Annotated in this window: 59 protein-coding genes and 2 tRNA genes (1 of these 61 running past the window's edge); 35 read left to right on the top strand and 26 right to left on the bottom strand. The window is 32.0% G+C overall.

What is annotated here, in order from left to right; genetic code table 11:
- On the bottom strand, positions 1 to 59 hold the 5' portion of the coding sequence (locus ABD816_RS18800; RefSeq protein WP_344930017.1) for a carbon-nitrogen hydrolase family protein. Its footprint begins 916 nt before the window's first position; only the first 59 of its 975 coding nucleotides appear in the window; the start codon lies at positions 57 to 59; the stop codon falls past the left edge of the window.
- A gap of 413 nt (positions 60 to 472) precedes the next feature.
- Between ABD816_RS18800 and ABD816_RS18795 the strand changes: the two genes are divergently transcribed.
- Positions 473 to 820: a hypothetical protein gene (locus ABD816_RS18795; RefSeq protein WP_344930016.1), complete on the top strand. Its 348-nt coding sequence runs from the start codon at positions 473 to 475 to the stop codon at positions 818 to 820.
- Between the two features lie 64 nt (positions 821 to 884).
- On the opposite strand, the gene ABD816_RS18790 is transcribed toward ABD816_RS18795, so the two are convergent.
- Genes ABD816_RS18790 through ABD816_RS18780 form a run of 3 tightly spaced genes read right to left on the bottom strand, consistent with a single transcriptional unit; the run spans position 885 to position 3827 of the window.
- Positions 885 to 1793, bottom strand: a complete 909-nt coding sequence (locus ABD816_RS18790) for a geranylgeranylglycerol-phosphate geranylgeranyltransferase (protein ID WP_344930014.1) — start codon at positions 1791 to 1793, stop codon at positions 885 to 887.
- An 11-nt stretch (positions 1794 to 1804) separates the two neighbouring features.
- Complete coding sequence (locus tag ABD816_RS18785; RefSeq protein WP_344930013.1) at positions 1805 to 2740, bottom strand: mevalonate kinase family protein; 936 nt, start codon at positions 2738 to 2740, stop codon at positions 1805 to 1807.
- A 43-nt stretch (positions 2741 to 2783) separates the two neighbouring features.
- Positions 2784 to 3827 (bottom strand): diphosphomevalonate decarboxylase, encoded by a 1044-nt coding sequence (locus ABD816_RS18780; protein ID WP_344930011.1) that lies wholly within the window; start codon positions 3825 to 3827, stop codon positions 2784 to 2786.
- A gap of 140 nt (positions 3828 to 3967) precedes the next feature.
- Between ABD816_RS18780 and ABD816_RS18775 the strand changes: the two genes are divergently transcribed.
- Together ABD816_RS18775 and ABD816_RS18770 are read left to right on the top strand one after the other, a co-directional pair.
- A complete protein-coding gene (locus ABD816_RS18775) occupies positions 3968 to 4441 on the top strand; it encodes a TspO/MBR family protein (RefSeq protein WP_344930009.1) in 474 nt (157 codons plus the stop codon).
- Between the two features lie 25 nt (positions 4442 to 4466).
- Positions 4467 to 5024, top strand: a complete 558-nt coding sequence (locus tag ABD816_RS18770) for a TetR/AcrR family transcriptional regulator (protein WP_344930008.1) — start codon at positions 4467 to 4469, stop codon at positions 5022 to 5024.
- A 67-nt stretch (positions 5025 to 5091) separates the two neighbouring features.
- Here ABD816_RS18770 and ABD816_RS18765 read toward each other — a convergent pair whose 3' ends face one another.
- From ABD816_RS18765 to ABD816_RS18735, 7 genes are all read right to left on the bottom strand, one after another.
- The gene (locus ABD816_RS18765; RefSeq protein ID WP_344930006.1) at positions 5092 to 5730 is read right to left on the bottom strand and encodes a hypothetical protein; all 639 of its coding nucleotides are present in this window, start codon (positions 5728 to 5730) and stop codon (positions 5092 to 5094) included.
- 81 nt (positions 5731 to 5811) lie between these two features.
- Positions 5812 to 6462 carry a hypothetical protein gene (locus ABD816_RS18760; RefSeq protein WP_344930004.1) on the bottom strand — a complete coding sequence of 217 codons (651 nt, stop codon included), beginning with the start codon at positions 6460 to 6462 and terminating at the stop codon, positions 5812 to 5814.
- 450 nt (positions 6463 to 6912) lie between these two features.
- Entirely contained in the window at positions 6913 to 7698 is a 786-nt protein-coding gene (locus ABD816_RS18755) for a hypothetical protein (RefSeq protein WP_344930003.1), read from the bottom strand.
- Positions 7699 to 7774: 76 nt separating this feature from the next.
- Entirely contained in the window at positions 7775 to 8338 is a 564-nt protein-coding gene (locus ABD816_RS18750) for a DUF1697 domain-containing protein (RefSeq protein WP_344930001.1), read from the bottom strand.
- Positions 8339 to 8349: 11 nt separating this feature from the next.
- On the bottom strand, positions 8350 to 9558 hold the full coding sequence (locus ABD816_RS18745; protein ID WP_425549127.1) for a BaiN/RdsA family NAD(P)/FAD-dependent oxidoreductase: 1209 nt from the start codon (positions 9556 to 9558) through the stop codon (positions 8350 to 8352).
- The gene (locus ABD816_RS18740; protein ID WP_344929998.1) at positions 9558 to 10235 is read right to left on the bottom strand and encodes a glycerophosphodiester phosphodiesterase; all 678 of its coding nucleotides are present in this window, start codon (positions 10233 to 10235) and stop codon (positions 9558 to 9560) included. The genes ABD816_RS18745 and ABD816_RS18740 overlap by 1 nt, the downstream gene beginning before the upstream one ends.
- A 35-nt stretch (positions 10236 to 10270) precedes the next feature.
- Positions 10271 to 10711, bottom strand: a complete 441-nt coding sequence (locus ABD816_RS18735; RefSeq protein WP_344929996.1) for an Lrp/AsnC family transcriptional regulator — start codon at positions 10709 to 10711, stop codon at positions 10271 to 10273.
- A gap of 153 nt (positions 10712 to 10864) precedes the next feature.
- Between ABD816_RS18735 and ABD816_RS18730 the strand changes: the two genes are divergently transcribed.
- Positions 10865 to 11497, top strand: coding sequence for a LysE family translocator (locus tag ABD816_RS18730; RefSeq protein ID WP_344929994.1), 633 nt, complete (start codon positions 10865 to 10867; stop codon positions 11495 to 11497).
- A 121-nt stretch (positions 11498 to 11618) separates the two neighbouring features.
- Here ABD816_RS18730 and ABD816_RS18725 read toward each other — a convergent pair whose 3' ends face one another.
- Positions 11619 to 12797, bottom strand: coding sequence for an acyl-CoA dehydrogenase family protein (locus ABD816_RS18725; RefSeq protein WP_344929992.1), 1179 nt, complete (start codon positions 12795 to 12797; stop codon positions 11619 to 11621).
- 409 nt (positions 12798 to 13206) lie between these two features.
- Here ABD816_RS18725 and ABD816_RS18720 point away from each other — a divergent pair, with 409 nt between their 5' ends.
- Together ABD816_RS18720 and ABD816_RS18715 are read left to right on the top strand one after the other, a co-directional pair.
- The gene (locus tag ABD816_RS18720; protein WP_344929991.1) at positions 13207 to 13521 is read left to right on the top strand and encodes a hypothetical protein; all 315 of its coding nucleotides are present in this window, start codon (positions 13207 to 13209) and stop codon (positions 13519 to 13521) included.
- A 623-nt stretch (positions 13522 to 14144) separates the two neighbouring features.
- Positions 14145 to 14462 carry a hypothetical protein gene (locus ABD816_RS18715; RefSeq protein WP_344929989.1) on the top strand — a complete coding sequence of 106 codons (318 nt, stop codon included), beginning with the start codon at positions 14145 to 14147 and terminating at the stop codon, positions 14460 to 14462.
- 201 nt (positions 14463 to 14663) lie between these two features.
- On the opposite strand, the gene ABD816_RS18710 is transcribed toward ABD816_RS18715, so the two are convergent.
- From ABD816_RS18710 to ABD816_RS18700, 3 genes are all read right to left on the bottom strand, one after another.
- Positions 14664 to 15377 carry a tRNA1(Val) (adenine(37)-N6)-methyltransferase gene (locus tag ABD816_RS18710; protein WP_344929988.1) on the bottom strand — a complete coding sequence of 238 codons (714 nt, stop codon included), beginning with the start codon at positions 15375 to 15377 and terminating at the stop codon, positions 14664 to 14666.
- A gap of 90 nt (positions 15378 to 15467) precedes the next feature.
- Entirely contained in the window at positions 15468 to 15995 is a 528-nt protein-coding gene (rimM, locus tag ABD816_RS18705; protein WP_344929987.1) for a ribosome maturation factor RimM, read from the bottom strand.
- Between the two features lie 14 nt (positions 15996 to 16009).
- On the bottom strand, positions 16010 to 16540 hold the full coding sequence (locus ABD816_RS18700) for a 30S ribosomal protein S16 (RefSeq protein WP_344929984.1): 531 nt from the start codon (positions 16538 to 16540) through the stop codon (positions 16010 to 16012).
- A 677-nt stretch (positions 16541 to 17217) separates the two neighbouring features.
- Here ABD816_RS18700 and ABD816_RS18695 point away from each other — a divergent pair.
- A complete protein-coding gene (locus tag ABD816_RS18695; RefSeq protein ID WP_344929983.1) occupies positions 17218 to 18105 on the top strand; it encodes a DUF6252 domain-containing protein in 888 nt (295 codons plus the stop codon).
- Between the two features lie 283 nt (positions 18106 to 18388).
- Positions 18389 to 22774: a DNA polymerase III subunit alpha gene (gene dnaE / locus ABD816_RS18690; RefSeq protein WP_344929981.1), complete on the top strand. Its 4386-nt coding sequence runs from the start codon at positions 18389 to 18391 to the stop codon at positions 22772 to 22774.
- Positions 22775 to 22890: 116 nt separating this feature from the next.
- Here dnaE and ABD816_RS18685 read toward each other — a convergent pair whose 3' ends face one another.
- Positions 22891 to 23250, bottom strand: a complete 360-nt coding sequence (locus ABD816_RS18685) for a hypothetical protein (RefSeq protein ID WP_344929980.1) — start codon at positions 23248 to 23250, stop codon at positions 22891 to 22893.
- A gap of 394 nt (positions 23251 to 23644) precedes the next feature.
- Between ABD816_RS18685 and trxA the strand changes: the two genes are divergently transcribed.
- The 3 genes from trxA to ABD816_RS18670 all read left to right on the top strand — a co-directional run bounded on the left by trxA (position 23645) and on the right by ABD816_RS18670 (position 25336).
- Positions 23645 to 23962: a thioredoxin gene (trxA, locus tag ABD816_RS18680; RefSeq protein WP_344929978.1), complete on the top strand. Its 318-nt coding sequence runs from the start codon at positions 23645 to 23647 to the stop codon at positions 23960 to 23962.
- A 285-nt stretch (positions 23963 to 24247) separates the two neighbouring features.
- Complete coding sequence (locus tag ABD816_RS18675) at positions 24248 to 25177, top strand: DUF58 domain-containing protein (protein ID WP_344929977.1); 930 nt, start codon at positions 24248 to 24250, stop codon at positions 25175 to 25177.
- 85 nt (positions 25178 to 25262) lie between these two features.
- A tRNA-Asp gene (locus ABD816_RS18670) sits at positions 25263 to 25336 on the top strand.
- A 168-nt stretch (positions 25337 to 25504) separates the two neighbouring features.
- Here the strand turns inward: ABD816_RS18670 and ABD816_RS18665 are convergent.
- Genes ABD816_RS18665 through ABD816_RS18655 form a run of 3 tightly spaced genes read right to left on the bottom strand, consistent with a single transcriptional unit; the run spans position 25505 to position 28303 of the window.
- Complete coding sequence (locus ABD816_RS18665) at positions 25505 to 26533, bottom strand: SMI1/KNR4 family protein (protein WP_344929975.1); 1029 nt, start codon at positions 26531 to 26533, stop codon at positions 25505 to 25507.
- Between the two features lie 18 nt (positions 26534 to 26551).
- Positions 26552 to 27160 carry an SMI1/KNR4 family protein gene (locus tag ABD816_RS18660; protein WP_344929974.1) on the bottom strand — a complete coding sequence of 203 codons (609 nt, stop codon included), beginning with the start codon at positions 27158 to 27160 and terminating at the stop codon, positions 26552 to 26554.
- A gap of 24 nt (positions 27161 to 27184) precedes the next feature.
- On the bottom strand, positions 27185 to 28303 hold the full coding sequence (locus ABD816_RS18655) for a hypothetical protein (RefSeq protein ID WP_344929972.1): 1119 nt from the start codon (positions 28301 to 28303) through the stop codon (positions 27185 to 27187).
- A 2390-nt stretch (positions 28304 to 30693) separates the two neighbouring features.
- Between ABD816_RS18655 and ABD816_RS18650 the strand changes: the two genes are divergently transcribed.
- From ABD816_RS18650 to ABD816_RS18600, 11 genes are all read left to right on the top strand, one after another.
- The gene (locus ABD816_RS18650) at positions 30694 to 31044 is read left to right on the top strand and encodes a hypothetical protein (protein ID WP_344929971.1); all 351 of its coding nucleotides are present in this window, start codon (positions 30694 to 30696) and stop codon (positions 31042 to 31044) included.
- Between the two features lie 7 nt (positions 31045 to 31051).
- The gene (locus ABD816_RS18645; RefSeq protein ID WP_344929969.1) at positions 31052 to 31186 is read left to right on the top strand and encodes a hypothetical protein; all 135 of its coding nucleotides are present in this window, start codon (positions 31052 to 31054) and stop codon (positions 31184 to 31186) included.
- A gap of 779 nt (positions 31187 to 31965) precedes the next feature.
- Positions 31966 to 32553, top strand: a complete 588-nt coding sequence (locus ABD816_RS18640) for an RDD family protein (protein ID WP_344929967.1) — start codon at positions 31966 to 31968, stop codon at positions 32551 to 32553.
- A gap of 184 nt (positions 32554 to 32737) precedes the next feature.
- The gene (locus ABD816_RS18635; protein ID WP_344929966.1) at positions 32738 to 33214 is read left to right on the top strand and encodes a hypothetical protein; all 477 of its coding nucleotides are present in this window, start codon (positions 32738 to 32740) and stop codon (positions 33212 to 33214) included.
- A gap of 212 nt (positions 33215 to 33426) precedes the next feature.
- Positions 33427 to 34140, top strand: coding sequence for a helix-turn-helix domain-containing protein (locus ABD816_RS18630; protein WP_344929965.1), 714 nt, complete (start codon positions 33427 to 33429; stop codon positions 34138 to 34140).
- Positions 34141 to 34180: 40 nt separating this feature from the next.
- Positions 34181 to 34648, top strand: a complete 468-nt coding sequence (locus ABD816_RS18625) for a GNAT family N-acetyltransferase (RefSeq protein ID WP_344929964.1) — start codon at positions 34181 to 34183, stop codon at positions 34646 to 34648.
- A gap of 100 nt (positions 34649 to 34748) precedes the next feature.
- On the top strand, positions 34749 to 35039 hold the full coding sequence (locus tag ABD816_RS18620; protein WP_344929962.1) for a YciI family protein: 291 nt from the start codon (positions 34749 to 34751) through the stop codon (positions 35037 to 35039).
- 209 nt (positions 35040 to 35248) lie between these two features.
- Entirely contained in the window at positions 35249 to 35626 is a 378-nt protein-coding gene (locus ABD816_RS18615; RefSeq protein ID WP_344929961.1) for a cupin domain-containing protein, read from the top strand.
- Between the two features lie 741 nt (positions 35627 to 36367).
- Positions 36368 to 37000: a cupin domain-containing protein gene (locus ABD816_RS18610; RefSeq protein WP_344929960.1), complete on the top strand. Its 633-nt coding sequence runs from the start codon at positions 36368 to 36370 to the stop codon at positions 36998 to 37000.
- A 3-nt stretch (positions 37001 to 37003) separates the two neighbouring features.
- Complete coding sequence (locus ABD816_RS18605) at positions 37004 to 37387, top strand: hypothetical protein (protein WP_344929959.1); 384 nt, start codon at positions 37004 to 37006, stop codon at positions 37385 to 37387.
- A complete protein-coding gene (locus ABD816_RS18600) occupies positions 37368 to 38420 on the top strand; it encodes a hypothetical protein (protein WP_344929958.1) in 1053 nt (350 codons plus the stop codon). The genes ABD816_RS18605 and ABD816_RS18600 overlap by 20 nt, the downstream gene beginning before the upstream one ends.
- Positions 38421 to 38593: 173 nt before the next feature.
- On the opposite strand, the gene ABD816_RS18595 is transcribed toward ABD816_RS18600, so the two are convergent.
- Positions 38594 to 39100, bottom strand: a complete 507-nt coding sequence (locus tag ABD816_RS18595) for a DUF456 domain-containing protein (protein ID WP_344929955.1) — start codon at positions 39098 to 39100, stop codon at positions 38594 to 38596.
- Between the two features lie 217 nt (positions 39101 to 39317).
- Here ABD816_RS18595 and ABD816_RS18590 point away from each other — a divergent pair, with 217 nt between their 5' ends.
- The 8 genes from ABD816_RS18590 to ABD816_RS18555 all read left to right on the top strand — a co-directional run bounded on the left by ABD816_RS18590 (position 39318) and on the right by ABD816_RS18555 (position 46696).
- On the top strand, positions 39318 to 41084 hold the full coding sequence (locus tag ABD816_RS18590; RefSeq protein ID WP_344929954.1) for a M56 family metallopeptidase: 1767 nt from the start codon (positions 39318 to 39320) through the stop codon (positions 41082 to 41084).
- 110 nt (positions 41085 to 41194) lie between these two features.
- A complete protein-coding gene (locus tag ABD816_RS18585) occupies positions 41195 to 41566 on the top strand; it encodes a BlaI/MecI/CopY family transcriptional regulator (RefSeq protein ID WP_344929953.1) in 372 nt (123 codons plus the stop codon).
- Between the two features lie 225 nt (positions 41567 to 41791).
- Positions 41792 to 42655 (top strand): hypothetical protein, encoded by an 864-nt coding sequence (locus ABD816_RS18580; RefSeq protein ID WP_344929951.1) that lies wholly within the window; start codon positions 41792 to 41794, stop codon positions 42653 to 42655.
- A gap of 169 nt (positions 42656 to 42824) precedes the next feature.
- Positions 42825 to 43307, top strand: coding sequence for a hypothetical protein (locus tag ABD816_RS18575; protein ID WP_344929949.1), 483 nt, complete (start codon positions 42825 to 42827; stop codon positions 43305 to 43307).
- Between the two features lie 47 nt (positions 43308 to 43354).
- Positions 43355 to 43912 (top strand): crossover junction endodeoxyribonuclease RuvC, encoded by a 558-nt coding sequence (gene ruvC, locus ABD816_RS18570; protein ID WP_344929946.1) that lies wholly within the window; start codon positions 43355 to 43357, stop codon positions 43910 to 43912.
- Between the two features lie 45 nt (positions 43913 to 43957).
- Positions 43958 to 45121, top strand: a complete 1164-nt coding sequence (gene hemW, locus ABD816_RS18565) for a radical SAM family heme chaperone HemW (RefSeq protein WP_425549128.1) — start codon at positions 43958 to 43960, stop codon at positions 45119 to 45121.
- A 25-nt stretch (positions 45122 to 45146) separates the two neighbouring features.
- Entirely contained in the window at positions 45147 to 45938 is a 792-nt protein-coding gene (locus ABD816_RS18560; protein WP_344929944.1) for a class I SAM-dependent methyltransferase, read from the top strand.
- Positions 45939 to 45943: 5 nt separating this feature from the next.
- Entirely contained in the window at positions 45944 to 46696 is a 753-nt protein-coding gene (locus tag ABD816_RS18555) for a cyclase family protein (RefSeq protein ID WP_344929943.1), read from the top strand.
- Positions 46697 to 46868: 172 nt separating this feature from the next.
- On the opposite strand, the gene ABD816_RS18550 is transcribed toward ABD816_RS18555, so the two are convergent.
- Positions 46869 to 48104 (bottom strand): M12 family metallopeptidase, encoded by a 1236-nt coding sequence (locus ABD816_RS18550; RefSeq protein WP_344929941.1) that lies wholly within the window; start codon positions 48102 to 48104, stop codon positions 46869 to 46871.
- A 154-nt stretch (positions 48105 to 48258) separates the two neighbouring features.
- Between ABD816_RS18550 and ABD816_RS18545 the strand changes: the two genes are divergently transcribed.
- The 4 genes from ABD816_RS18545 (at position 48259) to ABD816_RS18530 (ending at position 51562) form a co-directional block, all read left to right on the top strand.
- Positions 48259 to 48873, top strand: coding sequence for a DUF4230 domain-containing protein (locus ABD816_RS18545; RefSeq protein ID WP_344929940.1), 615 nt, complete (start codon positions 48259 to 48261; stop codon positions 48871 to 48873).
- Positions 48874 to 48921: 48 nt separating this feature from the next.
- On the top strand, positions 48922 to 49326 hold the full coding sequence (locus ABD816_RS18540; protein WP_344929938.1) for a GNAT family N-acetyltransferase: 405 nt from the start codon (positions 48922 to 48924) through the stop codon (positions 49324 to 49326).
- 9 nt (positions 49327 to 49335) lie between these two features.
- Complete coding sequence (locus tag ABD816_RS18535; protein WP_344929935.1) at positions 49336 to 49692, top strand: MmcQ/YjbR family DNA-binding protein; 357 nt, start codon at positions 49336 to 49338, stop codon at positions 49690 to 49692.
- A gap of 100 nt (positions 49693 to 49792) precedes the next feature.
- Complete coding sequence (locus ABD816_RS18530; protein WP_344929934.1) at positions 49793 to 51562, top strand: MutS-related protein; 1770 nt, start codon at positions 49793 to 49795, stop codon at positions 51560 to 51562.
- Positions 51563 to 51620: 58 nt separating this feature from the next.
- Here the strand turns inward: ABD816_RS18530 and ABD816_RS18525 are convergent, their stop codons facing one another.
- The 5 genes from ABD816_RS18525 to ABD816_RS18505 form a co-directional block, all read right to left on the bottom strand.
- Complete coding sequence (locus tag ABD816_RS18525) at positions 51621 to 52721, bottom strand: DUF4407 domain-containing protein (RefSeq protein WP_344929931.1); 1101 nt, start codon at positions 52719 to 52721, stop codon at positions 51621 to 51623.
- 128 nt (positions 52722 to 52849) lie between these two features.
- Positions 52850 to 54577, bottom strand: a complete 1728-nt coding sequence (locus ABD816_RS18520; RefSeq protein WP_344929928.1) for a M56 family metallopeptidase — start codon at positions 54575 to 54577, stop codon at positions 52850 to 52852.
- Between the two features lie 113 nt (positions 54578 to 54690).
- Entirely contained in the window at positions 54691 to 55062 is a 372-nt protein-coding gene (locus ABD816_RS18515) for a BlaI/MecI/CopY family transcriptional regulator (RefSeq protein ID WP_344929926.1), read from the bottom strand.
- A 124-nt stretch (positions 55063 to 55186) separates the two neighbouring features.
- Positions 55187 to 55639 (bottom strand): hypothetical protein, encoded by a 453-nt coding sequence (locus ABD816_RS18510; protein WP_344929925.1) that lies wholly within the window; start codon positions 55637 to 55639, stop codon positions 55187 to 55189.
- A 209-nt stretch (positions 55640 to 55848) separates the two neighbouring features.
- Positions 55849 to 57243 carry a dipeptidase gene (locus ABD816_RS18505; protein ID WP_344929923.1) on the bottom strand — a complete coding sequence of 465 codons (1395 nt, stop codon included), beginning with the start codon at positions 57241 to 57243 and terminating at the stop codon, positions 55849 to 55851.
- Positions 57244 to 57458: 215 nt separating this feature from the next.
- Here ABD816_RS18505 and ABD816_RS18500 point away from each other — a divergent pair.
- Positions 57459 to 57540, top strand: a tRNA-Leu gene (locus ABD816_RS18500).
- Positions 57541 to 57671: the final 131 nt, after the last annotated feature.

The raw sequence follows: 57671 nt of genomic DNA, 5'->3' as shown, positions 1-57671 counted from the left end.
TTATCTAACCACACAGGTGATATCTGAGCCAATGCGACAGTAAGTAATTGATCTTTCATAAATACTATTTTCTATTAGTATGCGCTATATCGGTGTATGATTATAAGAACATAATTTTTATCTATGCTAATGTTTTCGCACTCCATAAAGTTATAAAATGAACTACAGAAAAACTCTCAAATAACAATAATCTAACATTCGAAGATTAGGGAAAATTCCGTTTTATTTATCAAAACACGTTTTAATTGATACAATTTCTCAAGAACAAGAGTAATCCTTAGATATATTCTAAATGTAAACTTATAAAAAGTATCAATATCTCAAAGTTCAATAAATGTTAAAACATATTCAATTTAACTCAAAGGTAAACTTTGTGACACAATCTCATAAAATAAAAAATGGCGACGCCGATAGCGCTGTTACTACATTTGTTTTATAAATTTTAGATAATAAACATCTTAAACCTTGAAAAATGAAAAAGTTAACTGTAGTATTCACAATTGTTATTCTGGCAACCTCCTCATTATTTGCCAATGGTAAAAACCCAAAGAACAGTACCTATGAAAAATTAAGAAATGAAATTGCCGTTCTATTAGACAATCCTCTGATTACAATAGAAACTCCTAGTACAGAGGCGTTCATCGAATTTACATTAAATAATAAAAATGAAATTGTAATTCTTACTGTTGATTCTGAAAAAGAAGGAATTGAAGCATATGTAAAATCCAGACTAAATTATAAAAAAGTAAATCTTACCGGAAATAGCACTTATAAAAAGAATTTTAGAATATCCTTAAAAATTCTAAGAGCCAGAAACTAGCTCTTTACCATCTGTTAATCTACTAAAAGCAGTTGTGCTCACAGCTGCTTTTTTTTATGGTTAACTACCATAAAATACGATCTAAAATCATATTAACATCAATAAGTACAATACTACATACTCCTAATAGGATGATCAATTTTAGAATTGTATGCAATACAATATAATGTTCTCTTTTACTAGACGTCCATAGTGCAATTAAAAACATCACTAGTAAAAATAAGCTAAAATAGAAGTATAGGTACATATGACCTATTTCATATTTAAATAACAAAAAATAAATAGGAATACCAGAAGCAATTACCAAAAGGCTAATCATCTTTTTTGAAGTTGACTCTCCATACATAATAGGAATTGTTTTATAGTTCTGTGCAAAATCTCCTCTCAGGTTACCCAGATCCTTTATCATCTCTCGCATTACTAACATCAAAAACAAAAAGGTTGCATGCACAAAGACAACTTCGTCAAAATTTTTATAATATATAAATACTGCAAAGAATGGGGTTATTGATAATGTAGAAGCCACAAAGTTTCCCACAAATGGAATTTTTTTTAGTTTATGGGAGTAGAACCATATTCCAAAAACATACAAAGAAAAGAACATAACCGCTCTAAACGAGACATAACTCGCCAATATGACGGATAAAAAATTTAGTACAAAGTACCCTGTTAATTTGGTTTGTTGACTTACCAAACGATCTAACATGGTTTTTTGTGGTCTGTTAATTAGGTCTTTCTCACGATCGTAGAAATTATTAATAATATATCCTGCTGCAATAACACCAGCAGAAGCAAGAACAATTACAAACAGATAAGTATCCAGTACTATATCCTTTAATCTGATATGAGGTGCTAAAATGAATATGGCGGCAAGGTATTGTGCCGATACAATAACCAATATATTATAACCCCGCACAATAGAAAACAAACTCAATAGCTTGAGAAGAATGAGTTTATTTTTTCTACTAAGCATCAGAATGCTTCTTAAAAGTTATAAACTACTTCTAGTTTATAATCCTTGAGTGCAGATTGCGCTTTATCTAAATCTTGTGTAAACCCAAGTATGTAACCTCCTCCTCCGGATCCACAAAGCTTAAGGTAGTAATCATTAGTTTCGATACCTTTTTTCCATAAAGCATGAAATTGTTTAGGAATCATAGGCTTAAAATTATCCAGTACTACGTGTGATAATTGTTTAATATTAGAAAACAGTGATTTGATATCTCCTTTAAGAAAATCATCTACACAAGCATCCGTATGCTTTACAAATTGATTCTTTAACATACTACGGAAACCTTCTTTCTTCATACTTTCCATAAAAATACTAACCATAGGAGCAGTTTCGCCAACAATACCACTGTCTAATAGAAACACAGCACCTTTTTTATTTTCTAATCCCTGAGAAGGAATTCCTGCAGGCTCTATGTTATCTTTAGAATTAATTAGTATTGGTAAACTCAGGTAACTATTTAAAGGATCTAAACCAGAACTATTTCCATGGAAAAAAGATTCCATAAGTCCAAAGATTGATTTAAGTTTTAATAACTTATCACGGGTAAGGTTTTCCAGAACCGTAATTTTATCTTCAGCATATTTATCATAAATAGCTGCCACTAATGCTCCACTACTACCTACTCCATAACCTTGTGGTATACTGCTATCAAAATACATTCCATTAGCAATATCTTTGTTTAATTTCTTTAGATCAAATGTCACCACCGTATCATCAGCTACTTCTTCGAGATAAGAAGCAAAGTTACTGAGGTGCTTATTAGATTGAATCGCCTCTTCATCAGGAGTTTTAGAAACTTTTAGTGCTCCTTTAAAAAAATTATATGGTATAGAAAGACCTTTGGAATCTTTGATGATTCCGTATTCTCCAAACAAAAGTATTTTAGAATAAAATAATGGTCCTTTCATATATTTTTGTATTAAATTCTGCGCGATATAACTTTATATAAAGTTACAACAATTTAGCACCCATTCCAATTTTGTCGCAAATATACTGTCCTTTCTGACAAAAAGCAACTAACTCACTAGTAATGAAATCTTTTACTTGATTTTTCTCACGATCCGGATAGAGTAAATGTACGTTTGATCCTGCATCTAATGTAAAACAAAGCTTAGATCCTGTCTCTTTTCGATACTCCCAGACTTTATTAATAATAGATAAAGTAGCCGGTTTCATGAGTATAAAATATGGTAAGGATGTCATCATCATCGCATGTAATGTCAATGCTTCGCTTTCTACTATTTCTATAAAACCATCCAAATCACCTGATATTAAAATTTTCTTAAGCCGGATGATATTATCATTTGCCTGATCAAAACGTTTAGAAGCAAATGGATGCCCGTGCATCAGGTCATGACCTACAGAGCTACTTACCTGCTTCTCTCCTTTATCCACTAATAATATAGTGTCTTGATAGTTCTCAAAGTTTTCATGGATTTGGTATGGAAACTTAATAGCATACCCGTCACTGCTTCCTGCTATATCAAGATGAGATCCCCAGGTAGTTACAGGTCCTTCAATACTTCTACAAGCACTGCCAGAACCCAACCTAGCAAGAAAAGATGCTTTTTGCAAACAAAATTCGTCTGTCATATCAGTATGTATTTTCTTTTCTAATTGCATCAGACAAAATGCTAATGCACTCATTCCACTTGCAGAAGAAGCAATCCCACTACTATGTGGAAATGTATTACTTGTTTCTATAGTAAGCGTATATTGTTTCAAAAAAGGCACATACGCTTCTATTCTTTCAAAAAAGCTTTGGATTTTTGGTCTGAAATCAGGTTTTGGTTTCCCTTCAAATAAAAGCTCAAAATCAAAATCTGTAGTAGTATCTTCTCTTCTTTTATAGTGCAACATTGTTTTTGTAACACACACATCAAGTGTAAAACTTATTGAAGGATTCTCTGGTAATTGTACAGGACGTTTTCCCCAATATTTCACCAGTGCTATATTACTTGGTGATGTACAGGAAACTACTCCTTTATTTGGCATTGTCAATATTGGTTTAGTCGTAAACTGAAGATAATTAACCATACTTAAAAATAATTTTAACAAAGATAAGTTCTTAAGAACTTTTTAGCCTATCTCCGTAAAAATAAATTACTATTTTAGTGTTTCACTAACTAAAATCAATGAAAAAAAAGTTATTTCGAATAGGCATTACGGTTTCTACCTGTTTATTAATTGGTTTTATGAGTAGTATCGCTACTCAATCCTCTATTTCCAGTTGGTACACAATTTTAAAAAAGCCTACCTTTACACCTCCTAATTGGCTATTTGCACCCGTATGGACAGTACTCTATATTATGATGGGAGTGGCTGCCGGAATAATATGGAATAAAGGTTTTTATCATAAATGGGTAAAAATTGCGTTATATCATTTTGGATTCCAACTTTTACTCAATGCTGCGTGGTCAATTTTTTTCTTTGGGATGCGTAATCCATTGATTGCATTATTGGATATTATTGCCCTTTTTATCCTCTTATTGTTTACCATTAAATGGTTTAAAGTTGTTAATTCTACTGCTGCTTACCTACTTATCCCTTATTTGATTTGGGTTGCTTATGCAACTGCATTAAATTTTAGTATATGGCAACTTAATTAAATCAAGAATACGGAATAAACATTTTATGAACAAAAAATCAATCGTCTTACAAACCACTCTAGAACTCATTACAAAACAAGGAATACAAGCAACTTCTCTTTCACAAATCATAAAAGATTCTGGTGTTGCTAATGGAACTGTTTATCACCATTTTAAAAATAAAGAAGAAATCATAACAGAACTTTATTTGATGCTTACTCAGGATTTTGGAACTGTTGTTATGCGTAATATTCCCGAAGATGACTTAAAGAAACAATTCACCATCATGTGGCATAATCTTTTTGATTATTTTGTAAACAACCCACTTGCTTTTGTTTTTTCTGAGCAAATAGCCCGTTCTCCAGAAATTCCACAATCTCTAAAAGATAAAGCAAGACAATATTACAATGAAATAGAAGCATATTTTAGAAAAGGAATAAAGGATAAAGTGTTTAAATCCTACAATACGACTGTGATGGAAGAATTGTTTTTTGGCAATGTAGTATCCTTAGTAAAAATTCATGAAAATGAAAATGTAAAACTTCTTGATAAACATATTAATCAAGCTATTGATATTTCCTGGAAAGGATTTTTAAGAGACTAAGGAATAGCTATGAATTGTTTAGCGTATATCACTAGGTCGATTTTATAATTTGATTTTTTTGCTTATGTTAATTAGGTATAAAATATTGAGGTTTTTTAATTTCTTTGATCTCATGTAATTTTATAAATCCTTCTTTACCTGCAACTCCGTATACAATCAAATGATCTTCATTGATTTCTTTGATAGGCACCATCCATTTTCTATAGTCTTCAGTAGAATAGTACACAATAAGATATGTGTTATCTATTTTTTCTAAACGATAACGAGGAGATTTTTCTTTACCACCGATTATTTTTACTACCTCATCAGGAAACATAATCCCTTCGAGTTTAATTATATTATCTGGTCTTATAAATGAAGCCCCATAAAAATGTTGATATTGTTTTTTTACAATACTATCAATTGGATAGTTAACAATCGTTGTCACTAATTTTACATATTCAAAATCATTAATAATAGACTTATTACCAATAGCATCTATACCAGACAACATATGCGTAGTTAAAATCAAGTTATCCTGATCATATGAAAAATTATAGTCTACATAGTTATCACCCTCGTCATGAATAAATAATTTATTTTTTAAATCAATTTCTAATTTCTGTTTCCCTAACAAGACATCAAAACTATAGGTGCATAATTTTTTATCCTTAATCTCAATGACTGGACATTCAATAGAAGTAAATGTAATGTCGTCAACAATCATTGTCTATTTGCCTCCTAAATCTTGACTAAACGTCGATACTACTGAAAATAGGGTAAACAAAACTAATATGTTTTTCATAATTTATTGTATTTTTTCTATAGTGAAATTTTCTGCTAAAACATAAGGTTGCCCCATATTAAAATTATCTGGTGACACATAATCATTGGTAAACACCAGTGCCTGTATTTTTTTATTTTTAAATGGGTATTCAGTTTTGACAATGGTAAATTCTATTTGATGATTCTTACAAATTGTTTCAATACTTGTCTTCAACTGAAAGGGAATTGTAAGATTTCTAAAGCCCTTATCCTTATAGGCATACTCTGTAGCGAAAAAATCTTTACTTGCTTGTATCCAATTTTTTGAAATCTTAATATATGATTGATATAATTGACCTAAAAACAAATCCTGATTTTTTGGAAATCCTTGTAATTTACACTCAACCAGCTTACTATTATAATGCCATAACAAAGGATGGTCTGTATATAATTTCATTTGTATATAAGGCCCCAAAAATTTGTTTATCATATTATAAGCAAACTCACAACCATTAGCCCGTACACGCCATTTTTGTTTTATAGATTCTCCCAAACTATAGTCTACATCCAAAAGCAAATCAAAATATAAATTTTGGATATTTGATGTTTCTGATGCAATATGTATACAGGACAAATTTGCATTGAGGTAATACTGTTCAGAGTTTGTAAATTCTATAAATTCTGATAGATTCATTTTTTTTATAATTTAAGACCGATAAATTTAAAATTTATCGGTCCTTTGATTTTTATTAATTACAATCACCAAAACCAAACTAAGCATGTGTAAATTGTGTTGGTATTAACCCAAAAGGGTTACCGGTTCTTACTTGACCACCACCAGCCATCTAATTAAATTCTCTTTTCAACACTTCCTTAAATCCCAGTTCAATAACCAATTTAGAAGTACCATATCTGTACCTGTAATAATCTGCAATTTCATTCGTCGCACTATGCATAGCTGCAGCTGTTATTACTGATGCATTTGAATATCCTAATTCATTTTCAAACCGATCGATATTATATTTCTCAAAAGTAAATAATTCGTTTCCAGAATAAATATGGTAACACCTTAATTTTGTTGATTATTAGGGTCGATAAGCACAACGCTAAATAAACAACTTAATTGGATAGTAACTCTAAAAATCTAATTAAAAGAGACATTAACACAATAGTCCTTATGCATATCTTTGATCGCTAATTGTATTGCCTCTTTTACCATACTTGCTTTACCAATTACCACACCTTTTGACGACAATTCCTTTGAAGGGACATTCCAGGAGAATTCTTTATCGTTTGTTTTAATTGTTCTTATGTCGCCTTTTGTAGTAATATTAAATGATTCTAGTTTATGACTATACTCTACTCCAGCTGGGAAGTATGTTTCGGTTACAAATTTTGTGGATCCTTTACCATAGACATAGCAAACACAATCTCCTATCTCCTTCTCTTCAGAAACTCTAACCATATTATTCTGTACAATTCGCCAGATTCCATCTCGTCCACTTGCGCCTACAATATTTATAATCATGGTTCCTTTTTCTGCGATTTTATTATCGATAGAGGATTCAAAACTTACCAGTGCACTAATAGTACCCGCTTTCTCTTTTTGAATAGTATGAGCGATTTTATCTAAAGACAGATTAAATCGGTAATTATCAGCTACAATATCATCTAGTTGAATAGAAATATCATTCTTGTTATAACTATTTTTTATAATAGAGCCAGAAAGTCTAACATAGGTGGTATTACCAGTGTAGTCTTTACTAAATAGGCTTAACACATCCTCTTTTTCACCCGTTTTACCTAATGAGTTAATTGCACTAATATAGTCAGTAAGAAGTTTCTTAATAGGCTCTGCATGCTCTTTGGCTGCAATTGGATTAGAAATAAAAATTAAAAAAATACTAAGGATATATGTAATTTTTTTCATGGTATAGATGTTTTTAGTTAATATGCTACTTAATATAGCAAATTCTGATCACATGCACCAGTATTTTACACATAGATTAACATGACAAAAAACTTAACTCCAGAAGCTTAACTGTTGTCTTTAGGTTACGTGTAGTAGCGTTACACTTTAATTTTTGCTCAAATAAATTATTAGTCAGCTTGGTTTTCCCATAACCCTGAGCAGCATACAGGTAAACAACTTTGTGATTCTTATTTAAAATATATTCTTCGCCATCAGCAGGTCTAATATCAAGTTTCTCTATAGTCGACACCTCTGGAATGTCAGACAACAAAGTGAAATACATTTTTTTCTCGTCCAGTTGCCCTTCTTTAATTCTTTGCAAAAAGGGATTTTGATCATATACCGCTTGTAAATGCGTTGAAATCATTACCAAAACAGGGACATTATATCCAAAACGAGTACCAATTCCTTTGTGTATCTTTTCTTCTAAAAGTTGTATAGTTTCTTCTTTTGCTTTAAAAACAACATTACCACTTTGTATATAAGTAACCACAGCGATATATCCCAGATGCTCGAACATATCTTTGAGTTCGGTCATTATAACCTTTTTCTTACCACTTACATTGATTCCACGTAATAGCGCTATATATGTTTGCATTCTATGATTAGTTATGCTGTTATTGCCTGTGCTGCTATAAAAGCGCTTGTCCAGGCATTCTGAAAATTAAATCCTCCTGTAATCGCATCAATATTTAATACCTCTCCGGCAAAATAAAGATGTTTGTGTTTTTTACTTTCGAATGTTTTAAAACTCACTTCTTTAAGATCTATACCTCCTGCAGTAACAAACTCTTCTTTAAAAGTGCTTTTCCCATCTACTTTAAAAACACTTTCAGTAAGTTGTTCTGCTAATGAGCCCAATTGCACTTTATTCATATTTGCCCAGCGCGTTTCATCCTTTATTTCTGCCGCAGACACCAGACTTTGCCATAATCTTTTGGGCAATCCTAACTGTGCATATTTTGTTATGTATTGTTTTGGGTAAGCATCCCTCACTACTTTTAATTTATGTATTGCCTTTTCTTTTGTATCATATTGAAGCCAATTAACACTAATTTCAAAATTATAATTTCTTGCATTCAATTCGATAGCACCCCAGGCAGAAAGTTTGAGAATAGCCGGACCACTCATACCCCAATGGGTAATTAATAAAGGCCCTTCACTTAATAATTTAGATTGTTTTACTTTAACAACAACATCTTTGGCTATTCCGGGTAATTTTTTAATTCTGTTATCTTTTATATTAAAAGTAAACAGGGATGGAACTGCATTAACTATCTGATGTTCCATTTCTTGTAGTTTTGTCCATACCTTTGGATTACTTCCTGTTGCAATCATTAATTTTGCCGTTTCAAACTCTCCTTGATTGGTTGTTACCTGCCACGCTCCGTGATGATCATTAAAATTTTTTACTACATGATTCGTGAGCACATCAATCTTTAATCGCTTAGCTTCTTTTAAGAAACAATCAATAATGGTCTGTGATGAATTCGAAACTGGAAAAACTCTTCCATCATCTTCAATTTTTAGCTCTACACCCCTACTTTGGAACCAATCCATCGTATCACCAGTCATAAAAGTATGAAATGGTCCTAAAAGTTCTTTTTCTCCTCGAGGATACTGTTTACTTAACTCTAGGGGAATAAATTCTGCATGGGTCACATTACATCGACCACCACCAGAAATTCTTACTTTAGACAACACTTCCTTTCCTCTTTCCAGAATGGCAATTTTTAAAGTAGCGTCACGCTCAGCTACATTTAATGCCGTAAAAAAACCTGCTGCTCCACCGCCAATAACTATGAGATCATATTGCATCAGACAAAATTAGGAAAATCTGTAATGATTCCATCTACCTTCCACGTTTTTGATCGTACGATTAATGGCACTAAATTTACTGTCCAGATATACACCTGATACCCAAGTTCTTTTGCCTCACGTACTTCTTCTATAGTAATACTGGTTATAGGCAGATGTACTGAAAACGCCTGAAGCTTTTTTGCTATTGGTAATGCGTGTGTAATATCTTCTTCTGTAAGCACACCTAATCTAAATTGTGAAGTCATCTCTTTTATCTCAAATAATTGAGCGTGATCAAAACTCGAAATGATAAATTGATTATAGTCCCACTCTGTTTTAGCAATATAAGTTTCTAATACCTCAATTGTAGGCATTGCAGTACACTTTCCTTTTAATTCTACATTCAATTCACATTGACCGTTAATACATTCCAGAACCTGTATTAAGGTTGGTATGATAAAACCTTCTTTGGTTCTTAGCTCTTGTAACTCCTGTAAAGTATGATCCGCAACATTACCTACTCCAGTAGTAGTTCTCTCTAAGGTTTCATCATGGATAACAATTAATTCTCCCGATTTACAGCGATGTACATCTATCTCTACACCGTCTACACCATGTTTAATAGCTTCCACAATAGATTCAATAGTATTTTCTGCTACTAATCCCGCTGCTCCTCGATGTCCGAATATTTTCATAAATACAATTTAAAAAGGCATATCTATTATACGCACTAGTCTATTATTTTACTACTATTGGCTATAATATCTGAAAGAATAACCTGTGTTGATGGATTACCATACGGTGTTAATCTATCAATTACCTCTTGTAAATGGTCGCTATCTTTTACAACGACTTTTATAATCAAACAATTCTCTCCTGTAACTCTACTACATTGTTCTATCTCTGGAAAACTTTCTAAAGTATCCATAAAATGATGAAAATGTTTGCTATCAATACTCATTAAAATATAAGCAGATACAGAAAAACCCATTTTCTTAGCATCTATTATAGTTACATATTTTTTAATAACTCCTGTATCTTCTAATCGCTGCACCCGCTCACCAACTGCAGAAGCTGACAAACCAATTTCCCGACCTATATGAGCGTAGGATGCTCTCGAGTTTTCTTTCAAAAACTTTATAATTTTAAGATCTAACTTATCTTTTATCACGATCCCTTGTTTTTAAGCTAAAAAAAGATTGATTCCATTGAAATTACACTTAATATCGCTCATATCAATGCTTTTGATTACGGGTATAAAGTTAAATTTACATTCCATAAAACACATAGGTAATCGTATTATTTTTAATGTAAAAAGAAAAAAATGTTTGGAATCGTTAATTTTGAAGCTTTCTTACTTGCTGGTATTGTACTAAATCTAACTCCAGGGGCAGATACCATTTATATACTAGGGAGAAGTATTTCTCAAGGGAAAAAATCGGGAATCCTTTCTGCATTAGGAATATCTACCGGAGCATTAATTCATTGTTTGTTTGCTACATTGGGTTTATCCATTTTACTAGCAAAATCAGCAATCGCATTTAATATTGTAAAATATACGGGAGTCATCTACCTCATCTATCTGGGAATTCAATTAATACGATCTAAAACAGACAAAAAATTTGAAATCAAAAGAACTTGCACATCACAGATCAGTAACAGAAAAATCTATCTATCAGGAATACTAACCAACGTATTAAACCCAAAAGTAGCTTTATTTTTTCTTGCCTTTTTACCTCAATTTATTAATCCTGAATTTACAGACAACTATACTCCTTTCCTTATTTTGGGGTTAACATTTGTAACTACAGGAACCGTTTGGTGTTTATTATTGGCTTTTTTTGCTTCAAAATTATCAGATAGTATCAGACGTAATTACAAAATTAAATCCTGGCTCGATACCTGTACTGGTGGCATTTTTATTCTACTGGGAATTAAACTAGCTTTTACCAAATAATAAGTAAAACCTGAAAGCGGAATTAAGAACAAGGAAGATCAAAAAAGAGCAGAAATAAAATTTTATCTAATAAAAACAACTCTTTCTTTATAACCTTTATATAAGATACTACTGAATACTATTATTTAAATGCCGCTATTCCTGTAATATCCATACCAGTAATTAACAAATGAATATCGTGAGTGCCCTCATAGGTTATTACACTTTCTAGATTCATCATATGCCTCATAATACTATACTCGCCTGTAATCCCCATACCTCCAAGAATCTGTCTGGCTTCTCTGGCTATTTTTATAGCCATATCCACGTTATTACGTTTTGCCATAGATATCTGCGCTGTAGTTGCTTTTCCCTCTTCCTTTAGCACACCTAATCTCCAAGCCAGCAACTGTGCCTTTGTAATTTCGGTTATCATTTCTGCTAACTTCTTTTGCTGTAATTGAGTTCCTGCAATAGGTTTATCAAACTGAATTCGCTCTTTAGCATATCTTAAAGCCGTATCATAACAATCCATTGCAGCTCCAATAGCTCCCCAGGCAATACCATAACGTGCAGAATCCAAACATCCCAATGGAGCTCCCAGACCGCTCTTACCTGGCAATATGTTAGCCTTAGGCACCTTTACATTATCAAAAATAAGCTCTCCGGTTGCCGATGCACGAAGAGACCATTTATGATGTGTTTCTGGGGTAGAAAACCCTTCCATTCCCCGTTCTACAATAAGCCCATGTATTCTTCCTTCTTCATTTTTTGCCCATACTACAGCAATATCAGCAAATGGCGCATTAGATATCCAAAGCTTAGCTCCATTGAGCAGATAGTGATCTCCTTTATCTTTAAAATTAGTAGTCATCCCAGCCGGATTAGAGCCATGATCCGGCTCTGTAAGCCCGAAACAACCCATAAATTCTCCAGAAGCTAATTTAGATAAGTATTTTTTTCGTTGATCTTCATTACCATATTTCCAGATAGGATACATGACTAAGGAGGATTGTACAGAAGCAGTTGACCGTACTCCAGAGTCTCCTCTTTCTATCTCTTGCATAATCAGTCCATAACTTATTTGATCTAATCCTGCCCCGCCGTACTCCTCTGGAATATAGGGACCAAAAGCTCCTATTTCTGCTAATCCTTTTATAATCTGATCAGGAAATTGTGCACGTTGTGCATACTCTTCGATAATTGGAGAAACCTCGCGCTTTACCCAACTACGAGCAGCATCACGTACTAACTTATGCTCATCTGATAAAAGGTCGTCAAGGTTATAGTAATCTGGTGCTTCAAAAAGATCTGGCTTCATTATATGTTATTTTTTTAAACTATCTTCAAAATTAAAGATATTAAAGTATAAATAATTCAATTTAAGGAAAAAATAACTCGTATTTTCTCAGAATTTCTCAATTTTAATATATCTGAACACACTACATACACAAAAAAAGGATCATCCATTTATTATTTTCTTAAAAAAATAAAGCGATTGATTATTTCACAAGGGCAATACCTATAAAAAATGTAGATAAAATCCCCATAAAAACTATTCTTTCTACACATTACACACTAACCAATAAAATAATGAAAAATTATATTTAATTGATTTTCAGTAATTTAAAATCGAAAAAGATCGTTGATTTTCATATGGCATAATTCTTACACTATTCTTACCAGTCGAGAAAATAATAATTAATTTAAATAATAAAATTAAAAACAAGATGAAAAATTTATTTGTATTAGCAGTAGTAGCTTTAGGATTTTTAGGAACACAGACAATGAATGCTCAAGAAGAAGCTGTTATTGAATCAACTGAAACTGTTGAAGTAGCAACACAAGAAAAATATATTGAAGTAGCTGCAGAAAATTTACCACAACCTGTATTAGATGCCGTTGCAAAAGATTTTGCTGGAGCAACTATAACATCTGCCGGAGCAAAAGAAGATGCTTCTGAATTTAGATTAGTCTTAACTAAAGAAGATGGAGAAACTGCAGAAGTATACGCAGATGCAGCAGGAAACTGGATTACCAAATAATATAATATTTTAAAAGCTTAAGGATTATTTTTAACACGCATACCCCAAAATAAGTAACCACCAAAAAAACGTTAAACTTAATTCGTAGAGTGATTAAATTTAGGAGAAAAGGAGAACTGTACAGTTTTCCTTTTTTTATGTTCTTATAATTACCCTCACAAAATCTTTCATTAGTTATTCTCTCCAATTTGATATAAAATTTTAGAACAAACACACTTAATTTGAACTCCTCCGATTTTAATAAACTACATTTTCAGAAAATATTATTCGAATTAGTTTACTTTACGTTATCCCCGCATCTTTACTTTCGATAACAATCATAGAATAACTATGCAATAATAATGACTACTAATGCTTCTACTCATTACTTATAAATATTCAATTACAAAATAGCTTTTACTTCTAGCCAAAAACTAATTAAATTGTGTGTAAATTCCGCAACTCCACACATCATTCCACACAATTTTGAACCTCTTAACACTCTTTATGTTTTTATTTAAAACATTGTTTATCAGTTATTTATATAGATTTCAAGCCAAATCAGCTACTTGGCATAATTATTCCTCTATATCTAACATCTGAAATAAAAATTAATAAACAATAATAATTTAAAACTTAAAAAGATGAAAAATTTATTTGTATTACCAGTAGTAGCTTTAGGACTTTTAGTAGGAACTCAAACAATGAACGCACAGGAGATTGCTTCTATCGATTCTAATGATGCAACTGAAGTTGTAGCTCAAGAAAAATATATTGAGGTAGCTGTAGAAAACCTTCCTCAGCCAATTCTTGATGCTGTAGCAAAAGATTTTGCAGGAGCAACAATCACTGCGGCTGGAGCTAAGGAAGACGCGTCTGAGTTCAAACTTATACTAGCAAAAGAAGATGGTGAAGCTATGGAAGTTTATGCAGATGCAGAAGGAAACTGGATTAGTAAGTAATCATAATTTAAAAAAGGCTATACAATTTAATCTGTATCCCCAATATAGATTAAACTTCATAGAGTGATTGAATTTAGGAAAGAAAGGAGGCTTGCAAGAGTTCTCCTTTTTTTTATGACAAAAATTTAAAAACCAATGAAAAGAAATTACAACTAGTAAGGATATATACTTTTATAAAAAAAATCATCAAAGACCTGGTTTTTACATATTAAGATAGAATGCTTTGGTTAGGTCAATATAAGAATCAGTATATTGATGCCTGTCATGTTCTATGATTAATTCATCTGGTTCACATGAAACGTTATTAAAACCAAACAACAACATACTTCTTTTAATTTTTGAGGTAGGTGTTCCTTTAACTCTGGTAATTTTTTGAGGAAACAATCCTACTGACTTACCGATATCAACCACCGTATTTTCCTCTTTAAATGGTATTATTAAAGCAAATTTTCCGTTTTCAGAAAGTAAACGAGAGACTCCAATAAAAAGATGCTCAAATGGGAGTGCGTCTTCAAATCTTGCCATATCGCGATCAACATCCTGTGTTTTATAATTTTCTTTAAAAAATGGAGGATTACTAATCAACAAATCATACGTTTCCTCTATTTCCTGAAAAAACTCCTGAAAAGAAGCATGGTAGCAAAATAAACGATCTCCCCAATCAGAAGCCTCAAAATTTTCTACAGCTTGTTCATAAGCACTACTTTCAATTTCTATGGCATCTATAACTTCAGCATTAGATCGCTGCGCCATCATTAATGCAATAACTCCTGTACCTGCACCTATATCTAAAATCGTATCAACCTCTTCAGATACTGGCACCCATGAGCCTAGTAACACACCATCTGTCCCTACTTTCATAGCACAGCGATCCTGGTGTATAGTAAATTGCTTAAATCTAAACGATGTACTCATGAAACTAATGAATTATAACAATGGATACGGGAATTATAAATAGATGTACATGCAAGAAGTAATCAGTATAGAATCGAACAGTAATATTGTCTATTCTAAATATAAATCAATTAATCCCTCTGGTGCTGATACAAAAATAGTCTTTGCATCTCGATCAATCTTATCAATAAACTCGTCATTCATAGGAATCAGAATTTCTGTGCCATCACGATCAATCTCAAAAAGCGCCTGCGAGGTAGTATCATTGATATTTGTAATAACACCAACTTCGCCAAAAGTCTGGTCTATTATTTTAAAACCAATAACTTCATGAAAATAAAATTGATTTCCTTCGAGTTTTGGCAATAGATCTAATGGTAGATAAATTTTTGCCTTCATTAAATCATCTGCATCTTCTTCTGAATCAATATCTTCAAATTTTACCCTCAACAAATCGCTTTTATGAAGCGCGCTACGTTCTAAAAAAAATGGAACCAAATTTTTGTTATAATCAACAAAAACTGATTCCATTCCTACATAATTTTCGGGTTCATCTGTGTCGAGTTTAATCAACAGTTCTCCCTTAAAACTGAACTTACTTACGATTTTGCCTAGATAGAAGCAATCTTCTTTCTTCATCGTTATTAGTTCAATTATTCTTCCTCGTTGCTAGCTTCTTCAGTTACTTCTTCAGCCGCCTGTGCTGCAACTTCTTCTGCTTTAGCAGCAGCTTCTGCTTCTGCAGCATCTGCTTCGCGCTTAGCATTTACTTCTTTTTCTGCAGCTAATATTTTTGCTTTAGCATCTGCATCTGCTTTTGCTAATGTAGCTTTCTGAGCGTCAACTAACCCTTCTTTTTCACCTAACCAAGCTTTAAATTTCTCTTCAGCTTGCTCTTCTGTAAAAGCGCCTTTCTTAACACCACCGGCAAGGTGATTCTTAAGCATTGCTCCTTTGTAAGATAAAATAGCACGAGCCGTATCCGTAGGCTGCGCTCCATTTTGTAACCATTTTACCGCATCATCAACACTTAAGTCAATAGTTGCAGGATTTGTATTTGGATTGTACGTTCCTAGTTTCTCTAAGAATTTACCATCTCTTTTTGCTCTAGCATCAGCTGCTACGATCCAGTAAAAAGGCTTTCCTTTTTTACCGTGTCTTTGTAATCTAATTTTAACAGACATATAAATTAATTTTTGGGTACACGACCCGATTATAATTAAGTGCGCAAATGTAGTCATTTCTAACAAACTAACATTAAAAAACTAAGCTATTTCTTACCACTAAAAAAACTATCACTATTTATCTAACAAAAAAACTGTAAAACTATAGTTTTCAACTCTTTATTTTAAAACACAATGAAACTAGCAAAAAGTCAAAAAGGATACTATATTTTTTTTAGAGTATTCAACCGATTTATCATCTTTTAACAATTAAAATCATCAAACCAACTAAAAATCAAACGAACCTCATCTCCACCTATATTTATGTAATTTATCCAAATTACATAAACTTTTATCGATAATAATGGACTTTATAAGTTTACAAAATACTTACAAAAATAAATAATCACATAAATTATAAAATATTAGTAATCAATTATTTAAATATTTATAAGTTAGAATTACCCCAATAGAAACCTTGGAAATAAAATTAATTCATAATAAAATATTGAAAGATTAAAACTTACTTTTAAATATAAAAATATCAATTTTTGTGTATTTCATCGATATTTTACATACTTAATCGATAAAAAAAGTGTTTTTTATTGTATAAAAATTGTTTTACTCGAATTTTCATGATATGTTTGCATCAAATATTTAAGCACATTTTTAGTTCTAATTTTTTAAACCCCAAGTATATGATCAGAAAAATTACCCCATTTATTGCATTTTTTTGTTTGATCTTTAACTCATGTACTACCGACATAGAAGTAAATTCTCCGGGTCTTCAAGCTACAATTGATGATGACAATGAACTATTCAGACCGGGTATCAAAAAAGCAGTGCTTCATGATGATGGCACCTTGGTAATTCAAGGCTCTACCGGTTCAGAGTCTATCAGTTTTACAATAACATCAAGTAAAACAGGAACCTATAAAATAAATCAACAAGCTGTAAATGCAGTAACTTTTCAAAACAGCAATACTAAATTCTCCTCAGAAAATGGTGTGAGCCAAGGACAAATTGTTGTTGACGAAATTTACAATAATGAAATTTCTGGTAGCTTCTACTTTCAAGATCTTAAAGGGAGTGATGGCAAATCTATAACGTTTAGAAATGGATGGTTCTATAGATTACCAATCGAAAACTTTGTACCAGAAAAAGAAGAGGTTATTGAAGAAGAAGTAATTGTTGAAGAGGAAGAAGAGGAAGAAGAAGAAATCAATGAATGTCTTCTTAACGCATCGCTTACCGCAAAAGTAAACGGAGTAGATATGATTACAGATGACCACGATGCTATACCTTTTGGAGTTAACAATCCATCAATACTCATAAAAGCAAAGAATGATACCGAAGAAATCACTATTGTTTTTCCTATAAACGTAACCCCAGGGCAGTACTCCCTAACCGGTTCTGGAGATTATAGTGCAACCTATAGCCTTGATAATGATAAGTCTTCAGCTATAAGTGGAACACTTACTATAACTGATCACAACTCAGAAACTCAATGTATCACTGGTACCTACGAGTTTACTACCCGAAGCGGTGTAGTTGTTACAGAAGGTGTTTTCGATTTTGGATACTAATTAACAAACTCAACTATAAATAAACAAAGCGTTTATCAGTGGTACTGATAAACGCTTTGTCGCTTTTAAGAACAAAAGAAAGGGATCAAACTACGATTGAGAGTGTATCTAAAACCAGCGGTAGCAACATACATTTCTCCATACAAAACATAATAAAGCTGAAGGATATCCTTCGGCTTTATTAGTTAATAACTGAACATAACTTTTCAGTTATTCAGTGTTCATTTTTCTTATTTTTGCAACTATCCAGAATCATTAATATTCTATTCAAACGACTCACTCTATGTACTTAATCTTTGATACAGAAACCACAGGATTACCAAAACGGTGGGACGCCCCAATAAGTGACACGGATAATTGGCCCAGATGTATACAAATTGCATGGCAGTTACACGATGAGATGGGAAACTGCCTGGAGCATCAAGATTATCTGGTACAACCAGAAGGTTTTAATATACCCTATGATGCTGAAAAAATTCATGGAATCTCTACTGAATTGGCAGCACAAGATGGTATTACACTAGAAGAAGTACTGGAAAAATTTAACATCGCACTATCCAAAACAAAGTTTGTAATAGGACAAAACGTAGGCTTTGATGTTAATATTATGGGATCAGAATTCTATCGATTAGGGATAGAAAATCAACTTCAGGAACTTCCCGTACTGGATACCTGTACAGAAACAACAGCCAAACTATGTCAAATCCCAGGAGGTCGTGGTGGAAAATTTAAACTCCCCACTTTAACAGAACTCCATCAGCATCTTTTTGGAGTAGCTTTTGGCGAAGCACATAATGCAACAGCTGATGTAGAAGCTACCACACGATGTTTCCTTGAATTAATCAGAAAACAAGTCTTCACAAAAGAAGAATTAGATGTTAACCCGGATTATTTTCAGAATTTTAAAGAGACACATCCTTTACCTATTCAGTTAATAGGATTAAAACATATTAATCTCAAGAAAGCTTCACAAAAAATAAGAGAAGCACTTGCGAATCAAGGTGATGCCAACATATCTCAACAAGATCTTAAAAAAAATCTTGCAGCATTAGATGCACTGGATTTTGTACACTTACACAATCACACCCAATTTTCAGTATTACAATCCACTACAAGTATCCCCGATTTAATAAAAGTTGCCGCTACTCAAAAGATGCCTGCTGTAGCAATGACAGACCACGCCAATATGATGGGCGCATTTCATTTTGTAGAAGGAGTTGCTAATCACAATAAAAAAGTAATCTCAGCCAATAAAGAAGCAATTGAAAACGGAGAAGAACCAACTGCAAAAGAAATGAAAGCTATTGTTGGTTGCGAATTTTTTGTCTGCGAAGATCACACCAATAAATCAAGAAAAGATAATGGATATCAAATTGTATTACTAGCTAAAAACAAAAACGGATACCACAATCTTGCAAAAATGTCTTCTATAGGCTTTGTAGATGGATTCTATTATGTGCCCAGAATTGATAAAAATGTAATCAAGCAGTATAAAGAAGATATTATTGTACTCACCGGAAATCTTTATGGCGAAGTTCCTAGTAAAGTATTAAATATAGGGGAAAAACAGGCTGAAGAAGCATTATTATGGTGGCATCAGGAATTTGGCGATGATCTCTATATCGAACTTATGCGCCATAATCAAGAGGATGAAAATAGAGTAAATCCGGTTCTAGTTGATTTTGCTAAGAAACATAAAATCAAAACCGTTGCTACCAATAATACATATTATTGTGAAAAAGCAGATGCTAATGCACACGATATTCTTTTGTGCGTAAAAGATGGAGAAAAGCAAGCAACCCCTATCGGAAGAGGAAGAGGATATCGCTATGGATTACCTAATCAGGAGTACTACTTTAAATCATCTGATGAGATGAAAAGTTTATTCAAAGATCTTCCGGAAGCTATAGAGAATGTACAGGAAATTGTAGATAAAATTGAACCATTCACATTAGCCAGAGATGTTTTATTACCTGCTTTTGATATCCCTGCAGAGTTTCAATCCGCAGAAGATGCTATTGATGGTGGTAAAAGAGGAGAAAATAAATACCTAAGACATATTACGTATCAAGGCGCAAAAAAAAGATATACAGAAATTACTCCAGAAATCGATGAGCGTCTGGATTTTGAACTTAAAGTAATCGAAAAAACAGGATATCCGGGATATTTTCTTATCGTAGAAGATTTTATTCGCGCTGCGAGAACAATGGATGTTTCTGTAGGTCCGGGTCGTGGATCTGCTGCAGGATCAGTTGTTGCTTACTGTTTATGGATTACTAATCTCGACCCCATAAAATATGACTTACTATTTGAGAGATTCCTGAATCCCGATCGTGTAAGTATGCCTGATATTGATATTGATTTTGACGATGAAGGCCGCAGCCGGGTCATGGATTATGTGATAGAAAAATATGGAGCTAATCAAGTAGCACAAATTATTACATATGGTACGATGGCTGCTAAATCGTCCATACGGGATACTGCCCGGGTACTGGATTTACCGCTTGGTGATTCAGATCGAATTGCCAAGTTAATTCCGAATATGTCCAAACTTGGAAAAATTTTCGGTATTGATGAGGCTACACTAAAGAAGAAATTCAGGAGTGACGAACTAGAAAAAGTACATGAACTTCTTAAAATAGCAGAGGGTAATGATCTGGAAGCTGAAACCCTAAACCAGGCACGTGTTCTGGAAGGTTCTGTAAGAAACACAGGGATACATGCTTGTGGGGTTATTATTACACCAGATGACATTACCAAATTTGTGCCCGTTGCATTAGCAAAGGATTCTGACATGTATTGTACACAATTCGACAACTCTGTCGTAGAAGATGCCGGATTATTAAAAATGGATTTTCTGGGACTAAAAACACTGACCTTAATAAAAGATACGGTTAAGATTGTAAAAGCAAAGCATAATGTTGATTTAGATCCTGAGAATTTTCCGTTAGATGATGAAGAAACCTATGCACTATTCCAGCGAGGAGAAACCGTAGGTGTGTTCCAGTATGAATCTCCTGGGATGCAAAAATATATGAAGGAATTAAAACCTACAGTTTTTGCCGATCTCATTGCAATGAATGCCTTATATCGTCCAGGACCTCTAGAATACATTCCTAGTTTTATTAACAGAAAACATGGTACAGAAGAAATTATCTATGATCTTGAAGCTTGCGAAGAATATCTAAAAGAAACATACGGAATCACTGTGTATCAAGAGCAAGTAATGCTATTGTCACAAAAATTAGCGAATTTTACTAAAGGCGAAGCGGATGTTTTACGTAAAGCCATGGGTAAAAAACAAAAAGCGGTACTGGATAAAATGAAGCCTAAATTCATTTCTCAAGCATCCGCAAATGGACATGCAGAAGAAAGTTTAGAAAAAATATGGAAAGATTGGGAAGCATTTGCAGCCTATGCGTTTAACAAATCACATTCTACATGCTACGCATGGATTGCTTATCAAACTGCGTATCTAAAAGCTCATTATCCCGCAGAATATATGGCTGCCGTTCTCTCCAATAATATGAATGACATCAAACAGGTTACCTTTTTTATGGAAGAGTGTAAACGTATGAAACTAGATGTACTTGGTCCGGATGTTAATGAGTCCTATCGTAAATTTTCTGTAAACAAAGAAGGTGCAGTACGTTTTGGGATGGGTGCCATAAAAGGTGTGGGTACAGGAGCAGTTGCTACCATAGTAGAAAATAGAAAAGAAGATGGACCTTATCGATCTATTTTTGATATGGCAAAACGTATTGATCTGCGTGCAGCTAACAAAAAAGCTTTTGAAAGCCTTGCGCTCGCAGGTGGCTTTGATTCTTTTACTGAAACGCATAGAGGACAATATTTTCATCAGGAAGGTGATGGAATAACCTTTTTAGAAAAAGCGGTAAAATATGGTTCTAAATTTCAGGAAAGTGAAAATTCTTCTCAAGTAAGTCTCTTTGGAGAAGCTAGTGAGGTGCAGATTGCAGAACCTATTGTACCTCCTTGTGAAGAATGGGGAACTATGGAAAAACTTGCCAGAGAAAAAGAAGTAGTAGGGATTTATCTTTCTGGACATCCTCTGGATGATTTTAAATATGAAATGAAATATTTCTGTAATGGCACACTTTCCAATTTTGTTGAACTGGAAAAGAATTTGAATCGTGAAATTTCATTTGGAGGCGTGATTACAAATGTAGAACATCGTACTTCTAAAAATGGTAAAGGCTGGGCTACTTTTAGTATTGAGGATTACACAACAGCGCATGAATTTAGAATTTTTGGAGAAGATTATTTAAAGCACAGACCATTTTTAGTACAAAGCACATTCGTATACGCTAAAGCTTTTATTAAAGAAGGATGGATGAATAGAGATACCGGTAAAAAAGGAGATCCCAGAATTCAATTTAACAGTTTTCAACTATTACACGATGTAATGGAAACGTATGCCAGAAAATTAACCATTCAATTAGATATCAATACGCTTTCTGACGCTAGAATTGAAACTTTAAAAGAGTTATTGACAGAGCACTCCGGAAATCATACTCTTAATTTTGTGATCTTTGAAATGGCAGAAAAATTAAAACTACATATGCCTAGCAGAAAACAAAAGGTCAATATTTCTCAGGAATTATTAGTTGCACTGGAACAGGATGAAGTGTATTATAAATTGAATTAATATAATCCATAAAGTACGTATGTAACATAAATATCGTCTTTACTGAAAGGGTTACAAATTTATATAGTGAAACAAATCTATTTATTTTTTTAGGCACAAGAAAACGTTATTAAGATCTAATCAAAAAAACTTCGCGCCCAATTTTCCGCCTCTTCCAGTTCTCTAAAAAATGTAAAAGCCTGATCCCATAACGGACGTTCTTCTACAGCCCTATTTACCTCTGCCGGATCATCAGAAACAATAGCATACCCTATCATGTTTTTAAGAATTCTACCTTCATACACCTTTAAATCGATCTTGTGTGGAAATTTGCGATGGGTAATAAATACAAAATTTCGCCCTTTGTAATGTGCTTCTAACGATGAAGTAATTTCTTCACCTATAGCAACAGTTATCTCTGAACCTTCATTCATTACAATAATAGCATGAGTTTCTTTAAAAATAAGGTCACAATATGGAAGTCTGGTTTCTTTCATTAAATTTTAAAAAAACAAATATAATGTTAATTAAATTATAATTTAAATCCTTAAAGAGCTAAAAACAACTTTTTGAAACTTTATCTACAAACGACACCTTTTGTTAAGAAAAGTGAGTGTTTTTAACGTCTTAGCCTATGCGTTAAATAAGAAGCTTTTATTTATTTTTATACATAAATGCTTTCTTTCAGCATATTTTTTTAAGTGTATCCTATAAATCTATTGCTTAAAATTAACAATTGTTCTAGGTTACCATACATTAATATTTTATTTTGGTATCAGAAAATTCAATATCCTTATAGTTAAAACAAATATTATGACTGTAAGCTTTGGCAGAATTATTGACTAATTTCGCAAATAACAAATTAAATAAGAATTTAAAACATATATAATTATGGCACTAGAAATAACAGATGCTACATTTGACGAAGTAGTACTAAAAAGTGATAAACCTGTACTTGTTGACTTTTGGGCTGCATGGTGTGGTCCTTGTCGTATGGTAGGTCCTATCATAGAACAAATCAGTGAAGAATATGATGGAAAAGCCGTTGTGGGCAAGGTAGATGTGGATGCTAATCAAGAATTTGCTGCAAAGTACGGTGTTAGAAATATTCCTACAGTATTAGTTTTTCAGAATGGAGAAGTAGTAGGACGACAAGTAGGTGTATCGCCTAAAAATGTATACGCAGAAGCAATAGACTCTCTTTTGTAATCTACTAAAATAGCATATTGATAAAAAGGTTTGGCTCTGAGTCAAACCTTTTTACGTTTATAACATCTCGGTTTACATACTTGCTAATTTTTTCAAATAAATTATTCAATCAATCATACACATACCTTATGTAAAATTACAAATGTGACTACTCAAAAAAAATGAATTCTAGAAAATCCGCCTTTACTTTTGTAATAGTTCACTTTTAGCGGGCTCTAACAGATAAAATGAAATAGTTATCTTTGAAGTAATGACATTAGCTTGTTCATTTTAGAAAAACACCTTATGGATATTCAAAAAGAAACTAACAAAACTACTGGATTCATTAATCTTGAACTCCTTGCAAAACAAGTAGTAGAAGGATTTATTTCTGGAATGCACAAAAGCCCGTTTCATGGATTTTCTGCAGAATTTGCCGAGCATAAGGTGTATAATAATGGTGAAAGTACTAAACATATTGACTGGAAGCTATATGCTAAAACAGATAAACTTTTTACCAAGAGATATGAAGAAGAAACTAATCTAAGATGTCATATTATTATAGACAATTCATCATCTATGCACTATCCTGAAATCAAAGAACATCACCTGGGATCTTTGAATAAAATTAGTTTTTCTACATTGGCAACTGCATGTTTGATGAGTATTCTTAAAAAACAAAGAGATGCCGTTGGATTAAGTATTTACAGTGATACGTATGATTATTATGCCCCAGAAAAAGGAAGTGAAAGACATCACCAAATGTTATTGAGCACCTTAAGTAATATAGTTACAGAGACACCAGACACAAAAAACACGGATACCTATTCGTTTTTGCATCTGATAGCAGAAAAAATTCATCGTAGATCCCTCATTTTTTTATTTACTGATATGTTACAGGCAACAACAGAGCCGGACAAACTTTTTGAGGCGCTTAGACATCTTAAACATAATAAACATGATGTAGTGCTCTTTCATACTTTTGACAGTACCAAAGAAGTTAATTTTGAATTTAATAATCGCCCTACGCGTTTTGTTGATGTAGAAACGGGTGAACATCTCAATGTTTATGCAGATAATATAAAAGAGAACTATCAGAAAGCGGTAGCTGATTATTTTTATGAATTAAAAATGAAATGTTCTCAATACAAGATAAAATACGTAGAAGCAGATATCACTAAAGATTTTGATACAATTCTTACAACCTATTTAGTTGAAAGGCAGAAATTTGTATAATTTTAATAAAAATTATATAAAATAACTTCATAAAATTATTGCATATATGAAAATGAGGCTTATATTTGCATCCGCAATGCGCAACGGTCTGGTAGTTCAGCTGGTTAGAATGTCGCCCTGTCACGGCGAAGGTCGCGGGTTCGAGTCCCGTCCAGACCGCTAAATTGCAAAAAGCTTCAATGTAAATTGAGGCTTTTTTTTGTAATTACATAAAAACGCAATTTCCTCCTTAGATTAACTAGAATAGTTGCATAAATCCGACAATTGGTCTTTATCTTAATCAGATCCAAATGTGAGTCCTTTAGCTTTCTAGAGCACCTTCTATTTTTAAGTTGTTATCACTTTTAAAAAATCTTCAAAAGAATCTGAAAACACATCAAACTCCCAACTACCTGTTCCATACATACTGGTATAAATAGTACCTTTGCTGTCGTTTATATCTATACAATACGGGTCTGTATCTGTATCTGCGATCACAACTAAATGCGCAGGCCAATTCGCTAGAACTTCTTTTTTGACGGGATTATATGCATAGCCATGCTGCTTTTTGAGCAAATTTTGAGCTCCATAAAGACTCAATCCCTGGGGAAAGGTATTATTTTTTATAAAGACTTTGAGTGGTGAGTAATTCTTCAGAAATAGAAGATACTCATCGGGTAATTTCCAGTGTTTCTCTATTTCAGCAATTTTCTCTTTATCGGCTATCACCATCCAATCCGATGGATTAGATGCATCTTGATGATTGCTTCTCTGTTTCTCTAGGGTTTGGTCGAGTACTGCTACTATTTTTTCAAAGGATGTTTTGGGGTTCCTGAGCGATGCGTGTACTGTCGGTTTTTCATACCCTTTCCCATTTAGATAACCATTGTTTTGCCAGGTAAGTATTTCATCTATACGAAAATCATTAGCCTTCCAGTACCCGGGATCTTCTGGTAATGCCTTATCAAAAGTTTGTTTACTATATACAGAGATACTTTTAATAGCTTTTGCTCTTGATGCCAATGCTATATTTTCATCTGTCAATACATGGATTAGAGTATCGTATGCTTTTTCTCCCTTTGTTTTCAAAAGTCCGTCAATTCCCCAATAGATCAATGAAGATTGTGTGATAGTCCATTCGAAAAAAGAAGCGTATTTATACTCATTTGCCTGAACAAGTTTTAGAACATCCGAAAGCAAAAAGTTGCGCCAATGCAATAGTTGTCCATTTTTACAATACTCTATCAATATGGTAATGACTTCTTCTCGGTTAGAAGATCCATATGTTTTGATTAACTTTTCTTTGAGTTTACTGAATGTGTTTCCATCACTTTCCTGAAAAAGTTCTTTTTTAAATTGTTCTATGGATTTTGGCATCTTAGTTTAGAGTTCGTTTTAGTATTTCCACTTTTGTATAACAGCTTCACTAAATAGGTCCTTTAAAATTTCCTCACACCACTCTTCTGCCTTTTTTTGTCCTATTTCTTGATCAAATAAATCTTCCTGACAAGAAATCAAACAGCCTTTGATATAATCACTAACGTCATCAAATAGTTTGGTTAGGTACGGTTGTTCATCGTGGTCAAAATAATAGATTTCTTTCGTCTTGCTATGAAAACAAAACATGTTTCCGTTACCTAAATAGTCACTAAATGAGATTAAAAAAGGGAGGTGTTTTTTATCTTCTACAGAAAAATCAGGTCCATATTCTGGCTGATCTTTCCATATATCTTGTATCCACCCAATATCATCCAATTCTTGTAATTGTTCTGAGATATTAGCAATTCCAAAATGTTGATAAAATAACTTCAAATTGACAGGTAAAGTAGTATCTAATCTTTTTTCTACTATTCTTATCGCTTCAGCAGGAATGGGTTCGGGCAATTTATTCTGCCAGTTACCTGCAAAAGCTAATAGGATCAATTTGGTGTTTTCTATCCATGTTTCATCTCCCATTTTTTCAAAAGGGATGATGATATCTGATTTTGATTTTATGGTCAACATATTGTACTACTGTGTTTTATTTAACTAATAATCTCTTGCTTCGTCAAACCATTTGCTGGCTAGTTCTTCATCGATATCTATGGCAGGAACTTGTCTTAGCTGATGAATGGCCTCACCAATATCTTCTCTTTCGGTAGTTTCTATTTGTGCGAAATCATTAAATACTTTTGTAAAGTCAGTTAATAAGCTTTTTACTTCCTTTTCTGTTTTGGATTTTTTTAGCATTTTAAGAGTTGCCTTATAGACTTTTACTGCTTTTTTAGCTTCTTTATCCGGCCAAGCCGAAAAAGGAATTCCATATTCTGTTGTAAACCAAATGGCTTTTTTGAGTTGTGATACTGAGGCGTGTTCTAATGTTCTTTCTTTAGTTATTTTTTTTAATTCACTTCGCAATACTTTTCCCTTTGTTTCTTCAATATTCCAACCAATGAATGAAGTTAAATTTTTCCAGGTATGTAGTGCAGGGAGGTTTTCTAAATCCGGGACGTATCGTAGCGCCAGCTTTTCTAATTTTTCCAGCTTTTCTAAAAAATGCAGATTGGTTAAACTCCCTTGTAAACTCAAGCTTTTTAATGCTTTAAACTGTACTAAACTTTCGCAATCAAGTGCTTGACCAACGGGACTCATAGAGATAGCTAAATTGGTAATATCTTTTAGATTTTTTAATAAGGGTAACGTGTAGTTCTCATAACCAGAAACGGTAGGACAAATTATTAGTGAAGTGTTTCTTTCGATTTTTTGAATATCGATATATTGAATAGTTCCTGACAAATAAAGTCTTAACGTATTTTTTCCTAGCTTAATTTGTACATGTTTATCGTTAGAATGAATACTTAGATTACGTATATGAGAATTTGTAAAATCTACTGAAACATCTTCTTGTGGTACCCAGGTAAAATCTTCTGTTTTTCTTTTTTCGGTCCATTTGATAAAACCCTGATCATTACCATAGTAATAAAAAAAGCGAGGCCGATCACTACTAAAAGTATCCCAATTGATAGGCAGGTTTTCCTCAACCAAAACATCAAATTTTTTTGTATCCATTCCAATAGTTCCTATAGATAAACTTCCCTGACCCAACGGAATGGAAATTTTGTGGCTATTGTGTCCTGTTAAGGAAAGTTCTATTTCTTGTGTACTCATAGTGATGCTATTCAATTTTAATCATTCGAATAATCAAATGCTATATCAACTGGGGCTTATATCAATCAGTTTGTCTGATTGTATACTTTAATTGTTAATATTAAAAGTAATCTAAATTATTTTTAATCATATTTCTTATTTATTTTCATAATTAGTTTGGGGTTTTCTTTTTCAAATAGCTTTGTCTGTACTCACAAAAAAATTAAAACGAAATTACTTTAAAAGAGCAAACATAATACTCCAGCCAACAGTTGGAAATTTATTTCCTCATCAAAAACCGTTTAAATTTTATACTAAAAATACTCATATATACATTTTAAATCCTCTCATAATCAGAGTTATTTCCTTTTTCACCTTTTATATTTCCATATTCAGGCTTTATAAAACAAGCAAAAAACATGAGTACGAATCTAATTTATATAGTATCTCAAAACCAAAAGTCATTATCTTTCTGATTAAAAAAGTAATAGAATAGATATTTGATAAATAACACGTTAAGAATAGTAACGAATGGAGTTAAATCCGTTCACATAATTTATCTTAAAACCTATTGATCTATCAGAAAAAAGATCATCATTTCTTAGCACCATAGACTATTTAAATCTATAGCGATGATTGTACTTTTATTGTAGACCAGCGTCCGTTTATTGATGCACTCTCTTCGTAAAATTTAGTGGTATTTATGTTGGATTAGACTCTATTAATTATATATTTGCAGACCAAAAGTTATTTTGAAATTGAGCGAATATTAGGTTTTAAAAAACCTAAAAGCATAGCGTTTGGATGCTGTCCAGACCGTAAAATTGCAAAAATCTTCAATTGATATTGAAATTTTTTTTAGCAATAAACAATGTTGTGTTGTCTCCCATTATGTGGGAGTGGTTTAGTAGTAAACCGATGAGAAGCTTTTCCTGAAAATGGAGAGGCTTTTTTTGATTATCTACACAAAAAAGTAAGAAAAAGATTACTTTATAATCATAAAATTACATTTAAAACTGTTAAAAAACATTTTTATTTGACAAAACGCATTAAAATGTTTGCTGATTAAGAATTAAACTGTATCTTTACAAAGTGAAAAATTAGTTATTGCTTTTATCAAACCCCAAGATAAAAGTAATTAAAAGTTGAGTTTTAATTTTAGATTAAGCCCCTAAATTAAGATGATTTGTGTGAAGAAAAAGAGCGTGGAGACGCTCTTTTTTATTTTTAGCATTGTATGTTTTTATCCGGTAAAGAGTAGATGCTTTTCTTTTATGACATTCTTTACATTTAGACGTTCCTATTCCTGGTAAAATAGATAAACCTATAGAATACCTGTTTGAAGAGCAAAGAGGAAGAATCCATAAAAGGATAACTCCACATATACTTAGGCACAGTTTCGTTACTTATCTTTTAGAAAATAGTACAGACTTGCTCTAGATATAAACTTTATTAGGATATAGTTCTAGTAAAACAACAGAACTCTACACACAAGTAGCTGTAAACAATTTTAAGTTGATCAAAAATCCGTTAGATTTGTGAGTGACATAACTGAAATATACCGATTGGGCATTTACAACTGTTGGTAACAATTTGAAAACATAACATTAAAATTTTGAGAAATGGAAAAAATTTGGATAATCATAACAGTAATTACAGTTTTCTTGATAATTAATTTTCTCTATTATAAAAGTATGAAAGGTTATGTAAAAGAATCATTTGGTAAAAAGTGGTTGAGCGTTTGGGGAAATAAAGTTTATTTCTGGCAAAGTTCAATCTTTATTAGTACAACTGGAACAGCTTTAGTAGTGTGCCTTTTAAAATGATCAAATATTTTGATTTTTTAGAAATCTTAAAACAAATAATGTTTTAGGTATAAAGTAACTTTAAAATTCTTCAGCAATTTAGAAAGTTTGAAAAAAACCAACTAATGAGAAATCGGAATCTGACTTTAATACTGATTTGCTATGTTTATCTCGACTATACTCTTAAATAGGGTTTTCTGTAGATTTAATTCGAACGAATTAATAAAATAAAACTGTAGCTAACAACATGTCCAAGAAATAATTGCTTGATTCTAGCCTTCTCATAAAATCCTGCGGATTTTCCTTTAGTGCGGTACTTTTTTTATTAAGTTAGTGGCTTAATTACGTAACTATCCTTACATCAAACATTAGGCAACATAAAAACTTAAACATTGACAAGTAGAAAAATCATAGGATTCCATTTTTTGGCTTTTATCATTTTGATAATTATATTGTTTTTCTCAGCCGAACCTTTATTAAAGAAATTTGCTCCAGGAATCCATAATACTAGCATGTGGTTGAATTTGATAATTTGGGGAACCATTGGAATTCTGTTTTTAACTATATTTTCGTGCTTTATATTTATAAAACGTAATAATTAATATCTTGAAAAAAGTTACGAAAAAGAATCTCGAACTTAATTTAAAAGAAGCTACTTCTACTCTTTTAGAAATGGCACATCATTCTTGTTGGAATAGAATCTCAAATAATATTTACTATATTATTTCCGAGATAAAACAAGACAATTGGAATAGAATTGCACGAAAAAAAGAGAATGAGAAAAAGGAACTCAAATCACTCGAAAAAATAACAGCTGAATTAAAAGTAATTTATGAAAACTTGTATGATTTAAACTTATACATCTATAAAAGCGAAAAAAAGAAAACAATAATAGAAATTCAATACTATCAGAAATCCTCACTCGAATCAGAATTTTATGAAACTGTAAAAAAATAATGACCCAATGTTACATCTGAAAATCGGAATTCCACCTTATGTGAATGATAGAACCGAAAAGTATGATGTTAATTGGGAGTCGGGTGGAATTCGATACGAATTGAATTCATTTTGGTATCAATTAAAATTCAAATGGAAATAGCAGCATAAAATTATATATTTGAACTTAACTAGACTGCTAAAATGTTCTAAATAAAGAGAGAACTATAAAAAAATAATTGGGGAGATTGGAAAACTTCAGTAAATAATTTGGACGAGCTTATTCTTGTATTAAAAAAGAAAATTGACGGAATAACAACTTAGTCAAACCTTAGTAGACTTTGGAAAAGATATAATCAAAACCTTTTACAGTATGCATAGGAAGCTAAGAGTTTATGTTCTTTACCTGATATTTTGAGTTGACAAAAGAAAGAGAACTAAGAACTATTTTCTTCCATATAGCGAACAAAAATAAGACTGAATAAAATGGAACTATTATTAATTATACTTCTTCCGATTGTTATTTGGATTGTGAGTATTTATATGCTTTCTGGCTGGAAGATGTTTTACAAATTTTCTATCGCTAACGGAATTTTAATAATTGCATATGTTGGGTTGTTAATTTATCTAAAATCAATTTGGGAACACGACGAATATGGTTTGGGGTTCCTCTTTAAATTAGCAGTTTGCCTATTGACCCACGTCTTAATCGTGTTTATTTTTTCGATAATAAAAAAAAGACAGTTGAAAAAATAACGATCCCAAACACCAAGTATATGTCATAACAGGTTTAATAATTGATTTGATGTTTCTTGCATATTTGCTATGGAGCCAAGATTTTATGAAGAAAAAGTTATTAAATCTTAGCAAAAAGGTCGATTACATAGTAACATATTCCTTTGCTAAGACACATATATTAAACATTAGCATTCATATATAAAAATGGAAAACGAATTTAGAAAAGTAATGTCCGAGAGGACAGATGATGAGTTGATTAAAATTGTAACCGTTGAAAAGAAAAAATATCAAATAAGTGCTATAGAAGCTGCAACATCTGAAATTAAATCAAGAAATATTGACCAAAATTATTTTGAGGAATATAAAGATAAACTTGTTGTTGAAAAAAAGGAAATAGACTCTATTGCCAAAAATCAAGCTAATAAAACAAAGAGAGCGTTAAATTTTGTAGTCGATTCTTTGATAATTTTTAGTATTATCTACTTTTTCAATAAATATTCTACAGAGAAATCTGAATTACCTCCTATCAAATTTGTGTTACTATTGTATTTTGGATATTACATAGTTTTAGAAAACATTTTCGGACAAACTATTGGAAAGTTTATTACCAATACAAAAGTTACAGATTTAAAGGGCGAAAAACCCAATATGGGTCAAATAGCTAATAGAACTCTCTGCAGATTTATTCCTTTTGATCCTCTGACTTTTTTCTTCAATAGAGAAGGAATGAAATTTCATGATACATTCAGCAAAACGACTGTAGTCAATAATATGAATACTAACATTATGTAATCCTAATACTTTGTTCTGCTCAACTCAAATGTTAGTTGTGTATTTGGAAAGTTGGCAACTTTTAAATTTTACGTTTATGAAAATAATAAAAGCAAAATATTCATATTTGGTTTAGCGCCAATTACAAAAGTATCTCCTATTACCTTCACTACATTTCTTATACTTAACGAACATTTCTAAACCAATGAAAAAAATATTATTTACAGTTTTAGCTACTTTAGGAATAAATATTGGAGCGAAATCCCAAACTGAAAGATTGGATAGCGGATTAAAAAACATTTTAAAAATTACTGCAGACCGATTTGAAAATAATAATCACGCTTTCCTTATAAATCTAGCTAAGGACAATGTTGTCACAGTACAGATTGTTCACGGAGCACTAATTGAGCAAATATCCACACCAACTAACGAATTTAACTTCTCCATAAATCTACCATTTGATAATGAGCAAGAAGAATTAACAAAGTTTAAAGAATTGAAAATATCAGATGAATTTAAATATTATGAATTTGACGGAATTCCTTGCTATGTTATGAATTTTGGAAATGACCAGAAACTGACTTATGAAATTGTGCTAGACGTTCTTAGGGAGGTTTACCATTTTGAAAAATCGGATATTTTTGAGTTTGAAATATTTGACCAAGGGCCAATAAGACGCTAAAAAGTATGTAGTAGTAAAAAACTGAATTAAAAAACAAGTCTTTGATAATATAATGATTTGGAAGTTTTTACTAAGTTGCCAAATCTTTTAATCTGGTATTAAAAGAGAAAAAGTAAAACAAAACATAAAATTTTCGGCTTGTAGCTAAACCGAAAATAATCCCTTGCTTTCTGCACTACTTGCTATATATTTAACGTCAGTTTATCTAAGATATGGAAATTCATGATTTTGACATAAAAAAAGGGATTTACAACTTCGTATTCAGTGAGTTGAATACAGAGAATCATTCTCACCCTGTTGTTGAAGTTATAAATGCAATAAATGGAACTTTTTCATTAGAAGTAAACGGGCAAATCGTAGAAAATTTAGTTTTCGCAATTATTGGCTGCAATATTAAACATAAAGTTGTTTCTCTAGACTGCAACCTTAGAATACTAATGATAGAAAGCCATAACTTATTATTGTCCAATTTCTTAAATAGCAAGAATATTACATTTGAAAACGGGGCTTTTTTAAAAACTAAATTCTCTTTAAAAGATGTACTAATTGCAGAAATTAAAAATCTAGCAAATACAAAGGATTTAGAAACACCAACTGACAAGAGAATTGCGGAGAGCATCAAATTTATGGAACAAAATGAAATTGAATACAAAAATCTCATTTCGGAATTGACCTCAAAAGTGTTTTTGTCTGATAGCAGACTTTCTCACCTTTTTAAAGAACATATCGGAATTTCGATTAAGAAATATCTTGTTTGGAATAAATTGCGACAAGCAATAAATCTGTATGTAAGTGAGAATACCAACTTAACAGATGTTTCTATTCAAAGTGGATTTTTTGACCAAGCTCATTTAAGTAATTCGTTCAAAAATGTTTTAGGTGTAAGTCCTTCAAAAGCTTACAATAGCAGAATCTTACAATCTTAATAGTTTATCTAACTTTAATTTTGTCATCAAAATAGAGAAAATGAACAGACAAATTAGAAACATAGAAAAAACTGATATTCCTGAATTAAAAAAAGTACTTGACTCGAGTGAATTATTTCCTTCATATCTTCTCGATGATATGATAAGTGATTATTTTAATAAGGAATCATCAACGGATATTTGGTTTACAACTACAGAACAAGGAAAACCAATTTCAATTGGTTATTGTGCGCCAGAAAGATTGACCGAAGGAACTTATAACCTCTATGCAATAGCAGTACAAAAAGAAAATCAAGCAAAAGGAATTGGAAAACAAATGATGGAATACATTGAAAATCTTTTACGAGAAAAAGGAAATCGAATTCTTATTGTAGAAACCTCTGGAAAACCAGAATTTGAACTAACAAGAGAATTTTACATTAAATGTAATTATATTAAACAAGCCGTAATTCCAGAATTTTATGACAAAAATGACGATAAAGTAATCTTTTGGAAGAAACTAACTTAACATAAATCCTATCTTTAACTTATATACACTATGCACCTCAACCAGCATACATAACAGAACTAAAAACGAAATTGAAAACAAACAATAAATAGCGTAAAAAATGTTTATTATAAATCTGACTTATAAAACGGAATTAAAAAAAGTTGACCAGTTTTTAAACGACCATATTGAGTTTCTGAATGAGCAATATGAATTAGGTAACTTTCTCGTTTCTGGACGAAAAATTCCAAGAACAGGAGGAATTATAGTGTCTAAAGTTAGCGATAAAACTGAATTGGAAAAAATTATTAATAAAGACCCTTTTAGAATAAATGAATTAGCCAATTATGAATTGACCGAATTTATACCTGGTAAAACCTGTCATGAACTAAAATACTTATTAGAAGAATAAGTACAATTAAAGTCATTAAGATATATTTTAAAGTTTTCCGATTTTTTAACCTTAGTGTAAACGGTTTCAACTGCTTTTATAGCTCATCTCTTATTAATTATCATTAAAAAATAGTAGCTAAACATTAAAATCCTAAAATTTCTAACGCTTACCTCTCTATTTTTTTAGAAATAAATTATCTTGCTCACGTAATAATAAATTATAAAAAAATGGAACGATTTAGTGAAAAATACATCATCACAAAAGACAAGGAATGGGAAGAACTTGGTGGAGGAGTATCAAGAAAATTCTTAGGTTATGATAATCAAATCATGATGGTAAAAGTAAAATTTGAGGAAGGTGCATTAGGGGCACCACATCAACATTTTCATACACAGGCTACTTTTTGTGTTTCAGGTAAATTTGAGTTTGAAATTGATGGAGAAAAGAAAATTGTAGAAGCAGGAGATGGAGTCTATATTGAGCCTAATTTATTGCATAGCGCAGTTTGCTTAGAAGAGGGAATGCTTATTGACACATTTAGCCCTGTAAGAGAAGATTTCTTAAGTGGTGGTGGTGTGTCTTATTTTGGAGATAAAAAATCTTAAAGAAATCTAAGAGAAATTAAACCTGTTTTTTTCAATTAGTTTAAAATCGATAAAAATTACTCTAAGAAAAAACTAATTATACTCGAAAAACTATATCACAACAGTTAATAATGTATATGAGATAATGTTGCCTAGAGGTTACATTATCCCATATACTACTCTTTGGATTCATCAAAATTCAAGATATATTAATAAAAAATGATAGTAGAAAAGAATACATTACTGCAGCTATAGTAACTGTATCATCATTCTTTTTCTGAGTAATTTTTCGGCTTATTTTAAACTCTTCTAAGCGTACTCATTTTCTATACCATAGTATGTAGAATGAATTATCAACGGCTTAAAATTAAATCGCTTAAGAAGGTGGAAATTATCACTTTTTCTAGTTACGATACTAAAGAGGTCTTATATATCATTATTATAATGTTTGCGATTTATTTTTGTGATTTGTTCAGGTTGTACAGTATGAAATCCTTTACGCACATTTGTTAATGATACTTCATATATTCGCACATATCTTTGACTACTGATGTACTAAAAAGCGGAATAGATTGTATCATGATATTCATAGTAGAAAATAGCAGCGCAAAAGAATTGAAATCTATACTCAAGTTGTAGCTTATGGCTTTAAGTTCATTAAAAATCCGTTAGATTTGTACTTAAACATATATAGTATAAATACTTTATCTTTTTTATCCATTAGTATATGTTACTATAAAATAACTTGAATAGAACAAATCAATGACAAATAAATTATTTGGAGCTCATTACTACCAAACTCAAACACCTAGTATATTCGAAAGTGATTCTAACCAACTGTATTTTTTCACATCCTTTATTGGTAACCATACAATTGATGTAGAGGTAGGAGATTGCATATACTTTTTTGACAAGGATTTAAGGTTTACCCAAATTAAAAAAGGTCCATGCACGATTCAATCAATTCATTTAGCTACCGTGATTCGTGGATATATGCACCCTGAAGCTTCAATATCATTGCAAGGAGTAACTACGTTACCTTATGTAAATGGATGTTCTACGAAACAATTATTTCCTCCTGTTAGATTGGGTGATCCAACATTACAATATTTAAAAATGCCTCCTTTTAGTAAAGAGCAAGAACATCATATTCATTCTACCTTTAGAGTTGTTTTAATTCTGGAAGGAACTGGAAAAAGTATTGTTGGAATTGAAAACAAAAATATAGTTACAGAATTAAAGCCAGGTTCGGTATGCATTCTTGAACCCATGTGTCCTCACCATTTCGAGACAGACACAGACACACCTCTCATTGCAATCCCCTTACATGTTTTCTCCTCTATCGGTAATATTGAGAAGAACCACCCTATGTTTAACGGCACGGTAATAATATAACATATGAATTACGAAAAAATTGATAAGACGATTCATACATTTCTGGAAGAATTTAATGAAATGTGTAGAACAGAAAGAAGAGATTTTTTAATAAGAGAAAGACTTGTTAATTATGAGTCAGGTTCATCTATTAAAAAATATAATGTAACCTATAGAGTAAAGCGTAAACAAAACACCTGGACTATAGAAGCGGTAAGTAATGGGTTCTGGATATTCAGGAGAAAATTTTTACTTCTAAAGATTACTCCAAAAAAAAATAATTTAAATTTTACCGGACTCTATACCACTTCAATTCGAGATTTTGAAGAGTCATTGTTATCACAAAAACTGAAAGACTATTTGAATACTTGTAAAAAACTGCCTCACAATGCCTTTGTCAGATCTTAATAACACTTACTATTTATCAAAAAAGCAATTATTTAATAATAGAAGACTTAAGAAAAAAGTAAACCCTATCTATTTAAAAAGTTGTGCTTTTTTTGGAGCAACTTTAATAGATCGCACAGCAACTTTAGACGCGGGAATCAATTTTAATATATTGGATAAAATTCCTCAAAAATTAAACAAAAGGCAGACATTTACACAAATTTGTGAGGATAGAGCACGTCGTATCATTAATTCTACAGAAGGAAAAATTAAGGTGCTATGGTCTGGAGGAATTGATTCTACTGTAGCACTCATAGCATTGATTAAAGAATTAAGATATATCAATAGAATTGATCGATTAAACATTCTACTTTCAAAAGAATCGATTATAGAATATCCTACTTTTTTTAATGATATTATTGATAATAAATTAAATTTTGAACTTATAAAAACCTCTATTTTTGACCATATTCAATCAAATGAAACTATCGTAACTGGTGAACATGGTGATCAGTTATTTGGTAGTGACAAGCTTAAATACCCAATTATCACAGGCGATGCTTTTATGCCTTATGAAGATATTTTAGAGTTTATTATCTCCAGAAAACTAGGTACAGACAAATTTACCCAACAAATCATTGAATTTATAGATCCTGTGATCAAACAATCTCCTGTCAAAATACTATCTCTATATGATTACTTATGGTGGTTAAATTTTTCTCTAAAATGGCAAACGGTATCGATGAGATTAATTCACGGACTTGAACGGACTCATAACGACTTAGAAAAGAATGTTTTTCATTTTTTCAAAAGCAATGACTTCCAAATTTGGTCTCTTCAAAACCATTCTTCAAAAATTAAAAAAGAATGGAATAGTTATAAATATATTGCGAAAGAATTTATTTATGAATTTCATATGGACAAGTTCTATTTACAAAAAAAAGAAAAAGAACAATCTCTAAAAGAAGTACTAGTCCATCAAAGTAATTTTTCTATTTTAAAATTTCCAAAAATACTTTTCAACAAAATAAAAAACACTCAATATTTTGTATAAATCATTGCTCCTATCTGGATGCAGACGAATCATAAAATAAAGATTAAAATTCACGTCAGAACGCCTTATTACTAAATAATAATGTAAGCTTACAATAAAACTGGAGACGAAATCATTTACTAAACTATAACGAAATTTTCTATCGATTGAAGATAAAGGTTGTTGAGGAAATTTTACTTAACTAGGAAAACCTCCCGATACTCCCACACTTTTTGACAATAAAGAATAATAAAAACAATAGTGACTATCAGCTTCACAAAAGTTCCAGCGAGAAACCCCAAAAATGAACCAACCGCAGCTTTTAATGCTCTGGAAGAATCATTAGCATCTTTCATTAGTTCGCCTAAATAAGCTCCTGCAAAAGGTCCTATAATAATACCAAAGGGTCCTAATACAAATAATCCAATTAGAAGCCCTATAGAACTACCAATCATTCCATATCTTGAACCACCAAACTGTTTTGTCCCCCAGGCTGGTACAATATAATCCAATATCCATACGAATACAGAAATCCCTAAAGTAATTCCCAGAAACGTCCAGTCTTGTGGGATAACACTGGTAAGATGAAGTAACAATAATCCGGTCCAAGAAGTAAAAGGCCCCGGAAGTACCGGCAGAAAACTACCTATAATACCAATAAAACATAAAACTAAACCTATGATTACTAAAGCTATATCCACTTTCTTTTTTTATTATTTGACGCCATATTATTCTAAACGTTACATTTTTCAACTAAAAAATTAGTTGAATTAAAAAATAATTCTATATTTGCATTCAACTAATTTTTTAGTTCTATTAATGTAGAGAGTGATTCTGTTAATTCACAAATCATCTAAATCATTCGCATTTATAAACAAAATGTACACTAGGAAACCAGTTTTATAAAAATAACAATTTATGTTTCATTACCTACTTCAAACCATCATATATCAACTTCTTTTCCTCGTTATTTATGATCTTTTTCATAAAAAAGAAACTTTTTTTAACTGGAATAGATTATACCTCCTCATGACACCGGTACTATCATTAGTACTCCCTTTTATAAAGATTGAAACTTTTAAAGCTTCTACTTCACAAATATATGTTACACGAATAGAAAGAGTACTTACCCAATCTTCTCAAAGTTTAGAAATTATTGGTACTACAGGCTCAGAACAACATCCAACCAATTGGTGGTTGATCGTATATCTTATCGGTGCTGGTATTAGTTTTTTGCTCCTGATATTGAAATTATACAAGCTTAAAATTCTAAAAAGCGTTTCTTTTCATGCGCATCTGGATAATAAAAAAATTAGTATCCTGCCCAATAGTAAGCAAGCTTTTTCATTTTGGAATACGATTTATCTTGGCGATACACTGGATGAAGATGAAAAAAAACAAATACTTGTACATGAACTGGTGCATGTAGAACAAAAACATTCATTGGATCAATTACTCTTTGAAATCCTCAAAATTCTATTCTGGTGGAATCCACTAGTCTATAATTACCAATCCAGAATTACTGTATTGCACGAATACATTGCAGATGCAGTAGTAATCACAACTATAGATAAAAGAAATTATATCGACCAATTATTAAATGCTGCTTTCCAAACACAGGAGATCACATTTGTCAATCAATTTTTCAATCAATCATTAATCAAAAAACGAATCATTATGTTACAAAAAACCAAATCCAAAACCATTTCAAAGTTTAAGTATTTATTCTTAATTCCAGTAATTGCAGGTATACTCGTGTATACTTCTTGTAGTGACGATTCTAATGAATCCGAGAATAGTTTAAAAAATGAAACTACTGTAGCAACTCAGGAAAAAACCATTACTCAAAATGATGTGGAAACAGCTTGTTTAAATAAAAACGCATCTTATGATTTTAACTTAGATAACTATCTTAGAATAGAAAATGGAAAAAATACCGAAGCGATTCTTAATATTGTAAATGTCGATACAGAAAAAATCGTAAGATCAGCGCATTTTGTAAGATCACAGATGTATTACTTAAGAAATATTCCAGAAGGAAAGTACCGCTTAGACTTTGTTTATGGCGAAGATTATGTAGAAGAAACCGTGAATGGAGTCTGTACAGGCTTCTTTAAAAATCTAAATATTACAGAAATTGGAGAAGATATTCTTGATTTTAATACTACCACATCAACTGAAGGGAAAAATGTTCCTTCTTATTCTTTAGAACTTGATCTCATACCATCAACATCATCTGATGATCAAGAAGAGCAACAAAACTATGACATAAATACAAATAGTGATGATATAGAAGAAAATAGTTCACTATCGGCGTGTCTTAAAGAAAAAGCAATCTATGACTCAACAATAGATAATTATATGAAACTCGAAATTGCTGATAATACCGAGGTAATTGTAGAACTAATCTCTGTAGAAAACTCGCAGAGTGTACGAACGGTACATCTCAAAGAAAACACTAAAACTGTTTTAAAAAACATCCCTGAAGGAAAATATAAAGTTCATATTCAATATGGAGAGAGCTATGAAGAAGTAACTACAAACGGAATGTGCAAGGTCAGATTTAAAAACCAAATAGCATCAGAAATAGAAGATCATGTTCTTGATTTTTATGTAACTAAAACACCTGATGGGAAAAATGTGCCATCATATTCTTTAACACTTGATATCGCAGAAGTGAATTAATACAGTAAAAAGTGAATTTGATCCAAAAACATGTCCATCTTTGTATTCATAAAGACAGAGATGTTTTTGGATTAAGTTCATATCAGTACATACAATCGTAACAGAGAATTATGAAACAACTTACTAAAGCAGAAGAGGAAATTATGCAACTCTTATGGGAATTGGAAGAAGGTAATGTAGCTGCTATTATGGATATGATGTCAGATCCTAAACCCGCCTATAATACTGTTTCAACGATCATAAGGATCTTAGAAAACAAAGCATTTGTCTCTCATCGTAAAGAAGGCAAAGGCTATATTTACTTTCCAATTATTAAAAAAGAAGAATACAGCAATCAATCGCTTAACAAACTGATGAATAATTATTTTAATGGGTCGTTTAGAAACATGGTTTCATTTTTTGTTAAGAAAAATGATATGGATGTTAATGATTTAGAAACCATTCTTAAAGAAATCAATAAAGAAGGGAAATCTGACTCTTAATATGACAGATAAAATATAATGATCGGACTATCAATACTTATTACGCAGAGTATCATTTTCGGATTAATTCGTCCATAAAACAAATAAAACAGTCTTTATGTTAAATTAAAATTAAGTTTTCATCAAAATTAATCGGTTACTTTAAAAAATAAAAGTAATTTTGTGAGGTTATAAATTACACTACTTAATTAACTAGTAATTGATTACACAGATCACCTCACAGAAATGAAACCAAACAGGAGTAAGATACTATCCGCTATAACTATTTTTTTGCTTATTCCATGCGTTCTGTTTTCACAAACAGAAACAATAAAAGAAAGTTCTGATATTGATAGTGCTGAAGTTTCTCCTATTACATTTTTGCAGTATAAAGAAATTCTTGATAATATTTATGAAACAAGAAAGAACGACTTACATCAAATATCTGAAGCTCAAATACAAATCATAAAAGAAGAATCAAACAATCAAATTCTTACCAAAGAAAATAGTATTCTCAAATATAAAAGCGAAAAAGAACGTTGGCATATTGCAGCTCTTTCTCTCGGATTAGCAAGTTTTATGCTTATCGTAATTGCTATTGTATTATATCAAAGACATCAGAGAAATTCTAGACACTTAGAGAAATTGAGGGAAAATGAACGAAAAATACTAGATACTCATATAAAAAACAGAGAAGAAGAATTCTTAGCTACTATGATGTTTGTCAATGAAGGATTAAGTAAACTATCTACCATAAAGCAACAACTATCCACTGCTATCAAATATCAAAATAAACCCGAAATCGAAGATGCAGAAAAACGCTTGGAACATTTTATATTTTCTACATCTAATCTGGGTATTCTGAAAGATAGAATTGAGTCTAAATACCCTGGTATCACGGCTAAGATAAATACTACGTATCCTGATTTATCACTTACAGATATAAGACATTGTCTTCTCATTAATCTGAATATGTCTGTTAAAGAATCTGCCCAATTACTCAACGTTTCTACAACCTCTGTAAAAATAGCAAGAGAACGTGTAAAAAAGAAAATCGATATTCCGAACCATATATCTTTAAAAGATCATCTCCAAAAAATTATTGAGTAATCTATTTTCTATTATGGTTATTAATTTGCTCATTATGTCGATGATATGAAACCAATATATCATATATGGAAAATTGTATTGTTTTAACTACTTTTGAAATCAATAAATTTTAGTTTTAATATTATTTTATCTGGATATGCAGCGCTGGATAACTTATGATCACTCTTTGATGAATAAAAATATATGTTATATACTTGGATTCGTTTTTACCTTATATTCTTGTGATAATTTTAAAGGTATAAAAAAGGAGAATCGCAATGAGATTCTAAAAGAAAAGTGGAGTGAAATTGATACAAATCAAGTAGAGCAACCTCCTTTATTCTCATCCTGTATGGATCAATCAGATGAACTATTAGAAACCTGTTTTCAGCAAACGATTATTAACCACATAACTTCTCAATTAGCTGAACATATCATTTCTGTAAAGGATCCCATCAACGATACTATATGGGTACCACTACTTATTACAAAAAACAGAGAAATCATTTTAGAAGACTTCTCCGTACCTGATATCATAACTTCACAAATTCCTGATTTTAAATCCATCATACGTAAAAGTATAGATAACCTTCCTAAAGTAGAACCAGCGCATACACGAAGTACTGATGTCACAACGCGTTATAAGCTTCCATTGGTAATTCTTATGGATTAGATACTTTTACTGAAGCCTAATTGTGTAGCTTTGTAAAAACTTATTCTTTGGAAAATGAAAAAATAATATTAGGTATTGATCCTGGCACCTCCATCATGGGGTTTGGGTTAATTAAAGTTGTTAAAAAGAAGATGGCATTCTTACAACTTAATGAACTACAATTAGGAAAATATGATGATCACTATCTTAGATTAAAACTTATTTTCGAACGTACTATTGAACTTATAGATACATACCATCCAGATGAAATCGCAATAGAGGCTCCTTTTTTTGGTAAAAATGTACAGTCTATGCTTAAACTGGGGCGTGCCCAGGGAGTAGCCATGGCGGCAGGACTAAGCAGAGAGGTTCCAATCACAGAATATGCTCCAAAAAAAATAAAAATGGCTATAACTGGCAATGGTAATGCCAGTAAAGAACAGGTGGCTAAAATGCTTCAAAGTTTATTAAAACTAAAAACACTCCCTAAAAATCTAGATTCTACTGATGGATTAGCAGCAGCAGTATGTCATTTTTATAACATGGGACGCGCTGATATTGTGGGTAAAAGTTATACCGGATGGGCTGCTTTTGTAAAACAAAATGAAAAAAGGGTAAAAAAATAGAGACTAATTCACGATTTTTGATTTCCGAAATATTTTCGAAATCATATTTTTATCATTCTAAAAACTAATCCTATCAGCGGAATCTACATCCATATCCCATTTTGCAAACAGGCATGTCATTACTGTAATTTTTATTTTTCGACTTCACTAAAGAAAAAAGATCAAATGATATTTGCTCTTTGTAACGAAATAAAATTACGCAGAACAGAAATTGACGATCACGAGGTTATTAAAACCATCTATTTTGGAGGAGGAACGCCCACTGTATTAGCCACAGAGGCACTACGATTTATTATTGATACTATTTATGAGACTTACTTAGTGGCAGATGATGTAGAAATTACTGTAGAGGCAAATCCGGATGATCTTACAGAAGACAAAATAAAAGCACTAGCTGCCAATAAAATAAATCGACTAAGCATTGGAATTCAATCTTTCTTTGATGAAGACTTAAAACTAATGAATCGTGCTCATAATGCAAAAGAAGCAGCTGATTGCTTATTCATAGCAACTCAATATTTTGAAAACATTACCGTCGATCTGATCTATGGAATCCCTAATATGTCTCTACAGCGCTGGCAGGATAATATTAAACGAGCTCTTAATTATGGAATACCTCATATTTCCAGCTATGCTCTTACCGTCGAACCGCGAACTGCTCTGAAAAAATTCATTGATAAAGGACTCATACCACCAATAGATGATGCGCAAGCAGCAACACATTTTGAAAAGCTGGTAGCAACCTTAGAAAAAGAAGGATTTGTACATTATGAATTATCTAATTTTGGAAAACCTGAATATTTTAGCAAAAATAATACCGCCTATTGGCAAGGCAAAAAATATCTTGGTATAGGTCCCTCAGCACATTCTTATAATGGAAAAGAAAGAAGTTGGAACTGTGAAAACAACACCAAATATCTGGAAGCTTTACAAAAAAATGAACTCCCTAGTGAGATTGAAAAGCTAACGACCACTGATAGATATAATGAATATGTTATGACAGGATTAAGAACCATATGGGGTGTTTCTTTAACCAAAGTAGCAACCGATTTTGGTGTTATTCGTAAAGAACACCTGTTAAAACAAGCTCAAAAACATCTGGAAGAAGGCCTCTTGCATCTTCATGAAGAGACCCTATTAGTGACTAAAAAAGGAAAGTTTTTAAGTGATGGGATTGCAAGTGATCTTTTCTTATTAAATTTAGAGTAAATTAGTATTGATCAATCCTTGAATAATGCCAGAAAAGTATGATACCATAGGAAGAGGCTATAATACCACAAGAAAAGCAGACCCATATCTTTTTAGCCAACTATATGCGCTACTCAATCCCTCTAAAAATGGAACCTATGTAGATATAGGATGTGGTACTGGCAATTATACTAAGCAATTCGCTAAAAAAGGATATTCATTTATTGGGATAGATCCCTCTAAAAAAATGTTACAAAGAGCAGCATTTGATAAAAATTCTGTACAATGGAAAATCGGTAATGCAGAAAATCTAAACCTTCCGTCAGGTTCTATAGATGGTATTATTGCAAGTCTGACTCTTAACCATTGGTCTAACCTTAATACTAGTTTTGCATCCTTATCCCGTATATTAAAACAAGAAGCTCGCATTATAATTTTTACCGCTACTCCTGAGCAAATGAAAGGATATTGGCTCAATCACTATTTCCCAAAAATGCTGGAAGATTCTATACAACAAATGCCTTCTCTTTCTATCATTAATAAACACCTTAGCACTAATGGTCTTATGATAGAACAAACAAAAAAGTATGAAATCAAATCAGACTTAAAAGATTTGTTTCTATATGCAGGAAAAAATAATCCTGTATTATATCTAAAATCGAAAGTAAGACAAGGTATATCCTCTTTTTCCTCACTTGCTAATGCTCCGGAAGTCGAAAAAGGTTTGAAAACACTAAAAGCGGATATCAATTCTGGTAAAATCAATCGGATTATTAAAAGCTATGAACATACTAGAGGATATTATCTTTTTTTAATCATTAAAAAAGTTATCTTATAAATAATATGATCACACACATAAAACATCAGGAAAACACCTATACAATTAACCTCTTACAACCATTAGATATCTCCATTCCATTACGAGCATCTTCTGAGAATGTAAATGCCTGGTATCTATCTCCACCTACAATCGAACCTGTTACCAATGGAGATTGGATAGGTAAAGTTTCTGAAGGAGCATCTACCAACTTTAATAATATTCTTTTTAACCCTCACGCACATGGAACACATACAGAATGTGTAGGTCACATCACTCCAGAGTTTTATAGTGTCAATAAACTCTTAACGCAATTCTTTTGTACAGCAGAAGTCATTAGCATACAACCAGAAAAGAAGGAAAATGATCTTATCGTGACAAAAAAACAAATCCAAACAGCGATCCGATCAAACCCGCAAGCTTTAATCATTCGTACACTTCCTAATACTATTAAAAAATGTGACAAACAATATTCACATACTAACTGGCCATACCTCACAGAAGAAGCTGCACATTATATAGCTGAACTAGGAATTAAACATTTGTTAATCGATCTTCCATCTGTAGATAAAGAAAAAGATGATGGCAAATTATTAGCTCATAAAGCATTTTGGAAGTATCCGGAGCACACTCGATTTGAAGCTACGATTACCGAAATGATTTTTGTAAACACTCACATTAACGATGGCGAATATATACTCAATCTTCAGATTGCATCATTTGAAAATGATGCCTCTCCTAGTAAACCAGTTTTGTATAAAGTCTTATCTTCTGAATGACAATACTAAAATCAGAAAAAATTGTAAGGATTACTTTCTTAAAGTTACAGATAAAATTTACTCTCAACAGAAATGCTAAAGCCCATAATATATTAATTCCATACCTATAAGAATATCATACTTGTTATAACAAATACTGAACAAAGTCCATGCCTTATTAGCATTATAGGCTTTAGTTTAATAGAGTAATGCGAAATTCATTATTGGAGCCTATTGTTACAGTACCATCTTCATCATTAATGTTGAAACCCTGAATACCACCTTTAGGTGTAAGATGATAATACCAACTACCATAAAACAAATCTGACTGTCCATAACTATATTCAGTTACTGTAAATTTTTGAGAATTCCCAAGATCATCTCCATTAAACAGTAAACTATTTGCATCACTATCATATGTTAAATATTTTCCATTAGAAGCCCTTAGCGCAAAATTCCCTAATCCGATAGGTATAAATTCAAATTCTTCCCAAGGCCCTACTTCAGTACGGTTACAGGTAATTGATTTACTCCCGTTTTCAGAACTTACATACAGACCATTATCACCAGTAATTGAAAATAATTTAGGAGTTGCGACTGGATACATAGTACTCAATCCTTTAATATCCCTAAAAGACAAAGAAGTACGATTGGCTGAAAAAGAAGTGCCATCTATTTTTCTCATAGTTGCTTGTCCATTAGAGGTAAATGCAAAAGAATCATACAGCATAATACTATTAAAATCAAAAGCTGAATACTCATCTCCATCTAAATTTTGCGCTACATAGGTTTGAAAATTATGTTCTTGCCCGGAAATAATATTGTCAAAAAAAACTTCTATATACTCATCTCTATCTGCCCTACTTTGTTCGTGCCACAAACCAACGGCATGACCAATTTCGTGTATAATAGAGCCTGCACTGGAACAATTTACAGAAATATAATTAGAATGTTCTGCCTCGTCAATATATCCCACAGTAGAAGAACATCCACCTCCATCGTAAAATATAAGTGCGTATGGATCTGTTCCATCGGTTTCAACAAATCTAAGGTTCGTAAACAATTCTACATGCCGTATTGCTTCTTTGATATAGGCTTCATACCCTGACTCTATTATATATGGAACCGTATTATCAGGCCAGCGATTACCAATCTTTCCTACACTTTTTTGGGCACTACCACTATCGTCATTATCAAACAATGTTTTAAGAAACATTTGGTCTCCAATAGCATAGTATTCATTTCCTACATCTTCTACCATAACCATGGTACCATTAAGATTTACTTCTACCAATTCTTCTTTATCTACGGATACAATATCGCTTTCCTTGGAAACTTCTTCTATAACTTCATTCTCACAGGAAGAGAACATAAGACCTATTGTTAAAATAAAAACATAAATAGGTTTAGTATTAACAGTAATATACATAATTTGTGATTTTGGTTAATAAATTTAAAACTAAACTTCACATACCTTAATTGCCTTAATACTTATAAACTTTAATCAAAATTTTCTTAAAAACTACTAACTTTATTCAATATGATCTTATTTTTCTATGGATCAATATTCTTATCTTTACCTTATGGAATTAGTATTTATTGGGTTGCTGGGAGGAGCAATTGTATCATATTTTATCTTTGCCCGATTTAGCGCTCTTAGAAAAAAATCATCAATACAGACACAATCACTCGTACTGATGGAAAAAATAAAGAGTGTTTGTAAACTGGTTACTGTAGAAGGTGACTTTGCAGAAATCTATCATTATGAAGGTGTTAAAGAAAAGTTTTTTAATTTACTTAAAGGAAAGAAAAAAGCATTGATTCTTATTGATGCAAAAGCATATGTAGGTTTTGATCTTTCTCAGGTAAAATTAGAAAGTGACACCCGAAAAAAGAAGATTATAATCACACAATTCCCAACACCAAAATTACTCTCTATAGAAACTGATTTTAAGTATTATGATAAACGAGAAGGGTGGCTCAATCCTTTTACCTCAGCAGATCTCACAGAAATAAATAAAGAGGCAAAACAATTTATTATTGATAAAATTCCGAAAAGTGGATTGATCGAATCTGCCGGAAAAGAATTACTAGATACCATTGCTTTGATGGAAACCGTTACCCAATCTATAGGGTGGACATTAGATTACTCTTCTCTAGAAATTAAAAGCAGCACAGAGCAGAAGAGTATAGACTAAATAAAGCCTTGTATCCTTTAATAAAAATAAAGAACTGAGTTAAAAAATATGAGTATTCTTATCTCCACAGATAATAAGTTACTGGACATTGATTGTATTCATCAATTCTTAACCAACTCTTACTGGGCAGGAGGAAGGTCTAAAGAAGAAGTAGTTAAAAGCATCGAAAATTCCTTGAATTTTGGTATATATCTTGATGGTAATCAGATAGGATTTGCCAGAATCCTTACGGATTATACTGTTTTTGGCTACGTAATGGATGTGTTTATTCTAGAAAAATTCCGTAGAAAAGGTTATGCACATCAATTAATGAAGGCTATTATGAATCATAAAGATTTGCAACAAATCCAGCGATGGATGTTAGCTACAAAAGATGCTCACAGACTATATCAGCAGTTTGGGTTTGAACCCATTCCTGATCCCAGCATGATTATGGGGAAGTTAATTTCTTAAATTAAAAAAATGAATATTGAAACATTTAGAGATTATTGTTTAGCTAAAAAAAGAGTGACAGAAGAGTTTCCTTTTGATGAAACAACATTAGTTTTTAAAGTAATGAATAAGATGTTTGCATTAACAAGACTGGATACTATTCCGTTTAGTGTTAATTTAAAATGTGACCCAGATAAGGCAATAGAACTACGAGAATACCATCCAGAAATTACACCTGGATATCATATGAGTAAAAAACATTGGAATACTGTTAACTTTTCTGACGGTTTAGCGACTGATATGTTATTAGAATTAATTGACCACTCTTATAACCTGGTTGTAAGTGGCCTGACGAAAAAAATGCAGCAGAAATTAAAAAATAGTTAACCTTATATAAAAATGTGATAAAAAACAAAGAAGTTTCTGAATATATCTGTTCGCATATTAAAAAGTTTCCTTCTCTTTGTTATTTTATCCAAAAAATCAAATGAACAACCCAAACGAATTTTATAAATCACAGATAGAATTACATACTATATCACTAAAAAAAACGAAAAAACAATTGCTGTTTTCGAGTTCAATACGATTACTGTTGTTTTTATCAATCATTGCAGGGGTATATTTTGGCTACCCCAATAGTCAACTAATTATAGGCAGTATCGTTTTGGGTATCGTTGCTTTTCTTATTGTCATCACCAGACATAGCACTCTTGAGTATAGTAGAAATAAATTTCAGAAACTGATTGCATTAAATCAACTGGAATTAGACGTTTTTAATGATGATTTTAGCAAACTATCTACCGGAAAAGAATTTATTGATCCTATTCATCCTTATAGTCATGATATTGATTTATTTGGACATCGATCTTTTTTTCAATACACTAATAGAACCACAACTTTAGCCGGAAAAAAGAAGCTTGCAGCGCTATTAAAAAGTAATAATATTGACAAAATAGCACAAAAACAACAAGCCGTTAAAAACCTATCAGAACTACCTGAGTGGCGGCAGAACTTTAGTGCTATTGCTTCTTTAGCAGATGCTACCTTTCCTATACAGACCCTCACAACCTGGCTACAAAGTTATACTCCTTTTGTTCCTAAATTAATGAAAATCCTTCCTGCAATTGTCTCAGGAATTTCTCTTAGTATGTTGATATTACTATTCCTGGGCACCATCACTTTTTTACAATTTTTAATTTGGTTTTTTATTGGGCTTGCTATTACCGGAACACAATTAAAAAATATCAATGTATTATATAATAAAGCTAATAAAGTAAAAGACACTTTTGAACAATATTATAAATTGGTAGATCGTATAGAAAATATTGATTTTACTTCTGATCTATTGTCCAAAAAGCAACAAGAAGTAATTAACGAAAAAGAAAAAGCATCCGTTACTCTCAAAAAATTCGCTCGTATTCTTAATGACTTTGATCAACGCAATAACATGTTATTTGGTGTTTTAGCTAATGGTTTAATGCTTTGGGATATTCGTCAATGCTACCGCATAGAACAATGGATTGCTAGGAATACTGATAAAGTGGATCAATGGTTTGAAGTCATTGCTTTCTTTGATGCTTATAATTCTTTAGGAAATTTTGCGTTCAATAACCCTTCCTATATATATCCAGAACTAACAACACAAGGCACTATTCTTAATGCACAAGAACTAGGGCATCCAATGCTAAATCCCCATAAGCGTGTTGATAATGATATTACAATACTAAAAGATCAGTTTTTTATTATTACGGGTGCTAATATGGCTGGCAAAAGTACATTTCTTCGTACAGTGGCACTGCAAATAGTTATGTCTAATCTGGGGTTACCCACATGTGCAACATCCTGCACCTATAGACCAATTAAATTGATTACTAGTATGCGCACATCAGATTCTCTTAGTGATGATGCTTCTTACTTTTTCTCAGAACTTACACAGCTCAAAAGAATTGTGGATGCATTAGAACAAGATGAATATTTTATCATATTAGATGAAATACTAAAAGGAACTAATAGTAAAGACAAAGCTGCTGGATCCCGTAAATTCGTAGAGCGCTTGGTAAAAGCAAAGGCTACAGGAATCATTGCTACACACGATCTTAGTTTATGCGAGATTGCCACAGAATTAGATGAGGTAAAAAATCGGTTTTTTGATGCACAAATTATTAATGATGAACTCTATTTTGATTATAAATTTAAAGATGGAGTTTGCCAGAATATGAATGCTTCTTTTCTACTTACTAAAATGGGAATAGTGTAAAAAAATAATCGTAGTTATAATTTTGTTTACACAGTTCATTGGACACTCCTTAGAAAAACTATAAAATTCCAGTTTGCCTTTTGTAAAAAGCATCTTGTTGTTTTTGCATCAATTCCCTTGCAATTTTCTTCTTGTACTCATATAACTCATCCTCTTCTGAGATATCTCCGTAGACTCTATCATTAATCGTATGATCAGTTTCTAATAATATCTTACGTTGATTTGCTTTTTGAGTTACCCAGGTTTTGATCTCTCCTTCTCTATCTTCTAACTTAAAATCATATTCACCTTTGGGTGAAAGTAACTTTGCAAAGATTGGTGATGTTTCTATTGCCAGAAATAGTAAAAAAATAAAAAATGAAGGAAGCCAAGGTAATTCGTTTAGCGCTGTAACTCGAGCCATTAATCCATCAAAATTATCGATGATAGGCTGAGAAGTATTTACTTGATCATCATACTGCTCAGTTAACGCTGTTTTTTGAGTTTCTAAATCAGATATTTTCGCAGAATTTATTCGCTTTAGTGTTGCTAATTCAGTAAGCATAGCATCGTGCTTTTCTCTCTTTTCTTTATATACAGGTCCTTTACCAACTAGTTCAGTTCCTTTACGCCCCTCTGCTTCTGCTATATATGTTTCATATAAAGAATTTACTTCTGTTTCTTTATCGCTTATTTCCTTTTTCAAAGAAACTATTTCTGCATCAGTGGCTGCCATCGCCGGTGTAAACTGAGTAGCTATCTGTTCTTGATTGGCTAGTGTAAGATCATTCTTTTGTTCTAGCAAAACCCTATCAATTTCTTTTTCGAAAATTTTTAATTCTAATGGTTTTGAAATCACTATCGCGATAATGATGGCAAGTATAATTCTAGGAGAAGCTTGTAATAATTCATCAAGAAAATTATCCTTTTTCTTAATTGTTGAAACAATAAACCGATCCAGATTAAAAATTAGTATACCCCATAATAATCCAAAGAAAATTGCAGTAAAATAGGTATCAAAAACAGTATAAAGTGCATAACTGGCAGCTACAAAAGCCATTACAGCAGTAAAAAACACGGTAGCACCAATACCCGCATATTTGTTTTGTTCACCATTAGCACTATCTGCTAATATATCTGTATCAGAGCCAGAGCATAGAATAAAAAATCGTTTTAACATACTAGGGGGGAAGTTTTTTATTAATATAATGTACAACGCTGATTTACAGAATAATGTTGTGTAAAACAATACAAAAACCTCACTAACACGAGGTTTTTATTAAAAGAATAACAGGATTTATTATACTGCTAACTTCTTCTACTTTGTAGTGCTTTTAATTGAGCTTCCCGAAGGTTTTTTAAAGCATCTCGCCTTTTCTTCTCTGCTTTTTCTAATTCCTTTTCCGCTTTTCTAGCTTTTTTCTCATACTTCTTACGATTTGCATCATAATGTTGCATTTCTTCATGTGATTCGCGATGGATTGATTCCATTGCTTCTTGCGCCTCTTCTCTTGCTATCTCTACCTGTTCTCTTGCTATTTCTCTTGCAATCATAGCATGTTCTTTTATTTTTTCTGCTTGTTCTCTTGCCATGATTCTGGCTTCATCTATCCGTACTCTTGCCATTTCTCTGGATACAGCAACGTGTTCTCTAGCTATTCTTCTGGCTTGATCTGCCACTTCCATTGCTGATTTTCTGATGTTTGCTATTTCTTCTCTGGATAAGTACATTCTAGCGTCTTCTATTTCATTTTCTACCTCACCTATCATGGCAATTTCTTCTCCATTAAGTTCTTCTATTTCTACTTCAAACTCATACCTATCATCCTCTTCTATCTCAGGAGGAGACGGAGGAACAGGAACTGATGGAGGTTGTATTTCATTTTTCCCATTTTTTGTTTTTGGCAAAGGAGGTGGTGGTGGAGGTAATGGAATATTTTCTTCTATTTCAGGAACTTCTGGTACTGGTGGTGGTTCAGGGAGATCAGGAAATGCTTCTGCTCTAGCTCGCTGCTCAGGACTCATCGCATCGTATATGGCTTTCATACGACTATATGCCGTAATTCTAATTTGTTTATTATTTTGAATCTGATCTGTGGCATCCTTTGCCCAGATATTATATGCTTCAAAATCTTCCTTAGTCACACCATCTTGTAAACTTAAGGTTTCAACCTTTTCATCTTTTTCCCTTTCTTCTTCCTCTTTTAGTACTATAATCAAAGGATCCTCTACTATAGAATCTAATAGATTAGTATACAGTTCTTCGGTAAAAGAATTATCTATCTCACGAGCTATTATTTTATGATTAAAAAATAATACGCATAGAATAAAAACAGGAATACATGCGAATAGCTTTACCACTACTCTTTTTTTTGAATTTTTTTTTGTCATCATCTGTAATCGTTTTTTTGTTAATGAATAATTAATAGGACTCGATAATTCAGCTTGATTAGTGCTGTTAGGATAATTAAGGAGTAAATTAAAATAGCTGTGTATTGAAAATTCTTGTCTCAATACATTTCTGTCTGCAAGAAACTCATGGTTTAATTTTATAGATCTTTTCAAGAAAACAAATAAGGGATTAAACCAAAAGATTACTTGTAGCACTTCTACAAACAGTATATCTAAAGTATGCTTTTGTAATACATGTGTCTTTTCGTGAAGTAAAACTTCTTCAGGAATTGTTTTGTCCAGAAAATCTTTCTTAGGGACGAAAATATAACTAAGAAAAGTATGTGGAACGATTGAATTACTCAACAAGACATTAATATGTGAACGTTCTTCTAACCTTTCATTGGTCTTTATTTTTTTAGAAATATCTGTAATATTTCGAATAAATCGAAAACCAAAAATCAAAACTCCAATTCCATACATACTCCACAAAATGATGGGTAAATAATTAATAGGCTTTTCTACATCAATAGCAGTTGACTCTATTAATAAAGGATCCGAAATTTCTGAAATAGCCTCTGGTTGAGCAATCACTTCAACTTGATAAGTTAATGTAATTAGAGGTATTATTAATGCAAAAATCATGCTGGATAATAAATAAAACCTCTTTATAAAGTGAATATTTTCTTTTTCCAAAAACAACTTATAGAATGCCCATAAAAGCATCAAGCAAAGTGATGATTTAATTATATACGCTATCATTTTTGTTTCTTTAAAAGTTCTTCATCGACAATCTTTTTAAGTTCCTCTAACTCTGACGTTGATAAATTTGTTTCTGAGGTAAAAAACGAAGCAAATTGTGATGCAGAGTTATTAAAAAAGTTTTTAATCAACCCATTAACGTGTTTTGAGAAATAGTCCGTCTTTTTTACTAAAGGATAATACTCTCTTGATTTTCCGTATAAGGTATAATCTATAAATCCTTTATCTGTCATTCTTTTTAATAAAGTAGCAACTGTAGTTGTAGCAGGTTTTGGTTCTGGAAAAGAGTCTAATAGGTCTTTCATAAAAGCTTTCTCCAGTTTCCAGAGGTATTGCATCAGTTGTTCTTCTGTCTTGGATAATTGCATTGCTCTACATTGCTAGAATTAACTCTACAAATGTAGAATAAAAATTCATAATAACAAATTATTACTACAAAACCTTTTTAATATGCTACTACTTATAGAAAATCATTATTAAATGTCAAAGAAATCATTGATCCAATCCCTTACTATCTATAAAAACAGATAGTACTGCAAAAAACAATCCTCCTATTAAAAACTCACTACTATACGGCCAATGCATCACTTTACAAAGAACTCCTATACTAATCCCTACTGCCGCAAGTGTATAAAAAAGATAAGAAATTATAACTGATTTTGAGGTTTCCTTAGTCTCTAAACTGTCTTCTTTATATTTAAAAATTTCTATGGCGTAAAAAATAATAAACCCTAGCAATGATAGATACATCCAAGTGGCAAATACGTATTGATATGGCCAATGAAAAACGCTAAAGCTATACTGAAAGATAAAAGATATGATTAATGAAAGTCTTGCGTAATCAAGCATTCTCTTTGGTTTTTTAAAATAAAATAGAAACCAGCAAGAACCTATGACCCCTACAAAACCTGTGATCAAAACACTCATGGCAAATGGCCAATGCATTATTTTAAAAAGAATTTCTACTATAATTACTGCGATACTAAATCTAAGAAAAATCTTTGTAAATCTCTGATAGTTAACCATTCGTCTGTGCTATATGCGTTAGGGATAGTAGCGACATCCTTTCAATTTTGTACCCTCAGACAAAGGGTACAAAATTAAAAGATATAGTGGATAGACCAGCCCCCGATCCAAAATTGGGAGGCAACGCGCTAACTCTTTGTACTCAATTCTGTAAAATATTTATAAAACAACGGGATGGTTTCTATACCCTTTAGGTAATTCCAAACGCCAAAATGTTCATTGGGTGAATGGATCGCATCACTATCTAATCCAAATCCCATAAGAATTGTCTTACTTTTTAATTCTTTTTCGAACAAAGCAACAATAGGTATACTGCCTCCACTACGCTGCGGAATTGGTGTTTTTCCAAAGGTATCTTCATAGGCTTTACTGGCTGCCTGATATCCTATACTATCAATTGGAGTTACATATCCTTGTCCTCCGTGATGTGGAGTAACTTTTACAGTTACTGCCTCTGGTGCAATACTTTCGAAATGATTCTTAAAGAGCTCTGTTATTTCTTTCCAATCTTGATTGGGCACTAAACGCATCGAGATTTTAGCGTATGCTTTACTTGCAATAACCGTCTTTGCTCCCTCACCAGTATATCCACCCCAAATTCCATTTACATCTAATGTCGGACGAATTGAGTTACGCTCATTAGTTGTATATCCTTCTTCTCCATATACTGCATTAATATCTAATGATTTTTTATAAGCATCTAGTGAGAATGGTGCTTTTGCCATTTCTGCACGTTCTTCTTTAGAAAGGTTTTCTACTTTATCATAAAAACCAGGGATTGTTATATGATTATCCTCATCATGTAATGAAGCGATCATTTTAGTCAAAATATTAATTGGATTTGCTACCGCTCCTCCATACAATCCACTATGTAAATCTCTGTTGGGTCCTGTAACCTCTACCTCAACATAACTTAACCCTCTTAATCCTGTGGTAATGGAAGGAACATCTTTTGCGATCATACCAGTATCACTAATAAGAATTACATCATTCGACAATTTTTCTTGATTTCTTTCTACAAACCAGCTTAGACTATTACTTCCTACCTCTTCTTCTCCTTCTATCATAAATTTAACGTTACAAGGAAGTTGATCTGTCTTAGTCATGAGTTCCATTGCCTTAACGTGCATAAACATCTGTCCTTTATCGTCACAAGAGCCTCTGGCAAAAATCGCACCTTCTGGATGTAATTCGGTTTTCTTTATTACAGGCTCAAATGGAGGGCTATCCCAAAGATCAATTGGATCTGGTGGTTGTACATCATAGTGGCCATATACTAAAACTGTAGGAAGATTAGCATCTATCATTTTTTCACCATATACTATAGGGTATCCGGGAGTTTCACAAATTTCTACATGATCGCAACCTGCGTTTTGAAGGCTTTTTTTGATTTCACCAGCGGTTTGTATTACATCTTTCTTATATGCTGAGTCAGCACTTATTGACGGTATTTTTAGTAATTCTAAGAGCTCTTGAATAAAGCGATCTTTATGTTCCTGAACGTATAATTGAGTATTTTGCATGGAGTTAAGTTAATTTTTGGTCTAAAAATAACGAAAATGATATGATTATAGTGGTTATATCTATTAAACTATAACAAGTAAATATTGCTACATAGCTCTATGGTATGAATTCAATAATTAACAAAAAAAATAATTGAAGTTCTTTGTGATTCGCAACTATTGTTTATATTTGCACTCGCTTTTATAGAGAGTCCTAAGTTCTATAAAATTATAAAGCGGGCGTGGTGGAATTGGTAGACACGCTAGACTTAGGATCTAGTGCCGCAAGGTGTGGGAGTTCGAGTCTCCCCGCCCGCACAGTAAAAGAGGCTGTCTAAAAAGTAATTTAGGCAGTCTTTTTATTTTGTATATTTTCAGATTTTAATTGTTGATTGTAAATTTTAGCGAAGATTTATGGGATTTTATAAAAGCAAGTTAGCTTTTATAAG

Source organism: Aquimarina addita, from assembly GCF_039539305.1.
Taxonomy (GTDB): Bacteria; Bacteroidota; Bacteroidia; order Flavobacteriales; family Flavobacteriaceae; genus Aquimarina; species Aquimarina addita.
The sequence above is the reverse complement of the archived record's forward strand: the minus strand, read 5'-3'. Positions and strand labels throughout refer to the sequence as shown.

What these genes read in the sequence shown, in the direction of transcription:
- ABD816_RS18795 (WP_344930016.1), top strand. Translation starts at nt 473, where the DNA reads ATGAAAAAGTTAACTGTAGTATTCACAATTGTTATTCTGGCAACCTCC.
- ABD816_RS18790 (WP_344930014.1), bottom strand. Translation starts at nt 1,793, where the DNA reads ATGCTTAGTAGAAAAAATAAACTCATTCTTCTCAAGCTATTGAGTTTG.
- ABD816_RS18785 (WP_344930013.1), bottom strand. Translation starts at nt 2,740, where the DNA reads ATGAAAGGACCATTATTTTATTCTAAAATACTTTTGTTTGGAGAATAC.
- ABD816_RS18780 (WP_344930011.1), bottom strand. Translation starts at nt 3,827, where the DNA reads ATGCCAAATAAAGGAGTAGTTTCCTGTACATCACCAAGTAATATAGCA.
- ABD816_RS18775 (WP_344930009.1), top strand. Translation starts at nt 3,968, where the DNA reads ATGAAAAAAAAGTTATTTCGAATAGGCATTACGGTTTCTACCTGTTTA.
- ABD816_RS18770 (WP_344930008.1), top strand. Translation starts at nt 4,467, where the DNA reads ATGAACAAAAAATCAATCGTCTTACAAACCACTCTAGAACTCATTACA.
- ABD816_RS18765 (WP_344930006.1), bottom strand. Translation starts at nt 5,730, where the DNA reads ATGATTGTTGACGACATTACATTTACTTCTATTGAATGTCCAGTCATT.
- ABD816_RS18760 (WP_344930004.1), bottom strand. Translation starts at nt 6,462, where the DNA reads ATGAATCTATCAGAATTTATAGAATTTACAAACTCTGAACAGTATTAC.
- ABD816_RS18755 (WP_344930003.1), bottom strand. Translation starts at nt 7,698, where the DNA reads ATGAAAAAAATTACATATATCCTTAGTATTTTTTTAATTTTTATTTCT.
- ABD816_RS18750 (WP_344930001.1), bottom strand. Translation starts at nt 8,338, where the DNA reads ATGCAAACATATATAGCGCTATTACGTGGAATCAATGTAAGTGGTAAG.
- ABD816_RS18745 (WP_425549127.1), bottom strand. Translation starts at nt 9,558, where the DNA reads ATGCAATATGATCTCATAGTTATTGGCGGTGGAGCAGCAGGTTTTTTT.
- ABD816_RS18740 (WP_344929998.1), bottom strand. Translation starts at nt 10,235, where the DNA reads ATGAAAATATTCGGACATCGAGGAGCAGCGGGATTAGTAGCAGAAAAT.
- ABD816_RS18730 (WP_344929994.1), top strand. Translation starts at nt 10,865, where the DNA reads ATGTTTGGAATCGTTAATTTTGAAGCTTTCTTACTTGCTGGTATTGTA.
- ABD816_RS18725 (WP_344929992.1), bottom strand. Translation starts at nt 12,797, where the DNA reads ATGAAGCCAGATCTTTTTGAAGCACCAGATTACTATAACCTTGACGAC.
- ABD816_RS18720 (WP_344929991.1), top strand. Translation starts at nt 13,207, where the DNA reads ATGAAAAATTTATTTGTATTAGCAGTAGTAGCTTTAGGATTTTTAGGA.
- ABD816_RS18715 (WP_344929989.1), top strand. Translation starts at nt 14,145, where the DNA reads ATGAAAAATTTATTTGTATTACCAGTAGTAGCTTTAGGACTTTTAGTA.
- ABD816_RS18710 (WP_344929988.1), bottom strand. Translation starts at nt 15,377, where the DNA reads ATGAGTACATCGTTTAGATTTAAGCAATTTACTATACACCAGGATCGC.
- rimM (WP_344929987.1), bottom strand. Translation starts at nt 15,995, where the DNA reads ATGAAGAAAGAAGATTGCTTCTATCTAGGCAAAATCGTAAGTAAGTTC.
- ABD816_RS18700 (WP_344929984.1), bottom strand. Translation starts at nt 16,540, where the DNA reads ATGTCTGTTAAAATTAGATTACAAAGACACGGTAAAAAAGGAAAGCCT.
- ABD816_RS18695 (WP_344929983.1), top strand. Translation starts at nt 17,218, where the DNA reads ATGATCAGAAAAATTACCCCATTTATTGCATTTTTTTGTTTGATCTTT.
- dnaE (WP_344929981.1), top strand. Translation starts at nt 18,389, where the DNA reads ATGTACTTAATCTTTGATACAGAAACCACAGGATTACCAAAACGGTGG.
- ABD816_RS18685 (WP_344929980.1), bottom strand. Translation starts at nt 23,250, where the DNA reads ATGAAAGAAACCAGACTTCCATATTGTGACCTTATTTTTAAAGAAACT.
- trxA (WP_344929978.1), top strand. Translation starts at nt 23,645, where the DNA reads ATGGCACTAGAAATAACAGATGCTACATTTGACGAAGTAGTACTAAAA.
- ABD816_RS18675 (WP_344929977.1), top strand. Translation starts at nt 24,248, where the DNA reads ATGGATATTCAAAAAGAAACTAACAAAACTACTGGATTCATTAATCTT.
- ABD816_RS18665 (WP_344929975.1), bottom strand. Translation starts at nt 26,533, where the DNA reads ATGCCAAAATCCATAGAACAATTTAAAAAAGAACTTTTTCAGGAAAGT.
- ABD816_RS18660 (WP_344929974.1), bottom strand. Translation starts at nt 27,160, where the DNA reads ATGTTGACCATAAAATCAAAATCAGATATCATCATCCCTTTTGAAAAA.
- ABD816_RS18655 (WP_344929972.1), bottom strand. Translation starts at nt 28,303, where the DNA reads ATGAGTACACAAGAAATAGAACTTTCCTTAACAGGACACAATAGCCAC.
- ABD816_RS18645 (WP_344929969.1), top strand. Translation starts at nt 31,052, where the DNA reads ATGTTACATCTGAAAATCGGAATTCCACCTTATGTGAATGATAGAACC.
- ABD816_RS18640 (WP_344929967.1), top strand. Translation starts at nt 31,966, where the DNA reads ATGGAAAACGAATTTAGAAAAGTAATGTCCGAGAGGACAGATGATGAG.
- ABD816_RS18635 (WP_344929966.1), top strand. Translation starts at nt 32,738, where the DNA reads ATGAAAAAAATATTATTTACAGTTTTAGCTACTTTAGGAATAAATATT.
- ABD816_RS18630 (WP_344929965.1), top strand. Translation starts at nt 33,427, where the DNA reads ATGGAAATTCATGATTTTGACATAAAAAAAGGGATTTACAACTTCGTA.
- ABD816_RS18625 (WP_344929964.1), top strand. Translation starts at nt 34,181, where the DNA reads ATGAACAGACAAATTAGAAACATAGAAAAAACTGATATTCCTGAATTA.
- ABD816_RS18620 (WP_344929962.1), top strand. Translation starts at nt 34,749, where the DNA reads ATGTTTATTATAAATCTGACTTATAAAACGGAATTAAAAAAAGTTGAC.
- ABD816_RS18615 (WP_344929961.1), top strand. Translation starts at nt 35,249, where the DNA reads ATGGAACGATTTAGTGAAAAATACATCATCACAAAAGACAAGGAATGG.
- ABD816_RS18610 (WP_344929960.1), top strand. Translation starts at nt 36,368, where the DNA reads ATGACAAATAAATTATTTGGAGCTCATTACTACCAAACTCAAACACCT.
- ABD816_RS18605 (WP_344929959.1), top strand. Translation starts at nt 37,004, where the DNA reads ATGAATTACGAAAAAATTGATAAGACGATTCATACATTTCTGGAAGAA.
- ABD816_RS18600 (WP_344929958.1), top strand. Translation starts at nt 37,368, where the DNA reads ATGCCTTTGTCAGATCTTAATAACACTTACTATTTATCAAAAAAGCAA.
- ABD816_RS18590 (WP_344929954.1), top strand. Translation starts at nt 39,318, where the DNA reads ATGTTTCATTACCTACTTCAAACCATCATATATCAACTTCTTTTCCTC.
- ABD816_RS18585 (WP_344929953.1), top strand. Translation starts at nt 41,195, where the DNA reads ATGAAACAACTTACTAAAGCAGAAGAGGAAATTATGCAACTCTTATGG.
- ABD816_RS18580 (WP_344929951.1), top strand. Translation starts at nt 41,792, where the DNA reads ATGAAACCAAACAGGAGTAAGATACTATCCGCTATAACTATTTTTTTG.
- ABD816_RS18575 (WP_344929949.1), top strand. Translation starts at nt 42,825, where the DNA reads ATGAATAAAAATATATGTTATATACTTGGATTCGTTTTTACCTTATAT.
- ABD816_RS18560 (WP_344929944.1), top strand. Translation starts at nt 45,147, where the DNA reads ATGCCAGAAAAGTATGATACCATAGGAAGAGGCTATAATACCACAAGA.
- ABD816_RS18555 (WP_344929943.1), top strand. Translation starts at nt 45,944, where the DNA reads ATGATCACACACATAAAACATCAGGAAAACACCTATACAATTAACCTC.
- ABD816_RS18550 (WP_344929941.1), bottom strand. Translation starts at nt 48,104, where the DNA reads ATGTATATTACTGTTAATACTAAACCTATTTATGTTTTTATTTTAACA.
- ABD816_RS18545 (WP_344929940.1), top strand. Translation starts at nt 48,259, where the DNA reads ATGGAATTAGTATTTATTGGGTTGCTGGGAGGAGCAATTGTATCATAT.
- ABD816_RS18540 (WP_344929938.1), top strand. Translation starts at nt 48,922, where the DNA reads ATGAGTATTCTTATCTCCACAGATAATAAGTTACTGGACATTGATTGT.
- ABD816_RS18535 (WP_344929935.1), top strand. Translation starts at nt 49,336, where the DNA reads ATGAATATTGAAACATTTAGAGATTATTGTTTAGCTAAAAAAAGAGTG.
- ABD816_RS18530 (WP_344929934.1), top strand. Translation starts at nt 49,793, where the DNA reads ATGAACAACCCAAACGAATTTTATAAATCACAGATAGAATTACATACT.
- ABD816_RS18525 (WP_344929931.1), bottom strand. Translation starts at nt 52,721, where the DNA reads ATGTTAAAACGATTTTTTATTCTATGCTCTGGCTCTGATACAGATATA.
- ABD816_RS18520 (WP_344929928.1), bottom strand. Translation starts at nt 54,577, where the DNA reads ATGATTTTTGCATTAATAATACCTCTAATTACATTAACTTATCAAGTT.
- ABD816_RS18515 (WP_344929926.1), bottom strand. Translation starts at nt 55,062, where the DNA reads ATGCAATTATCCAAGACAGAAGAACAACTGATGCAATACCTCTGGAAA.
- ABD816_RS18510 (WP_344929925.1), bottom strand. Translation starts at nt 55,639, where the DNA reads ATGCATTGGCCATTTGCCATGAGTGTTTTGATCACAGGTTTTGTAGGG.
- ABD816_RS18505 (WP_344929923.1), bottom strand. Translation starts at nt 57,243, where the DNA reads ATGCAAAATACTCAATTATACGTTCAGGAACATAAAGATCGCTTTATT.